The organism is Sporosarcina quadrami (assembly GCF_014836615.1).
Lineage (GTDB): Bacteria > Bacillota > Bacilli > Bacillales_A > Planococcaceae > Sporosarcina > Sporosarcina quadrami.
The window spans coordinates 1-42,828 of record NZ_JACSQN010000019.1 but is presented as its reverse complement, the minus strand read 5'-3'; the positions used below and the strand labels follow the sequence as shown (position 1 = coordinate 42,828).

The window sequence follows — 42,828 nt, the reverse complement described above, 5'->3', positions numbered from 1 at the left end:
GCTACTGGACCGCAAGGACCTCAAGGTTTACCAGGTGCTGATGGCGCTACTGGTGCTCAAGGACCTCAAGGATTACCAGGTGCTGATGGCGCTACTGGTGCTCAAGGACCACAAGGTTTACCAGGTGCTGACGGCGCTACTGGACCACAAGGACCTCAAGGAATCCCTGGATCTAGCGCAGTGATACCATTCGCATCAGGTGCATCGGTCGTAACATTAAACACGCTTGCTTTAGGATTAGTTGGTACCCCGGCGTTACTCGGATTTGGTAATTCCATTCCAGGTGTAAGTATTGTCGGTGGATCATTTACACTACCTGTTTTGAGCAACTTTAGCTTTACTGCTCCACGGTCTGGTGTTCTTTCAAATATTTCTGCAGGCTTCACTAGCAACATTGGTTTAAATTTGCCAGGGTCAACATTAACAGTTCGGGCAGAAATTTATCGAGCAACCGGTACAAGTAATATATTCAATTCGACTGGAGTTGGTGTTAACTTAGCTTTTGATAACACAATTTCAATTGGAGAAACTAGAGTAGGTACCGCTAGCGGTTTTACAGTTCCAGTAAATGCTGGAGACCGTTTACTAATGGTCTTTACTGCAAGTGCAGCCGGGGTTGATTTAGTAAATACTTTAACAGGTTCCGCAACAGCAGGTTTAACGATAAATTAATAAAACCTATCGACCTCAATTATCATCAAAGCTCATAAAATCAAGACTACTCCTAGTCTGACTTTATGAGCTTTACCTTTTCGATGATTAAGCAGAATCCGATTAAATCATCTTCCATTTTCTTTTATTTAGACAATTAATAACCACAAATACAACCCAATGAGTGTAATGAAAAGTGTAGGAATTGTTAGAATGATTCCGACCTTAAAATACGTCCCCCAGCTAATCTTAACGCCTTTTTGTGACAACACATGCAACCATAACAATGTTGCCAATGACCCAATAGGCGTAATTTTAGGTCCTAAATCCGACCCGATAACATTCGCATAGATAAGTGCTTCGCGTATGGTGCCGGTTGTACTCGTCTCAGCTATTGCCAATGCATCTATCATGACAGTCGGCATATTATTCATGATGGACGATAAAAATGCCGCGATGAATCCCATAGAAATAGTGGCTACAAAAAGGCCTTGATCGGCAGCAAGTTGAATTACATCCGCTAGGACACTAGTCAGTCCAGCGTTTTTCAGACCGTATACAACAACATACATACCGATAGAAAAGAAGACAATTGCCCACGGAGCTCCTTTTAATACTTGCACTGTCGGAACGGCTGGACTTCTGTTCGCCATTACTAAAAAGAATATAGCTACAATGCCAGCTATGAATGATACCGGAATGCCAGTGAATTCACTCGAGAAATAGCCAATTAGAAGAACACTTAATACGCCCCAAGACAGTCGAAACATTTTATGATCTTTAATCGCTTCTTTCGGCTGTTTTAAATTTGAGACTTCATAATTCCCAGGAATATCCTTACGGAAAAATAAATACAAAACAAGAATACTTGCCGCTAATGAAAATAGATTCGGGACAATCATTCGTGATGCATATTCCACAAATCCAATACCGAAAAAGTCTGCAGAAACAATATTGACCAGATTACTTACGACGAGTGGCAATGAAGTCGTATCTGCTATAAATCCACTAGCAATGATAAAGGGAAATATCATTTTATCGCTAAATTTCAAGTTCCTAACCATCGCCAGTACTATCGGTGTCAAAATTAATGCTGCTCCATCGTTTGCAAATAATGCTGCTACTATTGCGCCCAAAATACTTACATATACAAACATCCGTAAGCCATTCCCTTTAGCAAAACGAGCCATATGTAAGGCAGACCATTCAAAGAATCCTATTTCATCCAAAATCAATGAAATAATAATAATTGCAATAAAAGCAAGTGTCGCATTCCAGACAATTCCAGTTACATCAACGACATCCGTAAAATCAACTACCCCAAATAACAAAGCAACAACCGCTCCAATACATGCCGACCATCCAATCGACAAGTTTTTCGGTTGCCAAATAACAAAAATAAGTGTAACAATAAAAATAATTGATGCCATAATAACTGGATACAAAACTTTTTTCCTCCCTAACTTTACTCACATAAAATACGTAGTCCTTGTGATTCCAATTCAACGATGGACTTATCCTGTAGCGGCAAATGCGCAAGTACACTTTGAATTAGCGGATAATCCTCATGCTTTTTATTAATTGAATAAAAAATCCACTGACCTTTTCGCTCTTCGTTAACTAACTCAATATCACGAAGCTTCCGTAAGTGTTGACTAATTGCTGGTTGACTCATCTTAAAAATCTCCACAAATTCACACACACAACAATCATGCGTTTGAAGCAACTTCATCATCGTCAATCTCGTTTTGTCCCCGAGAAGTTTAAGTAGCTGCGATGCCCGTTGTAGTTCAATATATTCTTTTGAGCTCACCTTTCCCATCTCCTTTTCACTCTCATCATATAAGCATATGATTATATACGCAAGATGTTTATTGCAAATCAAAAAAACTCCCTTGGAAAGCAGGAAGTTTTTCGGTAATTACATTATAAATGAAGCAATAAAAATAATAACAATTGCTATCGGCGCGATAAAGCGCACAATAAATTTCCATGATCTATTTAATAAAGGATGCATCCGCAATTCATCATCCGTCTCCGCAGTAGTTAAGACATATCCGGCGAATATAGAAATAAGTAATGCGCCAATAGGCAATCCAATCCGGCTAGTCAGCATATCCGCAAAGTCAAAAATCGTTCCACCACCGGGCATTTTAACATCTGCTAACAGACCAAATGACAAGGCACTTGGTATACCAACGATAAAGATAAGTATGCCAAACATCCATGCAGCACGTTTTCTGCGTTCATACTTATTGCGGATCCCCGTTGAAACAACAATCTCTAACATCGAAATTGAAGACGTCAATGTCGCAAACAATAATAGTATAAAAAACACAATAATAAAAAGCGCACCGAACGGGATTTCATTGAAAATTGCAGGCAACACAACAAAAATAAGTCCTGGCCCTTCAGCAGGCGACTGTCCTAAAGCAAAAACTGCCGGAAAAATAACGATTCCTGCTAATAATGATATGACGATATTGAGAATAGATACATTAAAAGCCGATTGACCTAGCCTTTCTTCCTTCTGCAAGTAAGAAGCGTACGTCATCATTGCGGTCACGCCGACACTTAGCGAGAAGAATGCTTGGCCAAGTGCCATCAGGAGCGTCTTACCAGTCAAATAAGACCAGTCAGGAACAAATAAAAATCGGATTCCTTCCATAGCCCCATCCAACGTCAACGACCGAATAGCAAGCAGGATGAAAAACACGAACAATAGTGGCATCATCACTCGACTTGCACGTTCAATCCCACCTCTTATGCCACTTTGTACAATCCAAATCGTCAACACCATGAAAACCGCCTGTCCGATGAGCACTTCTAACGGGTTGGCAATAATTGAATTAAACAGTTCACTATGATCAGTAATATCCAACTTAAAAAATATTGCCCTAACTAAGTAAGAAAGTATCCAACCACCTACAACGCTGTAGAAGGACAATAGGATGAAGGAAGACCCTAACCCCATCCAACCCATCCAATGCCACTTACGCCCCGGTGCAAGCTTTTTAAGAGAGGTAACAGCATCACTCTTTCCTCTCCTGCCAATCACGAATTCTGCAAGTAAAATTGGCAAGCCGATTATTAATGTGCAAATAATAAATAATAAAACGAAGACACTTCCACCATTCGTACCGGCCATATATGGAAACTTCCAAATTGCCCCAAGTCCAATTGCACTCCCTGCAGCCGCCAAAACAAATCCGATTTTAGACGTCCATTGCTCACGCTGTTTCATCCAATCACCCACTTCGTTCCCAGTGAAACCACTGAATTTTGTATTAGTATACCGTAAAATGTATAGAACCTTAATTTTTTTATTATTCCGTAAAATGATCTTTTTCCGTTTCATCCATAGAATCAAGGGAATCATACTTATAAAGGATAGGAGGTGAGCTTATGGAACTGCTCAAAGTGAATGGACGTTATGATGGCAAACGGATCGCGACTGGCATTCTTTTACCGATTATAGGCGGATCGATTACAGGTTGGATTGCCAACCGGAATTCGCAGGAAAAATATAAGAAATTGAAGAAGCCCTCATTTTCTCCTCCACCCGCAGCATTCCCGATAGCTTGGACAACGTTATACGGAATGATGGGCTTGGCAAAATATCGAGTAGAGAAGAAAAAAGAATTTGGATTGCGTGAACCGACTAACATTCCTTCTTATGAGATACAACTTGGTTTAAACTACTTATGGTCTTTCCTATTTTTCAGATGGGGATTGCGTGGGACTGCATTAATGGAGATGACGGTTCTTCTTGGAACAATTGCATTAACAACATATGAATTTTACGCAGTCGATAAAACCGCTGGGACTCTCATGATCCCATATATCGGATGGGTCGCATTTGCACTAACGTTAAATTATGCTACTTGGAAGTTGAATAAATGAGTGAAACGAGTAAGAAATCCCTTGCCATAAGTCGCAAGGGATTTTTGTGATTACAATTAATTAAATTTAATATCCTGAGGTTCTTGTCCTTTTTTGTTCATGAGGCGCATTGATTCAGGAGTCACTTTAAGGATTACAAGGTTCGGATCTTCAGGGCCAGAAAACCATGGCTTCATGTGTTCATTCCACACTTTCTCTTTCAAGCTTTCGTCATCTGTCACTTTAACGGTACCCATTATTTCAAGATAGGCATCGTCATACCCTTCTCCATCATAGCCAATTAGAATATGAGTGTTTGGATTTCCTTCCAACTCTTCGACCTTATCAGTTTGTTTTGATGTCGCTGTGTAAAGAGTGAAATCTTCATTGAAAAACGTCATGTAGCGGCTGAAGGGTTTATTATCCTGAACAGTAGCCATTGTTCCGACTAGACTTTCATCTAGAATTTTTCGTGCTGTATCTTTTGCGTTCAATTTTACCACTCCTTATTTAAAGTCTCTTATAACTCTTCCTATAATCACGTAAAGCTAAACATTTATTTACTTGCTTAGTCCTGTTTTCAACACAGGAAGTTTTTCTCATTGATATTTCAATGTAGTAAGCGTATTATATAAACATAAGCTGCATTGTTCGTATCCACATAAGTTTTAACCTTTAAGCTGTAAAAGGGAGTTTTATATAAAAACAGGAATGGCATGCCCGGTTCACTTAGTCAATCGGGACAAACAGGAATGTTTTTGCGAACACCCACTTTGAGGAGTGGTGGTTTAAAACTTTCATGATTCACGATACGGCAAACGCGGCTTACATAAAGCTGTTCATATCAAGCTTTATAAGCAGGCACCACCTTAATCGGGTGGTGTTTTTTTGTTTTCTCTGCAAATTTCCCGGACTGAAGTATAATAGGAATATATACAAAGTTGGAGGAGGTACGACATGACAAATCATGTAAGATGGACACTAAACCGTTTTCATTCACACATTAATGAAGAAAGCGACTTGCTCCCGTTTGCTGAACAGACAATCAAATCAATTCATCAATTTCAACAGTCCCACGCTTCATATTCAAGAACACCATTAGAAGCATTACCACATCTAGCAAATCATTTAGGAATTTCTGAGCTATATGTAAAGGACGAATCATACAGGTTCGGACTCAATGCATTTAAAGTGATGGGTGGAATTTATGCAATAGGCAATTATATAGCGAATCATCTAAGCAAAGATCTATCTTCACTCTCATTTGATGAATTACAATCAGTCACTATTCGTGAGCAATTGGGTGAGCTAACATTCATCTCTGCTACTGATGGCAATCATGGACGAGGCGTCGCTTGGACAGCAAGGGAATTAGGACACCGTTCAATTATCTATTTACCAAAAGGAGCCACACAGCAGAGACTTGAAGCTATTCAAAACGAAGGTGCAGAAGCTTACATAACAGAAATGAACTATGATGATACAGTGCGAGAATGTGCTCGACTTGCGGAAGAAAACGGTTGGATTCTCGTGCAAGATACCGGGTGGGAGGGTTATGAAGAAATTCCACTTTGGATTATGCAAGGCTATGCAACCATTGCTTATGAAATCGCTTTAGAACAGTTACAAGCGCCGACTCATTTAATACTTCAAGCAGGCGTGGGATCTTTTGCAGCTTCCATAGCTGCAACTTTCTTGACAATGTATCCTGACAACCCGCCAAAAATAATACTTGTAGAACCGGCCGCTGCAGACTGCTATTTCCGCTCACTCACGACACATGATGGCCATATTGAACATGTAACTGGTGATCTTGCAACAATCATGGCAGGATTATCTTGCGGAGAACCGAATACCCATGCGTATAAGATCTTAAAAAAAGCCGTCAGTGCGTCATTCTCATGTGCTGATTCATTGGCAGCACTCGGTATGCGCGTACTTGGAAATCCTCTCGGTGACGACAAGCGTGTCATTTCAGGTGAATCTGGAGCTATTCCGATGGGTTTACTCTATTATTTACGGACAACTGAAGAAGGCAAAGATATTTGCGAAGCGTTATCTATAACTAACGACGCCCGTATTTTATTCATTAGCACGGAAGGTAATACAGACGCCACGCATTATTTGGACGTCGTATGGAAAGGCTATTACTCCAATTTACCGAGTTATTCACAAATCATAAAGTAAGCTTTTGTATAGTTTTGTTAACGTTATGAAAAAGGATGGAGTACATGATTAAAAGACTTGTCGTAACAGGTTACAAAGCACATGAATTAGGGATCTTCAATGATAAGCATGAAGGCATAAATATTATAAAGAAAGCTTTGGAAAGTCGATTGACACCCCTCCTTGAAACTGGTCTCGAGTGGCTTATCATTAGCGGTCAGCCTGGTGTTGAGACATGGGCTGCCGAAACCGCAATTGATTTGCAAGATGACTTTCCTGAATTACAGATCGCCGTCATTACGCCTTTTGAAGAACAAGACAAAAACTGGAACGAAGCAAAGAAACAAGCTTATGAATTCATTTTAGCGCATGCGGATTACTCGGTCAGCCTGACGAAGCGCCCTTATGAAGCACCGTGGCAGTTCATTGAGAAGGATAAATTTCTATTGCGTAATTCTGACGGGATATTAATTGTCTATGATGAAGAGAATGATGGTTCACCGAAATTCATTAAAAAGATGGCAGTGAGCTATGCTGAAAAAAGTGCATATGAAGTATTATCGATTTCCGCTGACGACCTACAATTAATCGCTGAAGACTTGCAGCGTAAAGATTGGGATTAAGAGAAAAACAGCTATTCACGAGACTTCTCATGAATAGCTGTTTTCTATTTACTTTTGATGCTTTTCCAGGAATTCCAACATCATTTCATACACTTTTATTTCATTTTCCTTTTTCGAGAAGCCATGTCCTTCATCATCCAATACGAGGTACTCCACATCGCGTCCCTTTTCTTGCAACTTGGCTACGATCTGATCCGACTCCTCTTTTACAACTCGTGGATCCTTTGCTCCCTGGATGACGAGCATCGGTTTTGTCATCCCATCCAAATACGTGACCGGAGAATCATTGACGAATCGCTCTTTATCACGTTCAGGATCACCGAGCCATCTTTCCATAATGGGCTTCCAATGTGGAGGTACGGAATTGACGAAAGTGAACATGTCAGATGGACCGAAGATGTCTACGACCGCCTTGAATTGCTCAGCATGCCTTCCATGAAGCAACAATGCCATGTAACCTCCGTAACTACCGCCAACTAAGAACAGACGGTCACTGTCCGTAATACCGTTTTTAACGAGCCAGTCGATTCCAGCAAGGCAATCCAGACGGGGACCCTCTCCCCAATTCTGTTCAACAAGTTTCGTGAACTCTGAACCATAACCTGTACTTCCTCTGAAGTTTGGAGCAAAAATCGTATAACCCCGATTCAAGAAGCATTGGAACATCGAACGGAACATTTTTCTTTCAGCTGATTGCGGACCACCGTGCGGCCAGAAAATCGTAAAACCGTTATCATTTTCAGATTGCGGCTTAAATAGCAATGCTTCAATATCCATATCATCAAAAGATGTATAAGATACGACTTCTGGTTCGACCATTTCATCCTTGCTAACACCAAGCACACGGTTTTCCGTGAGTCTTCTCCATTCTTTACCATCTTTAGACGAATAGATATTTTGCGGATCGGTCGCACTTCTCCCTAAAATATACACATTTCCAGCTTTCGTATAATGAATTTGATCAAGAACATCGACTGGTAAATTACAGTTTTCTAATTCCCCATTTTCTATCGTATACCGGTAAAGTTTATCTGTCACACCGTTTATCGTTAAGATATACAAGTCATTGTTCTCTTTATTCCATTTAATTGTCTGGATGCTTTCGCCCTTAATTTCCAATACTTTCGAAAAGGTATTGGATGATACATTAAATTTAGCCAGATACGCATTGTCACTTTCATAATCTGTCACAAAATAGATTGTGTCATTGTCCGTGAAAACTGGATCATAAGCTACATGGACTTTCTCGTGATCAGGTGTCAAATACGACGTCTCCTCACCTGTTTTAACGAAACTGACCGTGTACGTATTTGCAAAAGAGCGAGAATAGACAAATGAGTTCTCGTTCTCGGACACCGCTGAAAGCTGGGTTGGAGAAATCTCACCAATGTTGATGAGCGTATCTACACCGCTTTCCAGATTACGCATATGCGTGTTCAAGAACGAAGGATTGTCTTGGGAGGTCATATAATACAAGCGTTTGCCATCTTCGCTCAAATGGCTGAAATAATATTTTTCTTCAGCGCGTCCTGTTATTAACGGTTGCGGAAGCCCTCCCTCAAAAGGAAGTGCATAGATTTGATAGTTCTCATCACCATCTTTATCGAAACCTGCAAGAACCATGTTATTTTCTGGTGCAAATTTAATGAAATTGCAGGATTCATCACGATGCGCGAACATGTATGGAGATGTACTAGGCAAATCCATTGCCCATAAATTCATCTTACCGTTCAGATTCGTATTAAAGACAAGTTTCGATTCATCACTGTTTATCGCAAAGTTTGTGATGGCATATGTTCTGAAGAACTGTTCAACTGTCGGTTTTGCAAAAATCACCACTCAAATTCCTCCCTAAAGAAAATCTTATTTAGGGACTAGTATATCATTGTTAGGATTACTAATCTATTTTCTTCGAATAATTAGAATCGAAAACAGAAAGTGTTTTTGCTGTATGCTATTCAGATTTTTTAGCTTTATCTTTCAGTTTACTTAAATAGGTTGTCGTAAGTTGAAAGCTGTTATCAATTTTATCGGCAATGAAATGTGTTCGTTCAAAAATGACAGACCTCAAAAAATTCAATTGAAGGGCGAATTTCTCTAGCATGCCTTCTTGTTGCTCCAACTTTTCAGCAATATTGCTTTGCACTTTAGTCTGTTCGTTAAGTGTTTCAGAGAAAAGATGTTGTTGTTCGATTTGACTATTCATTTTTGAAAGCAATAAAGCTTGGTCTCCGTCGATTTTCTCCAATCTCTCGGAGAATTCGTTATTTACTAGAGTTAGTGTTTCAATTTTAGCTACAAATTCTTCATTCAAACGTCTTTTTTCATCCAAATCGGCTTGCAACCCTTCATTTAATCGATTTAACCTATTGATAGATTCCGTTACATTCAACTCGAACTGATTATGTTGCATTTGATTATCGATTATAGAGTCGAGTTGTAGTCCGGTCGCACTCCACCGATCTGCTTGTATTCTAGTTTGCTTACGTAACTGCTTTTGCAATTCGTCGTGCTTCTCGTTTACTAGATCGAATGCTATCCGCTGTTCTTCAACTAGCTGAGTGAATGTATCAGTTCGGAAGACATCTTGATTACTACCTTGCATACTATTTTCTTCATTATATAAATCCGCATGGACTCTTTTATTGATAAATAACCCCATTTTCTAGCCTCCTGTCCTCCGTTTTTAGTAGCATATGTATTTTAAACCAATCCGGTCCTGAAACTTCCCCTTGAAAAATTCACAGTGAAAAAACCGTCCCTCGATAGGAACGGTTTTGTAAATTTAATTATTTTTCAAAAACGTGATGCAACACTTTTCTTCCTTCTACTTTTGTTAAGTTCTTGTAAATACAGTTATTTGGCTTGTTTCGAAGTGACTTTGCAAATGAATTCGCTAGCTCCGCTTCACCAACGACATATACTTCTTTCCATTGTAACTCTTTCCTCATCTTTTCAACGATCGTACCCATTTCTTTGTAAAAACGGTCCAGGTTTTCTTTTAAGCGTAAATCTAATTCATCTGAATTGTTCCCGCCCGCTCCCCGTTGGAGAGATGATGTGACGCCTTTTTTCTCACTCCATACTTCCAGTCCTGAGTCGAACTCATAGGATTTCTCTCCATTAATAAAACCCATAGCAGTGTCTATAATTCGAACTTCCCCAAAGCTTGGTAATACAATTCCTGCTTCGGGATATGCTTTTAACATATATTCCATTTCCTCCACGATAGGATGGTCTTCCCAATGGAAGCTGGTCTTAACTTGTACTTGAACGTAATGGACTGACCATAATTCAGGATTTTCCGCAGCAAAAATTACGACCCCTTTGTTTAAGTCATTTTGATTATCTTCAATTTCTTTCATTACTTTGTCTTTCAATTTTTTGTACGCCTTAATTTCTTTTTCATCTTGAGACGCATCCAAATACTCGGTAATACGCTTTAATCCATTTTTCAAATGAATTCTCCACGCACCATTCTGTTGCTCCGGATCTGCAGGATTGGTGTTCAAATAGACACTCAACACACAACGTGAATTACACTTGAATCCCTTAAGGTCTTTCAACTCTTCACTAAGTGACATGTATCCCGAACCTCCTTAAAAGTATGCTCTTTTGTAGCATACCCTGACGATGCCATTCTAAAACGATGAAAGTGGCTAAGCAAATAAGCATAAAACGCTAATTAGGAACCATATTAATTGAGATGATGATTGGAGAGGAGCATGTTAAACATGGGAAGAGACGAGCACAAAAAAGGTAGTAATAATGCCGCTTCATTACCACAAACGCCTAAAAACCAGAAAATTAAGCCAAAGGATATGCAAGCAGAAATTGCAGAAGAGTTTGCGGAACTACGTAGAAACAAGAAGAAAAAGGATTTTAGATGGCCATAAAAAATTCCCCGCATGCGCGGGGAATTTTCGTTCCACTAAATTACCAATTAAAAGGAACTTAAGTCCATTCCATTAGATTCTATCACTAACGCTTTCATTCCTTTATCAGTTGTCGTTTCGTGTCCTTCTCCCTGCCCCCACACAACTATATTTCCTGCAACAACTTTCACTTTATCTTCTCCGGTTCTGACGTAGCCCTCGCCTTCAAGGATGATTAGCATTTGAGGTACAGTCGTTTCATGATAGCCAACCTTTCCTCCTTCTTCCAAGTGCATAACTCCTACATGCGATTTTTCATCTGTCATCATAATCTTCTTCATAATGAATTCAGATCCATACTGAGTTATACTCTTCCCTACTAGTTCATTTAAGTTTGTTATCTTCAATTTGAGTCCTCCTCATGCTTCCAGTCATTCTTTTACTACTTTTTTAATACATCACTTGGCTGACTACCTTGTTTCGTGTTATAAATCGACCATGCAATCATTGTTACTAAGATTAAGCACGCAATCTTTGACTTATTTGCTTTTTTCAAGAGAATTACCATCCTAATAGAATTCAATTTGCTTCAAATCAATTAATTTACATGCTTTTCTCCCATGTTATGAATATACCCACTAATGATGGGACGAGTTCCGACTAGTTTTCTTAGTTCGCTAATATACCCCATGTGTATTCCCCTATTTTATTGGATTCAATTCGATCCTAGAGCGTTTCATCCAATTTCTTAATCTTTGAGCGTGACATTAAATATACATTACCCAAAACGTCGATTTTGTCTCCCTTTACACGGACAGCGCAATCCTTATTCGACACATAAATATCGATTTCTTCCGATAAGGGAGACAATTCATCTTGAACGAGCGCAAAGTTATTTTCAAGATCAAAATGAGACAGAACGGAAAAATCGTCAAGGCCGATACCTTCGTAAACAGATTTATTATCAACGTCATATCCAAAGTTTTTCGAACACAACCATTTAGAGGACATGTTGATTGCACCGGCGCTCGCTCCCATTACAACAGCGCTACTTTTTTTAATCAGATCCGACAATTCATATTCCTTCAAAAAAGCATTTTGTTCAACAGTATATCCACCTAACAAGAATATGACTGAAGCATTTTTAATTAACGATTGTGCATCTTCTTTCTGTACGCGGTAGTTAATTAACTGATATTCATCGAACTTAATGTCAGCCTGGTCAAGCCAAGAGCGTTCAGTAGTACCATCAAGTTCATACAAAGATGGATTTGAACTAATCATAACAAGCGATTTTCTAACAGCTATATCCCCCTTTAGAATCCTGACAAGATTCTTCGGAAAAAAATCGCTAAACCAACCTAAGTAATAGTGAGTACTCATCAAATAACCTCTAATGGCTTTCTTACGTCAATCAATTTAAACCTTTCACAGACGAGTAATAAATCCTTCGTAAACGATAAATTCGCTTTTTTTAAAGCCTGTTTAAAATAGCGAACATGAATTTCTTTCCATTCTTCATAAGAGCCTTCGCCTTCCGCTAAGGCAAATTCCTCTTTAACTTCATTCATTGGTACGAGTGAAACGTCAATTGTTTTTATGATTGCGACTGGTTCTTCTTTGCTGTTTAGGATAATACTATACTCCTCAGTTGTCGGTAGTGGTTCATTTTCCAATTCATAAAGTATAAGTGCTGAACATGTCGCCGTCTTTTTTCGTTCAATGACTAACTGTGCAAGCTTGTCCGGTGTATCACCGAACATCCAAGCACTTAAGGATGCAGGATGTTCTCTGTCACCCCAGTAACTTTCCCAATAGGCCTTTGCTGCTTCATTCATCATCGTGCTACCTCACTTTCCACAAACTATTTTACATGTTTAATAGGAGCTCCAAAATCGCTCCGACGAAAATCACTGTTCAATGTTTTATCATTTTCCGTAAATCTTCTATGTATCCCGCAAGATCCACCTTTTAATGTGTTCGACGTGGTGAAATGAGCTGTACATAAGTTTTGCTTTGTGCCGGTTTAATAACGATCGGCTTCATCGTTCCGTTAAACTGTATTTCAATATTCTCTTCTTTAATTCCTTTCAGTGCCTCTATTAAATACTTGCCATCAAGCGTAATATCAAATGAGTCCAGACCATCGACTTTCATAACCTCTTGACGCTCTTCAATCATACCCATCTCTGTAGAGCTTGAAGAAATCGTAATAGATGTTCTGTCACCAAGCCTCAAGAGCACATTATTATGCTTTAATTCCCTCGAGAAAACACAGGCTCGATCCACACCTGCTAGTAAAGCTTTGCGATTTAAGGTTAGGGAGGAAATAAATTCAGTCGGAATTAATCCTTGTGTATTTGGATAGTTGCCTTCGATTAACACTGAAATAAGTTTTGTATTCCCGATTTCCATTACTAGTAAATTGCTTTCATGGAGAACTGTGATACTTGTCGAGTCAGAATCTTTCACCTGTAAAATCTCAAGCATACTGGCAGCAGGTACAACAAATGCCTCAATCAGTTCTGATGAAATCTGCACCTCACAACGTGACATTCGATTCGAATCGGTCGCAATACAAATAAACTTTCCCTTTTCAAACTCCATCCTCAAACCTGTTAATACAGGTTTAGTATCATTTTTCGAAACAGCAAATATCGTTTGATTGATTGCTTCTTTTAACGTTCCGAGTGTTAATTCAACAGGTTTCTGTGAATGTACATCTGGTAACTTTGGGTATTCATCAGCGTTAAATCCTGGTATCTTCGTTACGACTTCATCGGATTTAATAACTACCGATTCTTTCATGTCAGCTTGAATTTGAACTTTACCCGGTAGCTTTTTTAGTATTTCGCTAAATATTTTTGATAAGACAACAACACTCCCCTCTTCAATGACTTCAACAATTTGCTCGCCATTGATTTCAAGAGGTATTGTCTTCTCTATGAATAATTCTGAATTTCCACCGATCAATGTTAACCCATTCTTACTTGCTACGATTTTAATCCCTGAAAGAATAGGGATTACACTTCTTGAAGTGCAAACTTTATGAAGTTCGGAAATTACTGTTGATAATACCGAATTATCTACGTAAAAATTCATCATTGTGTCCCTCCTCGCTCACCATGCCGAACAATTGTACCTTGTACCATCTTGCCTTCCAGTTTTTCTTCATAATTCTATCTTTATAAAACTGCATTTGCTCTTCACTCTGCCTAAAATAAGGTGTTGGCTTCACATGGTAATTCACAACATCTTTAATACCGTGTGGTGCAGTCAAAACTACCTCTCCAAGATTATCTAATTTTACACCTAGTGCTGTCGCAGTTTCCGGAAACTTGGAGATTGCGTCAATAGATGATAGATAGGGTGAATTATTATTGACGATATGCATTCTTGCCTGATTTTTCACAGACCAAGGGAGATTAGGTTGGATATCAATTAATATATTTTCATAGTCTTTTTCTATTTCCTCACTAATAATGGTAGGATCGAAATAGATGACGTCAATATCAGGTAAGGGGGATCTTTCACTATACTCATGCAATACATCCCACACCTTAGCTCGTACAAATCCTGCACATACCCACCAGTCAGGTAAATCCAATGTCTGTGCACTTTTTAAAATACCCATCATCCACTCGTCTTCCTGAATTAGCCTACATATATCTTTTTCTTTCATGACCATGAATTAACAACCTCACTATTTTTTTAATAACAATCATAAATTCATATATGCAAAAAACGTTTCAACAACTTCATACTCAATAATTTCACAAATATGAAGGGAATATGGACAAGTTGAATCCACTTCTTTTTCAATATATGAAATCCCTTTTTGAGTCGCATCATTAATCTGTTGGATCATCAAGTCATCTAGTAAGGGTAGATTTGAATATTCATCTACACCAATCCAACCTAACTCCCAGCTATTATTATCACTTCCATACATCAAACTGAAAGCAATAACCTCTTTTCCTTTCAACACGACATAGCTATGACTTTCAAGCATTCCATCAAACGCTATTTGTCTCCATGATTCCATTGAATGATCACCGACTGGATTACTTATATGGGTTTCTGTATATGTTCTTATAAAGAGTTCCACTAAACTGTCCATCATATCGATATCTTCACTAATTTGAGCTATCGTTTTCAGCGAGGTCATAATCTCTTTTTCGTGTTTGTTCGGTCTAATATGTAGTACTTCCGTTTTCCGAATCATGTTGAATTGCTGTTCCTTAAGCACATCCTGTAACGAACTGAAACGATCATCCAGCAAAAAGAATAACGGTTTACTAAATTCCTTGCTTAGAAACTCGGCTGCAGCTTGAAGCAACTCTACATCAACACTTGCTAAATCATATACTAATCGGATATAGACACAATGAGGATGCCAACCACTTTCATGAGCCGAAGCATAGACAGGACTACTATTTACATTTAAAAATTCAAAAATCCCTTTATTACGATTTGAATTAGCGCTTGCTATGATTTCACCATGCAAATCCGTATGCTCCTCGAAAACATCTTCTATAAACAGTAGATGACTATCGCTAAAACATTCTAACTTATTCACTTTCAATCCAATACACCTTCCCATCATTGCTGCGCTTCATGAATTTATAATCAATGAAATATCGTCTGATTGTTGCAAAGTCAGGATAAACCTCTTTCAATATGCTATTTATCTCAGATTCCTGATACTCAGTACCGACTTCAAATCGCTTTATTATTTCTTGGGCAATAATGTATTTTCTTTTGTCTTTGCTTGGAAAGATATCAAGCGGGCCACCTACACCTTGCTTGAAGTAATTCTTCAATACTTTGTCTCTTTCAATTTCTGTACTTTCAAATCTAGTATTCAAATAAACCAATCCTTTTATTATAGTTATCATATATATCGGAATAATCTTCACTGCTCGGTAAGTATATCATAAGAAGTGACTAACTTTTCAAATACTATTCACTTCAATTTACTCGAAAAGAAAAACGAGACTCCGAATTGGAGCCTCACTGTTTATCCTTTCTATTACATTATGGTTAAATGGACAATATGAAACGGAATACAGTATAAATAACCATTAATAACAATACTACCAAGATCGAGACGATTAACTTACGCATCCATTTTTCGGAGCTTTCGTCATTTACAAACTGACCGCCTAAGCCCTGGACGGGAATCATTCTTGCTGCTTTTTCAGCTGGTATGATTGTTCCAAGAATACCTACAACAATAGGGACCAAACCCGTCACAAGAATAGTATTGAGATCATCAATCGGAATTTCTCCATAGAGAATCCACATTGCGCCAAACGCTAGCAGTAGCGAAAGAATCGCTGCGTAGATTCCTGTGAATAATCCTTCGGACCAAATAAGTTTTCTAACCGCGCCGTTTTTCCATCCAACCGACTTGAGTATTGCGATTTCTTCACCACGTTCCGCAACATTTTGCCAAGTAATTTCAAATGTCGTCAATACTGCGATGACAAGCGCGATGATCATTGCAATATATTGTATAGGACCGACTTCAAGTGCGACATATTGTCCTAGCCATGTCGTATACATGACCCCTTTTAGCCGGAAACCGACATATATGAATAAGGCAAGTAAACTTGTCGGCAAAGCAATCGTGATGATTGAGAGCCAATTTCGTTTCCACTTACCTAGGAAATGATTGGCTGACATTGACATTATGCCTCGAGTACGAAGCAAACGTTTCTTAGAGATCGATATCTCTCCTGTTTGCATCGCCAAATACGGGGAGATATTCCTTGCCATAAGTGCAGGAACAATCGCACCGATTATATAAATGACAAAAGCAATGATCCCGGTTGCCAAAAAGCGCCAAGGTGAAACCGCAACCCCTTCAGTCAAGTAGACAAAGCCAATAATCGTCCACGACACGAATGCTACAAATCCGCCAAGCAAGGCTGATTCCATAACAAGCAATCGGCTAATTTGGCTAGGTCGCCATCCAACCGCCGCCATAACTGCAAACTCATTACGTCTTGCAAGTAAAGAGACAAAACTTGATGCCCATACATATAAGGATGCGACGACTATTACGCTGAAAATAATCCCTGTATACCCAATCTTCGCTTCCTTGAATAGCGTAAAGGAAGAGCCTAGTTTCACCCACATTTGTTGCAACCATACTCAGGTTGGTTATTTATCGCTGGAATATTTGTTAGCGCCGGTTGCGGAGATGAACCAAGTGTAATGTCTGTATTCAACCCGGTTTTCTCTTCAATTTCACGGGCGATAAGATCTAGCATTTCTTGACTTTCTCCAGTTAATTCACTTACCCCTGCCACCTTGACTCGAATCGCGGATATCGGTTGATCACCTCGTATCATCTCTGCAGCTTCAATTGTTGTAAGCATTCCGGGCGGATTTGCAAGAAAATTATCCGGACTTACTTCCGGCTTTAATGTTTCCGGCGGATTTACAGGGTTTCGATCTCCATCAAGTACAAGTTCTGCAGATGCAGGACGATAAGTTTCCATCGGCAGCTCATTCAAAGGATCCTTGGATATATCCAAGTTGGTCGGATCGTAGAATCCAATCCAATATGGTGCTATTAATGGAGCCAAACCATCCTCGATAAAAGAGTTCATCTTTCGGAAGCCTTCGTAAGCGCCTTGCATTCCTTCATTTTCCTGAACTTCAATTTTATATGCATACGGCCATCTTTCTTTGAAAGGGCTGTCCACTTGTTTGTATTGAAACTGACTTGGATGGTTGTCTAATGTAATGTAATCAAATTTCAATCGGTTCTCATAGACTGGGTCACCTGTCACCATATCGTAACCAGACATACTGTTTCCGAGCTCTTCTAGTACTTCTTGATCGTCATAGGTATACTTTCTTATAACTGTTCCGGGTTGCTTATCCAAATAATTTCTGCCACCATTTTCTTCGGCCCGTTCAAGTGTAATTGAAGCTTCCGACTTATCAAATGGCAGATCCAATTTTTCGATTGTATAGTTCGTTTGTAAATCAGTATATGATGTATCGCTAAATATTACTGGAAATGAAAAAACATCGGACAAATCTTTCCCTGATTGATTTTCGGTTAAAGGTCTTTCTTCGACAATATCTCCCTTAGCAAAGTAACGATTATGATCATTTGCTATTATTGCTTTGTCCAAACCAATTAATTTCGCTTCTTGTTCAGGATCAATTCCAGCAAATAAAATACTTCGCACAACCACTATATTTTCGAAGATCGGACCTAAAAAATAATCTCCTTCGTTTTCTATGAACTTCTGATGGACAATGGCGTCATTCCCATATGTGAAGTAGGAGTGGGTCTCATTTCGTTTCTCAGTGATTCCGTCGTTTATGACTTCTTCTTCTATCAATCTATAAATCCCTTCGTCTTCCAACTCATAGTTGTCCAAGTACAGATTATAGGTTCCATATCCAATCATCGCTATCGGTGCCGCAACTTCTATATTATCGATAGCTTTGATCTGTTCATATTGGGCTAGGCTAATTCCCCCATCAAGTCCACTCAAGTAATTGGGATCTAGTAAATTGTCCGATTCAGTTATACTGCGTGATCCTTCAGGACGAACAACAATATGATAGGAGGCCGACCAACGTTTTTGCAGTTCGTCTACAATTGTCCCTTTGCTTGTCTCAGATAGACCTACCAAATAGGATAAGCCAGCACTTATAATCAACGCTCCAAATAGCAACAACAGAAAACGCTCTTTACGCCTCCACCAACTTTGCCAAATGAGACGAATCATACGCCAGCACCAATCTTGTCAGACACTATAAGCCCATCTTTCATGGTTATAACTCTGTCCGCTTTTGCGGCAAGTTCGGGATCATGAGTTACAATAATGAGACCACACCCTACTTCCTGCTTTAAATTCCGTAGCAATTCTAGAACTAGTTCGCCAGTTTCCGTATCGAGATTCCCTGTCGGTTCATCCGCCAATAACCAACTTGGCTTATGTACAATAGCTCGAGCTATCGCTACCCGTTGCTGCTGTCCCCCTGACAATTGCGAAGGAAGAGAATTCAACTTATCCTCCAAACCTACCTGTGCAAGCACTTCTGTTGCCCGTTTCTGTTTATTATATGGTACCTTTCTAGAAAACAGAGGAGTCATCACATTTTCTAGTGCAGTCAATGTAGGTAGGAGATGAAACTGTTGGAAAATGAAACCGATTTCATTGAAGCGAAAGTCAGCAATTTCCTTTTTCCTTTTTTTCATGATGTCATGGCTGTCATATAGAACGGTTCCTTCAGATGGCTTGTCCAATGTTCCAAGCAAGCTAAGCAATGTCGATTTCCCTGAACCAGAAGAACCTACAATGGCTGAAAATTCTTCTTTTCTAAAGATGATGTCAATATTTTTTATAGCGTTCGTTTTGACCCCATCCCCAACATAGGATTTCGTTAGGCTTGAACATGTAATTTCTGTAACCATTTAGTATAATACCCCCCTTTTATTAAAAAGAAATTGCAGTATACATAACCGAGAAGCCTGATAGAAGAATTCATCTCTCAGGCTTTTTGTAGACCATTATTGGAGTTCAGATGAATCCAATAAAATCATTTGTTTATTTTTTATCATTATTTTCATCGCTATTTTGACATGCACCTTCACAGTATACAATCCCAATATATACTGCCGTGGCTGTGTTTTTTGGATAGTCACGGATGACATACGCCAATGGAATCCGTCCTGAATATCCGTATTGATCCCGAGAGTAATTATAATAAGATGCAAATTGAGCGTCTGCATCATATTTTATGACAGAATGCGATACTTCCCGACCAACAGCTTATATTTGAAAATCCTCACCTTGTTCATAAAATATCGGGTTTTGTGATGAAGCAGAAATTGGGCTGAACGACATGGCAAATGACATCGACATTATTAATCCGAACAGAATAACAACACGACTTGCTTTCTTAAACAACTATACCGCCTCCAATTTAGTTTTTATATCTATTGATTCCTCATACGCCTATCCTCCTTTTGTTCATGCTAGCTATATAATATACTATTGTACGAATTATTTCGATTAATTAGACTAAATAAAAAATAAATAGTATAATTTTGTATTTTGAGATATAAATTATCCACACATACAAATAACTCTTATTTTTTAATTTAAAATTTTTTCATATTTTATCACCATATGTCATTTAGTTTGTCCGCATAGAAACCAATAGCACGTTTGTAAGGACCCACGTCCGGGTCATTAGACGTCTCCACAATACAAGTCAGGAGAATTTCCATCGCTCTATTTGTTTCTCCTAAATTGTAAAGTGTCATTGAATAGAATGTTTTCAGTGCATTGTTTTCAGGGAAACGGGCAATTCCTCTTTCAAATACCTGTTTTGATTTTTTATATTCTCCAAGCGTACGGTATGTACTGCCAAGGCCAATTGTAGCGCTTAATGTATCAGAATCATCCATTCCAATATGAAGTGCCTTCTCATAATAAGGTGCTGCTTCAGCTTCTTTTCCTAAGACATCGAAACTCCATGCATAGTGAAAGTTCAATTCCGCATTCTCAGGATTATCTTTTACTAGTTTTCCAAGAAGTTCGTTCGATTCATTCAACTGTCCTTCTTCTCGTAATTGAATTGCACTTGTAAGTTTGTTCAATTTAAACACACCTCGTTTTTACTATTATGCCGGCCTATTAACCTTCTATCATTGCTACATAAGGAATCTCCTTCTCATCAACAATAGCGATGACAAATCCGCTATCTGTATAGAAAATGCGCGTGCCAACAGGAAGTTTATTTGCTGTGCCATTTGTGAACCACCATGCACTACTTGCCTGCTTTGTAATCTCGGCCATTTCCTCTCCGCGTGTATAATCCGATTCAGTAACCCATTCAACATGCTCAGAGTTTGAATAGACGACGTCTTTAAATAAGAATATATCTGCATCATCAGCTGTTAAAAAATCTTTTGGTGTTGGATTGCCTTGTATTCCATTACATCCAATCAAGACAATTGACAGGAATAACAATCCGATTAACGATGGTACTTTATTCAGCATCAACAACTCCCTTAGAAAGCTCATCAAAATGCTTGTAGGTAAGTTCAAATATGCCGAATTGATTAGTACTAATCAGCGTTTTTATTTCATTAAAGTCTGACCAAGCTTGTTTGTAATCCTGAATAGAAATCAAATGATCATTTAGTGCAACTTCTAATTCCTCAATATCTTTCTCGATAATTTCACCTGATGGCAAGACAATTAAATCTAAGAATAAATCATCCATCCAGGGACCGTTCACACTACAATAGCCATTTTGTTTGCAAATATCGATATACCATTGGACGATTCGATTTTCTGCATTAAAGACAGTCGTTACAGAATAGCGCTTACCTTCAGGGAAATGTTGCAACCAACTGTATCCCATATCGGCAATACAAACAGTCCTCTCTTTGTAAATCATGTTGAGAGGTTCAATCACTTCGCACATTGTAAACAAACTAATATACCCCGTAAATTGTGGAGTGGTCCTATACGTTTCTGTATACCTTTTCTTCAAAATACGCTTCCAATCGTACCGACTTCCATATTTTCGTTTCAACAAAGAATTCACGCCTTTCTAACTCGGACGTTCACTATATGGATGTATTTGCCCAATAATCCGCTCTTCAATGGGAGCTAAAAATTGTTGAATGACGCCATTTGCTATTTCTTCATGCGTCAGCCATCTAGAGTTTCCAGCTTCCATAACGAATCCTAGAAACACTTTCTCATACTGACAATTGAGTTTAATGTGTATTTCTTCTTCATCAAAATACCTTCTGCTTCCTTTAATATGGATTAATCGGAAGGTATTTTCCTGTTCATTCAATTCACAAATCCTTTCAAGTGCTTCATAATTCGGCGTCCAGCTGATGATTAAACTGAACGGTCCCCTGGCCTTTATCGCATCTTCCACTTTAGTGAAAATTTCATCCGTATTGTAATCCGCCTGAATAGGAAAAATTGTAGTAGGTGGACAATCCTTCATCAAGCGATTAAATTTTGAAGAAGTACGGCCGACAACTGAAACGGAGTGCCCTTCAGTTGCCAAAAAACTGCTAACGCCAGCTAACATACCAGTTCCACCAATTATGAGCGCATGTTTTGGATTCAACATACTTAAACCTCCTGCTGTACATCTTTCTTCATTTCTAAATAACTCTTAGCCAGATAGTATGCGCTGACCGAAAACAGCTGTGTCATTTCTTTCTCTTGAATCATCTTTTCTACACTTTCAAAAGGATACCTTTTTACATCTATTATTTCTGTTTCATCCAATTCCTGATCACATACATGATAGGCATCTTTGATTAAAAAGGTGATCACTTTGTTAGTCTGTGTCGCAGGATTAACCATAAACTCCCCTAATAGAATAGGCTGCTCTGCTGAAATATACCCAGTCTCTTCACGCACTTCCCGTACAATTCCTTCTGCATACGTTTCCCCTTCTTCAATTTTCCCTGCAGGTATTTCCAAATAATAATCATTACCAGGATGCCGGTATTGCTCAACGAGAATGATGTCGTCATCCTTCGTTAAAACGATTGCATTCACCCAATCCGCATATTCATTTACGTAATAATCTTGAATAATGGTTCCGTCAGGCATTTGAATAGCATCTTTTCGTAAATTACCGAACGGCGATTGATAAATGTATCCCGAGTTAAGAACTTCCCATTTTCGCAACTAAATCCCTCCATATAATCATCGTGTTTCATCTTCCATAATCCATTTCTCCACAATTTCATTGAACAATCGAGGATCCGCTATAGGTAAACCGTGTCCCATGTTCGGAATGATATGCATTTCCGTTTTTTTATGACAATCGACTATCTTTTTGGCGGATTTCAGAAGCAATCCTTTCTCTTTATCTCCAACTGTCACTAAAATACGAGTTGCACTTTCCGCAAGATTATCTGGAAGTGAATAGGACATATTTTCTTTCAGTATTTCTACAAGAGTTGCTGCTTTCATTTTTAAACTGTCTTCATAATATCGTTCAAAGTATTCTCCATCCATATACAACTGCTTCGCTTGTAGTTTGGCAAAGGACTTATTTTTGATAAGTGGAAAAGTCATTTTTATTGTCGGTGCTATTAAAGCGCTAACAAACTTCATCGGAATAACTGTCGCACTGTTTACAACTGCTGTGGTGATAAGTGCCGGAGCTAGATGAATCATCTCCAGACAGATTTGTGCACCGATTGAAAAACCTACAATATGTATGTTCTTTCCAGTTCCTTTTTCTTTGATCAAGTCTATCAATTCAATCGCATTTTCCCGTATTGAAAAGGTATTTTCATCACTTCTGTCGCCATGTCCTTGGAGAGTGGGTACGATACAGTAATATTCACCAAAATAAGAGATTTGCTTATCCCACATCCAACCGCCAACACCGCCCCCGTGTATGAAAACCAGGAGCGGTGCATGCTTGTCGCCATATTCATCATAAATCATTTTTTCTTTCATTCCTTACTATTAAATTTCATGATATGAGTCGTCTCTGTATCGGAATCGTCAAATGTAAAACCTGTTGCACGATAGAAAGCATCCGATTTCGATGACTCCGTCCGTACGGTAATCTCTTTGAAGTGATTTTTTGCATGGTCAATAATCGCATTTTGAAGCAAAGTGCCAACGCCTTGACGACGCGCCTTTTCCAACACGTAGAAACGTTGGAGCCTCGCTACATTTTCATCATCCGCAAATGGAGAACGATTGATGCCTCCGATTGCAACGATATCACCAGATGGATTACTCACTGCAAACAAAGCTTCTCCGTCTTCACTGAATGTATTCGTCTTATCTTCATAATCATTCACTAATCGTGAAACAAAGCGGTACCCTTCTTCTTCGCTTTCCTTTACAAGCTTTGTTATGTCTAAAGTATTCAAATCTTGAACTCGCTGTACTTCGTAACCCATACTCTCTCCCCCTAAAAGTCATTTATATATGTAGTATTCGACATAGTCGTATGAAAAACCTGTGAATTTTAAAAAATAAACCGAATCCGTTTTTGAGGATCCGGTTTATCGTTTAAAATGAATATTGCACACTCATCGCAGCTGCTATGATAATCTGTCCTTGCTCGATTGGCGTGGAGGACATATCGGACATAGCGACAGACTTATATCGTACAGGGTTCGCAACAGCATCCAGTTCCGTCACTTTAATCGGTTGCGGTTGCATAACCAATTGGAGGGATTTTGCAATGGTTGTCGCTTTTAATTGTGCGTCCTTTAATGCGTTATCAATCGCTTGCTGTTTATAGACGGATTCGTCTTCCACACTGAATTGGATATTCGATATCTGATTCGCTCCATTTGCAACTGCTGTATCAATGACAGTCCCGACTTGCTGGATGTCTGTGAGTTTGACAGAAATTGAATTGTTCACTTCGTATCCTCTGAAGATCTGTTTGCCATCGACATAGTCGTACTGCGGGGAAACAGTATAAGATACTGTACGTATATTTTCTCTAGGTACACCCAGTTGTAGCATGGACTGGATGACTTGGTTCATAATCTGAGCGTTTTGCTCTTGTGCGACGCTTACTTGTTTATTCACTGTACTCACTTCAATCTGCACTGTTGCGACATCGGGTTCAACCGCAACTTGGCCATGACCAGTTACAGTGATTTTCCGTGAAGAACGATTATGGCGCTCCGGGATATAAGGATAATACATGTTTGCACGCTCCTAATTTTCGTTATACTCGATTCTATGCTTAATTTGCAATGGAAATTAAAAAAGAACCAGCGACTTTCATACTGGCTCCTTGGCAGGTTTATAGAATTTTACTGAAAAACGCTTTCGTCCGTTCGTTTTTTGGATTGCTGAATATTTCACTTGGGCTTCCTTCTTCAATCAATATTCCCTGGTCTAAAAACAACACTCTATCCCCCATCTCTTTCGCAAATCCCATTTCATGCGTGACGACGACCATTGTCATTCCTTCAACTGCCAATTGCTTCATGACATCCAGAACCTCTTTCACCATTTCAGGATCTAGCGCAGAAGTCGGTTCATCGAACAGCATGATTTTCGGTTTCATTGCAAGTGCTCTAGCAATGGCTACTCGTTGCATTTGCCCACCCGATAATTGTTCGGGATACGCATTTGCCTTATCGGAAAGACCAACTTTTTTAAGAAGTTGATGAGCTAGCTCCTCAGCTTCCTTTTTGTTCATTTTACGAATTTGTATGGGCGATACGGTGATGTTATCCAATACACGCATATGAGGGAACAGATTGAACTGCTGGAAGACCATTCCAACTTCACGGCGAATGTCATTAATATTCGTTTTAGGGTCGTTAATTTTCACGCCGTCAATGACCACTTCGCCTTTTGTGATATCTTCAAGCAGGTTCATACACCTCAAAAATGTACTCTTTCCGGATCCACTTGGACCAATCACGCAGATCACTTCTTTTTCTTTGATCTCATAATCAATGCCTCTTAATACGTGGAGATCACCAAATGACTTATGCAAATTCCTTACGCTGATCATCTCTTATCGCCTCCTGTTCTTGAACGTCTGTCCGAAGAAATTGACTTCCTGGAGGATGGGACATAACTATTGCTGAATCGCTTCTCAATCATATTAATAATTTTCCCGAAAATAAACGTCAGAATCAAATAAAGGATAGCGACTGTTAAATAAGGCTCCCAGAATCTAGAATAAGCACCTGCAACCACTTTTCCTGCATAGAGCAAATCGCTTGCCGCAATAACCGTTACGAGGGATGAGTCTTTCAAAAGAGCTATCAATTCATTGCCTAGTGGTGGAATCATTCTTCTGAAAGCTTGCGGAAGTATGATCAGTTTCATAGCCGTATTATGCGGCATTCCAAGAGAACGGGCTGCCTCCATCTGCCCCTTATCAATAGACTGAATCCCTGCACGGATGATTTCCGCATTATATGCAGCACTATTCAGCATCAAAGCTACAGATCCTGAAACGAAGAATCCTAGCGAATGTCCGAAAAGACTAGGTATCAACGCAGTATGGATCAATAAAATTTGCACAAGTAAAGGCGTACCCCGAAAGAAATCCACATAATACTTAGCTGGATAGTAAATCCATTTTCTTTTTGATAACTTGCCCAACCCGACAAATAAACCTAAGATGAAACCTCCTATATAGCCAACCGCGGTCAACGCTAATGTCACCCAAATACCGCGGATGAAAAGCTCCCGATAACTCCAAATGTTTTCGAACATGTCAACACGCAAACCTAAGAACTCCAGAACGCTCACCTCCCCGATGCAAATAAATGTTGCTTATAATTCAACAATCACTTCACATCAAAGCCGGTGATTTCTTTCAGTTTTCCGTTTTCCTTGATCTTCTTAATCCCTTCATTCAGCAAATCAACAATCTCCTGGTTCCCTTTCTTAACCATTAATCCGTAGTATTCTTTTTCAAAGCTATTATCTTCGACTGTCTTCAACTTTACTTTCGGATTATTCACTTTGTATTCTATGATAACTGCGTTATCTCCAACAGCCGCATCTGCATTTCCATTAATCATTTCACTGATTGCAAGCGGCATCGTTTCTGCTGCGACGATATTTTTACTCGTTTTGCCTAGCAGTTCTTTTACTGCTTTATGACCTGTTGTATTAATTTGAACGGAAACCTTTTTGTCTTTCAAATCATCAAAAGATGTTACATCCGAACTCTCTTGAATTAGAATTAATTGATTGGCTATAAAATAAGGATCAGAGAAATCGAACGATTGCTTACGTTCTTCGTCTATCGTTATAGAAGAAACAGCAAAATCAATTTCTTCGTTATCTAATGCTGGGAATAACGGCTCCCACCCATAGTTTTTATACTCAACTTCAAATCCTGCAGCTTCTGCAATGGCATTGACGATATCGATATCAATTCCGACAATATTCCCTTTCGCATCCATATACTCCATTGGCGCATATGTCGCGTCCGTTCCAACAATCAATTTCTTTTTACCATCGGTGCTTGATTTACTGGCTCCGTTAGTATCCGATTTTGTACCGCATGCCACGACTACAATTGATAGACAAAAAACTCCAGCCAGCAACAAAATGTGTTTGAATGTTCTCCCCATGAAACAATCCCCCTCAATTTGTGTTAAAAACAGATAAAGCAATACTTTACTAGATTATAGTCGAAATTCAAGTTTACTACAACTGAATATTTATAATATATAATTTTTTAAAAATATTACACTTATACTTGTGTTTGTTGACAGACATTTTTAAATATGCTAACTTAAGTCATCACTATTAATAGAATAGCTTAGGAAATAGGTGATCTGACACACATCAGATCTTAAATGGGAAGCCGGTGTATAATTCCGGCGCGGTCCCGCCACTGTGACGACTCTTGTCGAAGCCAGATACCAGCCTGTTTCAACGACGCTGCTAACCTACGGTGAATAGGGAGGTGTTAGACGATACGCACTTGAATTGTGTGCTTTTTCAGCATACATTTACCCGTGAAACGGGATACACGTACATTTCTAACATTCCTTAGAAATGTATTTTTTTATGGACAAAAATAAAAAAACTGAGGAGTCGATGAAAATGACAGCAATTAGCAGTACGATTGGGTATCCATATATTGGAGAAAATCGCGAATGGAAAAGAGCTTTGGAGGCATTTTGGGCGGGCAAAACTGAGGAAGATGAGCTGTTAAAAGTGACAAAGGAAATTCGTCTTTCTCGTATACAAAAACAAAAAGATGCAGGAATAGATTTAATTCCTGTTGGTGATTTTACGCTATATGACAGAATGCTCGATACCGCTGTAATGTTCGGCATGATTCCAAAACGATATAATTGGAACGGCGAGCATGTATCATTATCTACATATTTCTCCATGGCTCGCGGAAACAAAGAAACCGTAGCTTGTGAAATGACAAAATGGTTTGATACGAACTATCACTATATCGTTCCAGAATACGAAGGTCATAATCTGCAATTAACGGCAAATAAACCTCTACAGGACTACCGAGAAGCAAAAGAAGAACTTGACGTTAAAGGTAAACCGGTACTAATTGGTCCCTATACATTCATCAAACTATCCAAAGGATATGAGCATACCGATATCCCCGCTTTCATTCTACAATTGTTGCCGTTATATGAAAAGGTGCTCCTTGAGCTCCAAGAAGAAGGTGTTGAATGGGTTCAATTAGAAGAACCCGTTCTTTCCACTTCCATTTCAAAAGAAGAAATGAAAATAGTGGAACAGATTTACGCACAATTACGGAAAGCTGTGCCTGAGCTGAAAATATTCTTACAAACTTATTTCGATTCAGTAGATTGGTATGAAGAGACTGTCTCTTTACCAGTTGACGGAATTGGTCTGGACTTTGTTCACGGGCTCGATAAAAACGTTGAAAACTTGAAAACGCATGGCTTCCCTTCCGACAAGATTTTAGGCGCAGGTGTCATCGACGGAAGAAATATTTGGCGGTCAAATCTACAAGAAAAAGTAAATCTTCTTAACGATATTAATGGCAATCTAAAAACTGATGCAATATGGATCCAACCTTCTTGCAGTCTGCAACACGTGCCAGTAACATTGGCTTCTGAACAAAAATTGGATACAACAATCAAGGCAGCCCTTGCATTTGCAGATGAAAAACTTGTAGAAGTATCCACACTCATGAAAGCCATCAATGGTGGTGTTGAAACTATAACTGATGCTATCGAGAAAAGTGTGAGAGCGTGTGAAAATCTCGCACAATTGCCAGCAAGAAATCGTACAGATGTACTTGACGCTGTCCAATCCATTGCTAACAGCGATGCTAAGCGTACATCTGCTTTTACAGAACGTCGCCTAAAACAGGAGGAAGCATTTAATCTTCCAATCCTGCCGACAACAACAATTGGCAGCTTCCCTCAGACACCTGAAGTGAGAGCTACCCGCACAAAATGGCGCAAAAAAGAAATTACTGACAAACAATATTCAGATTTTATTCATGAGGAAATTAAACAATGGGTAGCGATTCAGGAAGAAATCGGTTTGGATGTGTTTGTACACGGGGAGTTTGAGCGGACAGATATGGTTGAATATTTCGGAGAGAAGTTGGCCGGATACGTGTTCACTGAAAAAGCGTGGGTCGTTTCGTATGGCTCACGTTGTGTGAAGCCTCCCGTCATTTATGGAGATATCGCTTTTGTAGAACCAATGACCGTTGATGAATCGGTCTATGCTCAATCTCTTACGGACAAGCCGATGAAAGGGATGCTTACTGGCCCTGTGACAATGTTGAATTGGTCATTTGTCCGTGACGATATTCCGCTCAAAGATGTCACCTACCAGATTGCACTTGCGCTCCGTAAAGAAATTGAAGCACTTGAAGCTGCAGGCATCCATATGATCCAAGTGGATGAACCGGCACTTCGTGAGGGGTTGCCTCTTAAGAAAGAAGAGTGGAATGAATACTTGGATTGGGCAGTCAATGCGTTCCGTATTTCCACAGCAACTGTCAAAGATACGACGCAAATTCATACACATATGTGTTACTGTGACTTCAATCATTTCATCGATGCGATTAGCGCGTTGGATGCAGATGTCATTTCAATTGAAACCTCTCGTAGCCATGGTGAACTTGTCCATGCGTTCAATACGTTCCATTATGACAAAGGTATCGGCTTAGGTGTCTATGATATCCATAGCCCACGTGTTCCAGAGGTAAATGAAATGGTTGAAATTATCGAAAAAGGCTTGGAAGTATTGGATGTTAAACAGTTCTGGATCAACCCTGACTGTGGTTTGAAGACAAGAAAACATGAAGAAACGATTGCAGCCCTAAAAAATATGTTTACTGCGACTAAGCAAGTACGTGAACAATTGGGTGCGCTGTCTCAAAACTAAAAAAAGTTCCGCAGCTCAGTAAGTGAGTTGCGGAACTTTTTTCATTCACCATATATCGCCAATTAAACGGAGTAGAGGTCTAAGGAGGAATAATACTAATCGAATCGGCAAAAATAAGAGTTCTGGGACGAACAGTAGTATATCCGCAAGAATATCGAGTGCAGAATAACGCTCATTGTTCTCTTTTCGTTTAGCTTTTCGTCTCAACATACATCCATCAACTCCCGTTTCATCTTAGAAGATTGGTGGTAATGTAACAGCAACCATCAACAAAAACAAAATCGCGATATAATTGACCGAGTACATGAACATGGCGTACGCCCATTTATCGTCATCTTTTGCAAAGAAGCCACGAATCGATACTGCAAGAAAACCAATATTTAAAATTGTTGCCAATACGACAAATACCATTCCAAGTGACCCTAAATAGAAAGGCAATGGCAACAGGCATGCCGTGTAAACGAACATTTGCCGTTTAGTCATTTTAAAGCCTCTAACGACAGGCAACATCGCAACATTCGCAGCCTTATATTCATTATATTTGCGCATAGCAATCGCGAATGTATGCGGCATTTGCCAAATGAACAATATGATGAACAGCATGATTGGAACCATATGATAGGATGGCGCGATCGCAGCCCAACCGATCATCGGCGTAACTGCACCTGAAACGCTTCCGATAACCGTGTTCAACGTATACTTACGCTTCGTCCACATCGTATACATAATGACGTATGTGAACCAACCGACAAATGCATAAATCGCCGCTTCCATCGTTGTAAACATGAGCATGATCATCCCTATTGCAGACAATCCAATACCGATGCTAAGTACGGTACTTAACGATATATTACCAGTTACTGTCGGGCGATTTTGCGTCCTTTTCATAACCGTATCAATATCTACATCGTACCAATTATTTAATACAAGTGCACCTGCCATTAAAATTGTACTACCGATAATCGTCAGCCAAAACAGCTTGCTGTTTGCAAGTAAGGATCCCCCAGTAAAATGAAGGGCTAGCCAGAATCCTACAAATACAGGCAACGCATTCGCTAGCAGTACAGGCGCTTTGAAAAGCGATTTCAGATCTGCAATAATTGTAGTCGTACGCTCTTTTTCAATTGTAGTTTTAGTTTCATTATAAGTAATATCCATTTCTTTCGTCATCTATATACGCTCCTTAGAAGCATTCTTAACTATTATCCTTATTATCATATCATTTCATTCCTAATTATTTAAAGGTTTATCTCTTTTTATTTGGAAATTCCCTTACTTCCCTCTTTGTTCGTCACAAATTATTCAAAATCGTCTTAGCCATCAGCCGGTTTATGATAATGTACATAAAAAAAGAGAGCTCCCGTAAGAGCTCCCAAGCTTTCATTGTGCAGCTATTCCAATGAAAAGAAAGAGAATTAGCATAAGAACATAAAACAACATGACTAACGCAAAAATCCCCCCCATAACAATTAGATACGCTTTCGCAAAATTATTACGTGGATCTTTTTTGTCTGTTGCCCAAATAATGAGCATAATGAGGCTTACGATCGGTAACGCAATAAGAATAATGGTAATAATCCAATCCTTCAATGACATCATTTGGTTCGTCTGTTCAGTTCCGTTCAATTCCAATTTGTTCACTCCTCTTCTATTCTTTACGGTCATGCCGCAAATAAGTTTCAATAATACGTAAATATGTATAGTTATTAATGCTAGCGGTCATGTTAAATACTAACAGATGGAAAGGATGATTTCACATGCGAAAATTAACTTTTATAATCTCTCTCGTTCTAATTTCGATTGTATTAACAGCGTGCAGCAATCAAAACCTCATTCCTGAAAAAGAGGCTGAAAATGTTGTCGATACATACGGGATCACTTCTTTTTCTGTCACAATTGATACGAAAGAGCAAAGCGGGGCCCTCTCTGCAAGTTTTACTGAAAAGAAAGAACGTTCTGAAGCGGAGTATTCTCATAAAAAAGATGAAGTCCATCTGCATGGAGAAAAAGCAATGTCCAAGCTGATGGATATATTGGAAAAGATGGATATTGATTCAGAGACAGAAGAAACTGAGCTCATCAAGAAAACCGCTGACGCTTTTGGGTTTAATGATTTTAAACAAATAAAAATTGAAATCACTTTCAAAGGATATGATGGTAAGGAAATAATGATGTCCAAATAAGCGGGATATCGATTGCTTTTAAGGCAATTGATATCTTTTTTCTATTACGCTTCTAACAGAACAAAAAAGGGTATGACATAGGTAATCACATGTTTATTTAACAGTTACGTCACAAGGAGGAATAGGAATGGAGTGGAAAGGCAGAAGAGGAAGTTCAAATGTTGAGGATCGAAGAGGTATGGGTGGGAAAACTCTCGTTGGTGGCGGGATTGGAAGTATAATTCTTGTAATCGTAGTGCTATTTATGGGTGGAGATCCATCCGATATATTATCAGGAGTGACATCATCCCCGACAAATACAGAATATGTGGAAACTGAACAAGATAAAGAATTAGCAGAGTTTGTGTCGGTCGTTTTGGCTGATACGGAAGATGTTTGGTCCACTATTTTTGAGCAAGAAGGAATGACGTACCGGGAACCGACACTAGTATTGTTTTCTGGCAGCGTTCAATCGGCTTGTGGAATGGCTGGTGCAGCAGTTGGACCGTTCTATTGTCCTGCTGATGAGAAATTATATATAGATTTGAGTTTTTACGATGAGCTGCAAAGTAACTTTAAAGCACCGGGCGATTTCGCAATGGCTTATGTCATCGCGCATGAAGTTGGACACCACGTTCAAAAACTTCTTGGTGTAAGTGATGAAATGGCAAAAATCCGCAACCAAGTAAGTGAAGAGGAGCACAATAAATACTCCGTGCGACTTGAATTACAAGCCGATTACCTAGCTGGAGTATGGGCACATCATGCAAAAGGAATGGGTGTCTTGGAAGAAGGCGATTATGAGGAAGCCATTACTGCAGCAAGCGCTGTAGGAGATGATACGATCCAAAAACGAGCGCGTGGATATGTCGTTCCTGAAAGCTTTACACACGGTACATCAGAGCAACGTATGCGCTGGTTTTCCAAAGGCTTCAAAGCAGGCAATTTGGATGAAGGCGATACATTTAAAGCAGCTAATCTATAAAGAACAAATCGACCGAAATCATTTTCGGTCGATTTTGATATTCAAATAATATCAGACACTTTTTTGGATTGGCTTTCAAGTTCAGATGCAGACGACGCTATTGTCTGGAAATCTTCCATTGCAACTTTAATGTGTTGCTGACAACTTTCGATATACTTTTTAGCAAGCACTGTGCCGTTAGAAATGTTCAGCACGTCTGTTGAAATTGCTTCAACGCCTTGTCGCACTTCAACAATCGACTTTTCAACATTCGCCGACAACTTTCTCACTTCCTTCGCAACAACGTCAAATCCTCTGCCATGTTCCCCGGCACGCGCTGCCTCGATGGCGGCATTAAGTGCAAGCAAATTTGTTTGTGCAGCAATTTCCCTGATTGTCTTGACGATCATCTGAATACTGTCGGTGTGAACGCGTAAATGGGATAAAATCTCCTCATTTTCATTAGACGTTTTGGCAATAGATTCAATAGTTGTAAGAAGCTCTTTACTCCTACCAATCCCTATATCTGCACGCTCAGTCAATCCCTCAGACATATTACGTAATTCCTGGACGACAGATGTGATAGCTGTTTGGCGCTTCGTAATATTTGTCGCTACTTTAGAAATGCCGATTACCTTCTTACTTCCATCCCCAAATATCGGCATATAAGTCGCTTCAAGCCAAATTGGATCTCCTTTTTTATCAATTCTTTCTACTTTGCCTTGTTGACTGACCCCTCGCAACAATTCTCGCCAGAACTTTTCATATGCTCCGCTCCTTACATACTCTGGAGGACAGAACTTCTCATGTGATACACCAATCATTTCTTTCGCGTCATATCCCATAGCAGAGGCGAAATTATCATTAACGTAAGCTACTTTATGATTCGTATCGAAACGGATAATTGCTAGATTTGCTTCAATTGCTTTTACGACATGATCATCTGTTACTACTTCTATCGCTGTATTCACATCTTCACCCCTTCAATATACCTATAATCCAAAGAAACTAACTTAAGAAAGAATACATTTAAGACTTTTATAACATGCTTTTCTTTATTAAATCATAGTACAGGAAAAATTGGAATACCTTGGATGTGAAATTCTTAAATTTTAGTCAATTCAAGAATTTATTACGACAGTTTTTTCAATAGAATGTAAGACTGATAATATGCTGAGGGCCGTTAAATAACTAGTTTTTGCATTGTCAGGTGAAGGGTTGTTTGTAATCGTCACTTCAAATTGTCCAAAACCACCTTCAGCTTCTATATGATGAATATTTTTAGTCGCAATTGGATCAGCGATAATTTTCACGTTTGTCTTCCTGGCACCAAGTCCAGCGAGCGATAAAGCAATCGCGACGTTTGCGTTTTTTGGGAATTTAGCAATTGCATCATCAGCAAATCCCTCAAAAACAATTTTTTCTTCCAGAAGCGTTTTATCAGTTAGCGCTTTTGCCGGTTTTCGTGATGTCAAAGTAACAGAATCCAACTCGCCAGCTACCTGGGCTGCTTTAATTACATCCAGTCCTCCGATGGCACCCGACGGCAAAAATACTTTCTGTCCGTTTTCTTTAGCGAACTTTTCAAGTTCATCTGCGAAATAAGTATCTGCTAAAACGCCAATACTTATTAATAGCAAGTTTGTATGCTTTACTATTCGACGAGAATACTTTCTAGCCACATCGATAGTGGCGCATTCAATTATTAAATCAAGATCCTTTTCAAGAAATGTTTTCAATGCAAATACTGCTTCACAGCGATATTGTTCAGCTAAAGCAGTTATTGTTGGACGGGAACTTTCACGCTCGTCGAAGATTGCTGTGATTCTATGATTTGGAAGAAGTTGTTCTTCATTTATTTTTTTGAGTAAGAATGTGCCGATAGAACCTTTTCCGATTAGACCGATGTTCATTGAATTCAATCCTATCTATTTTTAATTCAGTATATATGAAAACCCCCTTCGATAGAGCCGAAGGGGGTAAAATTATCGTGCTTATTGATTATTGGACAATTGTAATTGGTGAGGAAGCTGTTACTTTGTTTCCTGCACCATCGACTACAGTATGTGTGTTCAATGGTTTTAGTGTAAGACCGTTAATAATATCTGCAGAAGAAACGTTATTCTCAAGATTGAAAGTAACTTTAGTTTGTCCAGCGCTTGCCGGGCTTGTAACTACAGATTTAGTAGCAACTGTTGAACCACCAATTAGTAGTTCAAAGTCTTGTGTGCCAGCTGTAGTTGTAACTGCTTCTGAGAAAGTAAGTTCCACTTGGTTTGTGCCTACTAACTTAGCAGCTGTAACGGTTGGAGCTACATTTTCTTTTAATGATACAGTGTTAGTTGTGTAGACGTCCATTGCTACTGTAGAGCCAGCAGCTTTAACGTTTTGAACGCTAATGTTACGAACACCTGTGAAAGTGTTTGAACCTGGTTTTAAGTTAAGTACTGCAACTTGCTTATCATTAGCAAAAGGCATCAGTGTTACAGATTCAACAATAGCTCCAGAAATTGAATAGTTAGCTACATTACTAGCAGTTGCACCATCCACTTTCTTATCGAATGTAACATTCACTTTGTTGTTATCATTAGTATCTTGAATGATTGACTCCACGCCTACTTTAGCAGTATTGGCAGGTGTACCATCAGTTCCACGAACGAATGATACTGAAGCTTTAGGAGCAGCTACTCCGAATTCGCTAGCAACATTTGCAAATGTTAAGTCAAGTGTATATGCTGCACCTTCTACATCAAATGTTGTTCCAAGGAATGTATCCAATTCTACGCGGACGACTTTTTTATTCCCGGCATTTTTATAAGTTACAGGCGCTGCTGACAAAGCATTATCGTTAATTGTTGTCGTTACATAGTCTTTAACGAATGAACCAGTCGCATCAACTGTAGGATTTGTTCCTAAGTCGACATTCTTATCGAATGTGATTTCCAAGTATTGCTTCATATTCGTTTCGTCAGATACAACTTTACTGGATTGAACTTTCGGTGCATTAATGTCTTGAACGAAAGTAACCACCTTCGTTGTAGAATCGCCCATTTCACCACTAAGGTCAGTAAAATTAGTAATTGTTACTGTCTTAGCGTCATCCAATACTTCAGTTGTTGTAACGTTATAGACTGTCGGATCATTTGCATCTTTAGCAACTGTAATTCCAGTCATTCCTGCAACAGTTACTGTAGGCGCTACTTGTAACTCTTCAGAGAATTTGATTGCAAATGATTTCGCACCCGTTTGTGTAATAGTAGAGACAGCAGGCTTCACACCATCTTTATCACCTTTTTGGAAAGTGATGTTAGTTGGATTAGGTGAAATTAAGTTATTAGCCATATCTCTTGTTCCGACAAGGCTAGCCATAACGTCCTGGTTTGCTGTAACATCAGAACCGATTGTGAATGTAACTGCTGTTGCACCGACTGTAAAGTCATTTGTAACTCCATTGCCTGTTCCACTAACAACGGTGCCATTTGCAAGTTTGTATGTTACTGTTCCAAGTTCTTTAATAGGTTCAGAGAACGTAACTTTGAACTTGCTTGCTGACAATCTATCAGTCTTCACAACTGTAGGAGCAGTCTTATCTTCAGATAAAGTTACCATACCTGTATATTTCACAATGTTTTTGCCGTTATATGATTTTACGTTGTCTACTACTACGTCATAACGCTTGGAAACTGCATTTTGAGTAGTGATTGTCAAAGTTTTACCGTCTGCTGAAAGCGTGCCAGTCAAGTTACCTGGCGCAACACCATCAAGAGAAGTCATTGTAACGACACCGGTTTTGAGAGTTCCATCTGTATTGAAAACTGTAGTTTTGTCAACAGGAAGATTGAAGTGAACTTGAACTTGAGTCGCACTCAATCCTTCGACTGATGCTACTTCCAAACTGTTAGGCTCTGCTACTTTCACAGTAACTACTACATCTTCTGCATTATTTCCAGCAGCATCAACAGCGCTATACGTTATTTTGTATGTGCCGTAAACTTTCGTGTCAACTGCAGTAAGTCTTTCACCAGCTTCGTTTGTGATGACAGAAGTGACTTCAACTTTTTCATCTACATTGTCAGTAGCTGTGACAACTGGTGCCGAGAAATTAGCACCGTATGCAACTTCAATCGTTTTTTCGCCAGTGTATACGAGTTTAGGAGCTTCTGTGTCAACTTCTTCCTTCATATCTACTAATGAAGTCTTATAAAGCAAGGATGCGAACTGCCCACGAGTTGTTGTCCCTTTAGGATTAAATTGGGGTGCAGCTGGGTTCGTAATGTCAAAGTAGTCAAGAACATCGATGTATGGACGCGCTTCAGCTTTTGCCTTCGTACGATCGGTAACATCTTTATCGAATTCCATTCCTTTTACCATTGTGACTAGGTCCGTTTTGTACACAGCATCATATGCTCTTACAAGAACAACTGCCATGTTTTCACGCGTAATCGGCTTTGCGGCTCCAAGTGAACCGTCTTCATACCCACCGAAAACTTTGTAGTCTTTTACGAGTGCTGCATATTTTAATAGTTCGTCGTTCGTTTTAGATGTGTGATCTGTAAAACGAGGATTAGTCTTGTAATCTGCTGGAACTTTATAGTCCATTGATTCAAGCCATTTGCCCAGCATTTTGACAACGTCAGAACGATTTAATGATTTGTTAGGTTTAAATGTACCATCTGGATATCCTTTAATGACACCTGCATCTACTAATGCATTAATAGCTGCTTCATGCGTATTTCCTTTAACATCAGAAAAATCTGCAGCACTTGCACTTGTTGGTGCTACTGCTGATGCGACCAATGCGGCTGATGCTGCACCGATCATGAAATTACGGTATTTTTTTTGTTGGTTGTCCATAAAAAAATTTCCTCCTCTGAGATGTAACAATTTTTTTGAAAGAATTTCATCCCATCTACTTATACCCTCCTGTTAGATTTTTAATCTTATTTCGCTAAATTCATAGGGGAAACTAAGTACAGTTTCTCGTATTTAAAATGCTTGTTGGTATGGTTGTTAAAGAAAAATAAAAAGAAAAGCCCCCTAACCGATTGCTCGATTAAGGGACTCTGCCTTTAAAACGTAGATATCATTCATTTACTAAATTAGTTGTTAGTAATTTTGATGTTACCTGTTGTAAAGATGCTATTTCCTGCAAAGTCTTTCAAGTTCATTGTGCTTAGTGGCTTAAGTTCTAAACCATTAGCAATGTCTTCAGCAGAAACAGCAGTTTCTAAATCAAAAACAACAGTTTTTGAACCTGGAGTAGCAGCTACTCGTGTTGTAACAGTATCGTTAGTAGCAACTGTTTTTCCACCAATCACCAATTCAAAGTCAATAGTTCCAGCTGCAGCAATTACAGCTTCTGAGAATGTCAAAGTTACAGAACCCGTAGTAGTTAGCACTGCGCTCTCAACTTTTGGCGCTACGTTCTCTTTAAGAGTTACTGTACCTGTGTACTTATCCATAGCAACTGATGAACCAACAGCTTTTACGTTCTGAACAGTTACATTACGTACACCTGTGAACGTATTAGAATCAGCCTTCAACGTTAACTCTACAATTTTAGGTGAACCGGCTACGATTCTTGCTGATTCAACTACTGCTCCATCAATCATGTAGTTTGCAACATTCGTACCAGTAGCTCCATCAACATTTTCAGTAAACTCAACAGTTACTTTATTGTTGATAGATGCATCTTGTGCAATTGGAGTAACTGCAATAAGTGCATTTTTGATATCGCTTGGAGCAACTCCGTCTTTACCACGTGTAAACTGAACTTTCACGCTTTCCATTGCTTTATTACCTGCAATATTCGTTACCGCGATAGAAGAAATAGTTACGTCATATGCTGCACCTTCAACTGCTAGTGCTGTAGCTGACAATGGAACATGGAGTACTCTTTTGTTAGTTCCTTTTCCATCCGCATAAACAGATGTTGGTGTTTCAGAAATTCCAGTTGTAGTTACATAGTCTTTGATTTGTTTACCAGCAACTGTAACTACTCCTGCTGTTACATCCTTATCAAATGTTAACTCAAGAACTTCAGCGTTATTCTTGTCTACAACTATCTTAGAAGCTGTTACTTTCGGTGCAATTACATCTTGACTAAATGTTACAACTTTTGATAGGTCAGCAGCATTTGTTTGACCAGCTAAGTCTACAGCTTTACCAGCTTTAACAGTCACAGTAGTTGCTCCGTCAAGATTAGTATCAACAGTTACTTTGTATTCACTAGCAGAAACTTGTTCAATTGCAGTAACAGCTGTTGCTCCAGTAACATCTACTTCTGCTCCATCAACAGTAAATCCAATATTTTCTACATCTTTATTGAATTTAATATTGAAAGTTTTTGCACCTGTTTGAGTAACTGAACTAATTGCTGGAGTAACACCATCAACTTGTTCCTTCATTACTTTAACAGTTGAAGGTTGTGGAGTAACCAGGTTACCAGCCATATCTTTCAAACCATTGAATGTTACTGTAATTTCTTTGTTTACTAGAATCGCTGCATCTTTCAAATCCACTACTAGTTCAGTTGCACCAGTAGATACTGCAGATGTCGCATTAGTTACCGTCGAACCATCAGCATATGTGTAAGTTGGAGTGAGAGATTGAACAGGCTCTGAGAATGTAATCTTTACTTTATTAGCAGAAATACGTTCTGTTCCAGTAATTGTCGGAGCAGTTGTATCTTTACCAAGGTCTAGAACCTTTTTATCGAAAACTACTATCTTCTTGCCTTCAACATCTTTAACTCCGTCGATTTTAACATCATAACGGCCTTCAAATACTTTACCCGCAGTTGCTGTGATAGTAAGTGTCTTACCATCTTTAGATAGTACACCAGTAGATGTGTTACCAACTACATCATTTGTGGATCCTGTATTAGGGTCTAAATGAGTAAATGTGAAAACACCTGATTTAAGAGTACCGCTTGTACCTGCAGCAAATACTGTTGAAGCGTCTACTTCTTTATTGAATTTAACTTCTACTTGAGTAGCATTAATAGCATTAACTGAAACAACTTCAGAAGTTGACGGCTCAGCGACAACAACTGTAAGAACTAACTCTTCAGCTTTGTTTCCAGCTGCGTCAACTGCGCTATATGTAATCGTGTAAGCGCCAGGAACTTGTGTATCGATTTCAGCTAGTTTTTCGCCAGCTGCGTTAGTGATTGCAGAAGTAACTACTACTTCTTCATCTTTGTTGTCAGTTCCTGTTACGACTGGAGCTGTGAATGCAGCCTTATATTCAACGTTTAGTGTTGTTGCGCCTGTGTATACTAACTTAGGTGCTTCAGTATCTACTTTTTCAGCTACTTCTACTTTTGTAGTTTTGTAGAGGAATGATGCAAACTGTCCACGAGTTGTTGTATTTTTAGGATTGAATTGAGGCGCAACTGGGTTTGTAATGTCGAAATAGTCAAGAACGTCGATATACTCACGCGCTTCAGCTTTTGCTTTTGAAAGGTCCGTAACATCTTTATCAAATTCTTGTTCTTTTACTAAAGAAACTAAATCTGTTTTATGGATAGCGTCATAAGCACGTACGAGCACAATCGCCATGTTTTCACGAGTGATTGCTTTTCCCGCTCCTAGTGAACCATCTTCATACCCGCCAAATACTTTGTTATCTTTTACTAATGCCGCATATTTTAATAGTTCATCGTTTGTTTTAGATGTATGGTCAGTAAAACGTGGATTTGTCTTGTAATCTGTCGGGATTTCATAGTCCATAGATACAAGCCATTTACCCATCATTTTGACAACATCAGAACGAGTCAAAGATTTGTTAGGTTTAAATGTACCGTCTTCATATCCTTTAATGACTCCTGCTTCAACCAATGCGTTGATAGCTGCTTCATGCGTATTGCCTGTCACATCAGAGAAGTCTGCTGCATTAGCACTGATTGGAGCTACTGCGGATGCTACTAGTGCTGCTGATGCTGCACCAAGTACGAAATTGCGGTATTTTTTTGGTTGGTTACCCATAATTTAATTTCCTCCTATAAGTAGAACTAATAATTTGAGAGTAAATATGTATCCCATGTACATGAACCCTCGTATTACATTATTAATCTTATTATGATAAATTCATAGGGGTAATTAATGGATATATAACCAGTCTACTAAACTTTACTTTAATTTTTATATTGCAATTTACTAGTTTCCGCACATATTTGTAATTCATTAAGGTTTTTATTATTCTTTCCCTTTAAGTTCTTTTGACGTTTTCTTTAAAAACATTTTGTAAATCGGTTTTAATGATTTTGGTGTTAGTTCAATATTGTTTTCATGCGCGTATTTCACGGCATGTCCAAGTGCAATGGTCATTCCACCAGCCACGCTTGCCCCAACAACCATTCCCGCTCCCGGTACAACTTTTACAACTTGTCTGAAAACAGTTTTGCCGATATTGCCGACGATTGTTGCGATAATAAGTTCTTTAGCATTATCTTTTGAAATCGGTTTTCCATAAAGTGTAGATAGTTTTAACATTAGACTGACTTGCAAGGCTGTAAGCGGGACAAAATCAGAACCAGGAATAGGCACAGCACCAATTGCCGCAGCAGACGCGCCAGCTCCTAAAATCCATCGTTTTGCGATTGCTGACTTATCCGCCATATTACTTGCCATCAGAATATCCTTTTTTTTTGACTCCAATATAGTTAAAACTTCTTTTTGGAGCATATTGATATTTTGCCCTGTTCGGGATGAAATTGGTGTAACGGGGTACGCATAACCGGTATGATCCTGTATATATTTCACAAGACTAGGTATATCATCAGCGGCATCAATTTTATTTAACACGATAATCAAATCTGTATTGACACTTGCTATTTTCTTCAATGAAATCAATTCTGCTTCAGATAAGACAGTTCCTGCTGCATTCAAGAAGAAAAGAATGACGTCGGCATGCTTGTAGAATTTCATCGTTTCCGCAGAATGTTCGCTATAAATATCATCAAGACCTGGCGTGTCTACGAAAACAATATTTTCTTTAAAAACAAATCGGTTAATGTTTTGTGTTTCTCCAGGTTTCGCCCCGACTTGAGCGACGTCTGTCCCCATTAGACGATTGATCGTTGAAGATTTCCCTGCATTGACGTCGCCAATCATCGCGATGAGGATTTCGCTTTCCAGTTGCTCGTTTATCTCTGTCGACTTTTCATCAAATATGCGGTCAAACTCTTCGTCTGACATCCAGTTATTCTTCATATATAACACCTCTTATTGGTTGTCGTATTTTTGTTTTGTCTTATATACGTTCTATTTACTAAATAAGATTCAATTAGTAAATTACTACCCTAATTAGGTGAAAGTTAAAAGTTATATTTGTTGAAGAACCTGTGAGCATATAAAGAGTAGTATTAGATGAGGTTGAGCGGATTTCGACTTACATAGAGAGGTTCATGCACCTATACGAGCGCGGAGACGAGGTTTACGGGCGCGATGACGGAGTTTACGAGCGCGACTTGACGGTTTACGAGCGCAGCGACGGAGTTTACGGGCGCAGCTTGACGGTTTACGAGCGCGGCGACGGAGTTTACAGGCGCAGCTTGACGGTTTACGAGCGCAGCGACGGAGTTTACGAGCGCGACTTGGTGGTTTACGG

46 protein-coding genes, 1 pseudogene and 1 riboswitch are annotated in these 42,828 nt (G+C 39.1%); of the genes and pseudogenes, 9 read left to right on the top strand and 38 right to left on the bottom strand.

Annotation, left to right across the window (positions count from 1 at the left end; genetic code table 11):
• Window positions 1–672 (top strand): exosporium glycoprotein BclB-related protein (locus H9649_RS15740; protein ID WP_191695849.1); only part of this gene is annotated, 672 nt, incomplete at its 5' end.
• 128 nt (window positions 673–800) lie between these two features.
• Here H9649_RS15740 and H9649_RS15735 read toward each other — a convergent pair.
• From H9649_RS15735 to H9649_RS15725, 3 genes are all read right to left on the bottom strand, one after another.
• The gene (locus tag H9649_RS15735; protein ID WP_191695853.1) at window positions 801–2,081 is read right to left on the bottom strand and encodes an arsenic transporter; all 1,281 of its coding nucleotides are present in this window, start codon (window positions 2,079–2,081) and stop codon (window positions 801–803) included.
• Window positions 2,082–2,116: 35 nt separating this feature from the next.
• The gene (locus H9649_RS15730; protein WP_191695848.1) at window positions 2,117–2,473 is read right to left on the bottom strand and encodes an ArsR/SmtB family transcription factor; all 357 of its coding nucleotides are present in this window, start codon (window positions 2,471–2,473) and stop codon (window positions 2,117–2,119) included.
• 99 nt (window positions 2,474–2,572) lie between these two features.
• On the bottom strand, window positions 2,573–3,895 hold the full coding sequence (locus H9649_RS15725) for a sodium-dependent transporter (protein ID WP_191695847.1): 1,323 nt from the start codon (window positions 3,893–3,895) through the stop codon (window positions 2,573–2,575).
• A 161-nt stretch (window positions 3,896–4,056) separates the two neighbouring features.
• Here H9649_RS15725 and H9649_RS15720 point away from each other — a divergent pair, with 161 nt between their 5' ends.
• Window positions 4,057–4,554 carry a TspO/MBR family protein gene (locus H9649_RS15720; protein ID WP_191695846.1) on the top strand — a complete coding sequence of 166 codons (498 nt, stop codon included), beginning with the start codon at window positions 4,057–4,059 and terminating at the stop codon, window positions 4,552–4,554.
• 56 nt (window positions 4,555–4,610) lie between these two features.
• On the opposite strand, the gene H9649_RS15715 is transcribed toward H9649_RS15720, so the two are convergent.
• On the bottom strand, window positions 4,611–5,027 hold the full coding sequence (locus H9649_RS15715) for a pyridoxamine 5'-phosphate oxidase family protein (protein ID WP_191695845.1): 417 nt from the start codon (window positions 5,025–5,027) through the stop codon (window positions 4,611–4,613).
• A 463-nt stretch (window positions 5,028–5,490) separates the two neighbouring features.
• On the opposite strand from H9649_RS15715, the gene dpaL reads away from it, so the two are divergent.
• Together dpaL and H9649_RS15700 are read left to right on the top strand one after the other, a co-directional pair.
• Complete coding sequence (dpaL, locus tag H9649_RS15705; RefSeq protein ID WP_191695844.1) at window positions 5,491–6,720, top strand: diaminopropionate ammonia-lyase; 1,230 nt, start codon at window positions 5,491–5,493, stop codon at window positions 6,718–6,720.
• 44 nt (window positions 6,721–6,764) lie between these two features.
• Entirely contained in the window at window positions 6,765–7,322 is a 558-nt protein-coding gene (locus tag H9649_RS15700; protein ID WP_191695843.1) for an SLOG family protein, read from the top strand.
• 48 nt (window positions 7,323–7,370) lie between these two features.
• Here the strand turns inward: H9649_RS15700 and H9649_RS15695 are convergent, their stop codons facing one another.
• From H9649_RS15695 to H9649_RS15685, 3 genes are all read right to left on the bottom strand, one after another.
• The gene (locus tag H9649_RS15695) at window positions 7,371–9,161 is read right to left on the bottom strand and encodes a S9 family peptidase (protein ID WP_191695842.1); all 1,791 of its coding nucleotides are present in this window, start codon (window positions 9,159–9,161) and stop codon (window positions 7,371–7,373) included.
• A gap of 115 nt (window positions 9,162–9,276) precedes the next feature.
• A complete protein-coding gene (locus tag H9649_RS15690; RefSeq protein ID WP_191695841.1) occupies window positions 9,277–9,984 on the bottom strand; it encodes a hypothetical protein in 708 nt (235 codons plus the stop codon).
• Between the two features lie 127 nt (window positions 9,985–10,111).
• Window positions 10,112–10,906 (bottom strand): VLRF1 family aeRF1-type release factor, encoded by a 795-nt coding sequence (locus tag H9649_RS15685; RefSeq protein ID WP_191695840.1) that lies wholly within the window; start codon window positions 10,904–10,906, stop codon window positions 10,112–10,114.
• A gap of 150 nt (window positions 10,907–11,056) precedes the next feature.
• Between H9649_RS15685 and H9649_RS15680 the strand changes: the two genes are divergently transcribed.
• Window positions 11,057–11,218, top strand: a complete 162-nt coding sequence (locus H9649_RS15680; protein WP_191695839.1) for a hypothetical protein — start codon at window positions 11,057–11,059, stop codon at window positions 11,216–11,218.
• A 47-nt stretch (window positions 11,219–11,265) separates the two neighbouring features.
• On the opposite strand, the gene H9649_RS15675 is transcribed toward H9649_RS15680, so the two are convergent.
• The 22 genes from H9649_RS15675 to H9649_RS15570 form a co-directional block, all read right to left on the bottom strand.
• Window positions 11,266–11,604 carry a cupin domain-containing protein gene (locus tag H9649_RS15675; RefSeq protein WP_191695838.1) on the bottom strand — a complete coding sequence of 113 codons (339 nt, stop codon included), beginning with the start codon at window positions 11,602–11,604 and terminating at the stop codon, window positions 11,266–11,268.
• A 319-nt stretch (window positions 11,605–11,923) separates the two neighbouring features.
• Entirely contained in the window at window positions 11,924–12,580 is a 657-nt protein-coding gene (locus H9649_RS15670; protein WP_191695837.1) for a Type 1 glutamine amidotransferase-like domain-containing protein, read from the bottom strand.
• Entirely contained in the window at window positions 12,580–13,035 is a 456-nt protein-coding gene (locus H9649_RS15665; RefSeq protein ID WP_191695852.1) for an ASCH domain-containing protein, read from the bottom strand. Before H9649_RS15665 ends, H9649_RS15670 begins: the two co-directional genes overlap by 1 nt.
• A gap of 133 nt (window positions 13,036–13,168) precedes the next feature.
• A complete protein-coding gene (gene dnaN, locus H9649_RS15660; protein WP_191695836.1) occupies window positions 13,169–14,302 on the bottom strand; it encodes a DNA polymerase III subunit beta in 1,134 nt (377 codons plus the stop codon).
• Window positions 14,280–14,885, bottom strand: a complete 606-nt coding sequence (locus tag H9649_RS15655) for a nucleotidyltransferase family protein (protein WP_191695835.1) — start codon at window positions 14,883–14,885, stop codon at window positions 14,280–14,282. The genes dnaN and H9649_RS15655 overlap by 23 nt, the downstream gene beginning before the upstream one ends.
• A gap of 33 nt (window positions 14,886–14,918) precedes the next feature.
• Window positions 14,919–15,782 (bottom strand): hypothetical protein, encoded by an 864-nt coding sequence (locus H9649_RS15650; protein WP_191695834.1) that lies wholly within the window; start codon window positions 15,780–15,782, stop codon window positions 14,919–14,921.
• Window positions 15,769–16,065 (bottom strand): DUF2087 domain-containing protein, encoded by a 297-nt coding sequence (locus H9649_RS15645; protein ID WP_225229943.1) that lies wholly within the window; start codon window positions 16,063–16,065, stop codon window positions 15,769–15,771. The genes H9649_RS15650 and H9649_RS15645 overlap by 14 nt, the downstream gene beginning before the upstream one ends.
• 175 nt (window positions 16,066–16,240) lie before the next feature.
• The gene (locus H9649_RS15640) at window positions 16,241–17,341 is read right to left on the bottom strand and encodes an ABC transporter permease (protein ID WP_191695832.1); all 1,101 of its coding nucleotides are present in this window, start codon (window positions 17,339–17,341) and stop codon (window positions 16,241–16,243) included.
• Window positions 17,332–18,957, bottom strand: a complete 1,626-nt coding sequence (locus tag H9649_RS15635; protein ID WP_191695831.1) for a hypothetical protein — start codon at window positions 18,955–18,957, stop codon at window positions 17,332–17,334. Before H9649_RS15635 ends, H9649_RS15640 begins: the two co-directional genes overlap by 10 nt.
• Window positions 18,954–19,646 (bottom strand): ABC transporter ATP-binding protein, encoded by a 693-nt coding sequence (locus tag H9649_RS15630; protein ID WP_191695830.1) that lies wholly within the window; start codon window positions 19,644–19,646, stop codon window positions 18,954–18,956. Before H9649_RS15630 ends, H9649_RS15635 begins: the two co-directional genes overlap by 4 nt.
• Before the next feature lie 358 nt (window positions 19,647–20,004).
• A complete protein-coding gene (locus H9649_RS15625; RefSeq protein WP_191695829.1) occupies window positions 20,005–20,142 on the bottom strand; it encodes a hypothetical protein in 138 nt (45 codons plus the stop codon).
• A 215-nt stretch (window positions 20,143–20,357) separates the two neighbouring features.
• The gene (locus H9649_RS15620) at window positions 20,358–20,846 is read right to left on the bottom strand and encodes a tetratricopeptide repeat protein (RefSeq protein ID WP_318241709.1); all 489 of its coding nucleotides are present in this window, start codon (window positions 20,844–20,846) and stop codon (window positions 20,358–20,360) included.
• A 28-nt stretch (window positions 20,847–20,874) separates the two neighbouring features.
• Window positions 20,875–21,240, bottom strand: coding sequence for a hypothetical protein (locus H9649_RS15615; RefSeq protein ID WP_191695827.1), 366 nt, complete (start codon window positions 21,238–21,240; stop codon window positions 20,875–20,877).
• The gene (locus tag H9649_RS15610; RefSeq protein WP_404828781.1) at window positions 21,230–21,793 is read right to left on the bottom strand and encodes a DUF402 domain-containing protein; all 564 of its coding nucleotides are present in this window, start codon (window positions 21,791–21,793) and stop codon (window positions 21,230–21,232) included. The genes H9649_RS15615 and H9649_RS15610 overlap by 11 nt, the downstream gene beginning before the upstream one ends.
• Before the next feature lie 6 nt (window positions 21,794–21,799).
• Window positions 21,800–22,339 (bottom strand): Rossmann-fold NAD(P)-binding domain-containing protein, encoded by a 540-nt coding sequence (locus H9649_RS15605; protein WP_191695825.1) that lies wholly within the window; start codon window positions 22,337–22,339, stop codon window positions 21,800–21,802.
• 2 nt (window positions 22,340–22,341) lie between these two features.
• A complete protein-coding gene (locus H9649_RS15600) occupies window positions 22,342–22,908 on the bottom strand; it encodes an NUDIX hydrolase (protein ID WP_225229942.1) in 567 nt (188 codons plus the stop codon).
• Window positions 22,909–22,926: 18 nt separating this feature from the next.
• Window positions 22,927–23,679, bottom strand: a complete 753-nt coding sequence (locus H9649_RS15595; RefSeq protein ID WP_191695824.1) for an alpha/beta fold hydrolase — start codon at window positions 23,677–23,679, stop codon at window positions 22,927–22,929.
• Between the two features lie 8 nt (window positions 23,680–23,687).
• A complete protein-coding gene (locus H9649_RS15590) occupies window positions 23,688–24,146 on the bottom strand; it encodes a GNAT family N-acetyltransferase (protein WP_191695823.1) in 459 nt (152 codons plus the stop codon).
• A 112-nt stretch (window positions 24,147–24,258) separates the two neighbouring features.
• On the bottom strand, window positions 24,259–24,909 hold the full coding sequence (locus H9649_RS15585) for an SIMPL domain-containing protein (RefSeq protein ID WP_191695822.1): 651 nt from the start codon (window positions 24,907–24,909) through the stop codon (window positions 24,259–24,261).
• A gap of 100 nt (window positions 24,910–25,009) precedes the next feature.
• Window positions 25,010–25,732: an amino acid ABC transporter ATP-binding protein gene (locus H9649_RS15580; protein WP_191695821.1), complete on the bottom strand. Its 723-nt coding sequence runs from the start codon at window positions 25,730–25,732 to the stop codon at window positions 25,010–25,012.
• Complete coding sequence (locus H9649_RS15575) at window positions 25,729–26,445, bottom strand: amino acid ABC transporter permease (RefSeq protein ID WP_191695850.1); 717 nt, start codon at window positions 26,443–26,445, stop codon at window positions 25,729–25,731. The genes H9649_RS15580 and H9649_RS15575 overlap by 4 nt, the downstream gene beginning before the upstream one ends.
• 74 nt (window positions 26,446–26,519) lie before the next feature.
• Window positions 26,520–27,314 (bottom strand): basic amino acid ABC transporter substrate-binding protein, encoded by a 795-nt coding sequence (locus tag H9649_RS15570; RefSeq protein WP_191695820.1) that lies wholly within the window; start codon window positions 27,312–27,314, stop codon window positions 26,520–26,522.
• Window positions 27,315–27,497: 183 nt separating this feature from the next.
• A riboswitch (cobalamin riboswitch) is annotated at window positions 27,498–27,631 on the top strand.
• A gap of 161 nt (window positions 27,632–27,792) precedes the next feature.
• On the opposite strand from H9649_RS15570, the gene metE reads away from it, so the two are divergent.
• Entirely contained in the window at window positions 27,793–30,090 is a 2,298-nt protein-coding gene (gene metE, locus H9649_RS15565) for a 5-methyltetrahydropteroyltriglutamate--homocysteine S-methyltransferase (RefSeq protein WP_191695819.1), read from the top strand.
• Between the two features lie 45 nt (window positions 30,091–30,135).
• Here the strand turns inward: metE and H9649_RS15560 are convergent, their stop codons facing one another.
• From H9649_RS15560 to H9649_RS15550, 3 genes are all read right to left on the bottom strand, one after another.
• Entirely contained in the window at window positions 30,136–30,300 is a 165-nt protein-coding gene (locus H9649_RS15560) for a hypothetical protein (protein ID WP_191695818.1), read from the bottom strand.
• A gap of 24 nt (window positions 30,301–30,324) precedes the next feature.
• The gene (gene cyoE, locus H9649_RS15555; protein WP_191695817.1) at window positions 30,325–31,260 is read right to left on the bottom strand and encodes a heme o synthase; all 936 of its coding nucleotides are present in this window, start codon (window positions 31,258–31,260) and stop codon (window positions 30,325–30,327) included.
• A gap of 210 nt (window positions 31,261–31,470) precedes the next feature.
• On the bottom strand, window positions 31,471–31,722 hold the full coding sequence (locus H9649_RS15550; RefSeq protein ID WP_191695816.1) for a hypothetical protein: 252 nt from the start codon (window positions 31,720–31,722) through the stop codon (window positions 31,471–31,473).
• Between the two features lie 125 nt (window positions 31,723–31,847).
• On the opposite strand from H9649_RS15550, the gene H9649_RS15545 reads away from it, so the two are divergent.
• Entirely contained in the window at window positions 31,848–32,273 is a 426-nt protein-coding gene (locus H9649_RS15545) for a YusW family protein (protein ID WP_191695815.1), read from the top strand.
• Between the two features lie 127 nt (window positions 32,274–32,400).
• On the top strand, window positions 32,401–33,237 hold the full coding sequence (gene ypfJ, locus H9649_RS15540; RefSeq protein WP_191695814.1) for a KPN_02809 family neutral zinc metallopeptidase: 837 nt from the start codon (window positions 32,401–32,403) through the stop codon (window positions 33,235–33,237).
• 41 nt (window positions 33,238–33,278) lie between these two features.
• Here the strand turns inward: ypfJ and H9649_RS18095 are convergent, their stop codons facing one another.
• From H9649_RS18095 to H9649_RS15515, 6 genes and pseudogenes are all read right to left on the bottom strand, one after another.
• On the bottom strand, window positions 33,279–33,770 hold the full coding sequence (locus H9649_RS18095) for a methyl-accepting chemotaxis protein (RefSeq protein WP_225229944.1): 492 nt from the start codon (window positions 33,768–33,770) through the stop codon (window positions 33,279–33,281).
• A 42-nt stretch (window positions 33,771–33,812) separates the two neighbouring features.
• Window positions 33,813–34,187, bottom strand: a pseudogene (locus H9649_RS18090) (PAS domain-containing protein); the annotation flags it as partial.
• 150 nt (window positions 34,188–34,337) lie between these two features.
• Window positions 34,338–35,129: an aspartate dehydrogenase gene (nadX, locus tag H9649_RS15530; protein WP_191695812.1), complete on the bottom strand. Its 792-nt coding sequence runs from the start codon at window positions 35,127–35,129 to the stop codon at window positions 34,338–34,340.
• Between the two features lie 88 nt (window positions 35,130–35,217).
• Window positions 35,218–38,070: an S-layer homology domain-containing protein gene (locus H9649_RS15525; RefSeq protein ID WP_191695811.1), complete on the bottom strand. Its 2,853-nt coding sequence runs from the start codon at window positions 38,068–38,070 to the stop codon at window positions 35,218–35,220.
• Between the two features lie 245 nt (window positions 38,071–38,315).
• Window positions 38,316–41,204, bottom strand: coding sequence for an S-layer homology domain-containing protein (locus tag H9649_RS15520; protein WP_191695810.1), 2,889 nt, complete (start codon window positions 41,202–41,204; stop codon window positions 38,316–38,318).
• 210 nt (window positions 41,205–41,414) lie between these two features.
• On the bottom strand, window positions 41,415–42,431 hold the full coding sequence (locus H9649_RS15515) for a GTPase (RefSeq protein ID WP_191695809.1): 1,017 nt from the start codon (window positions 42,429–42,431) through the stop codon (window positions 41,415–41,417).
• Window positions 42,432–42,625: 194 nt separating this feature from the next.
• Here H9649_RS15515 and H9649_RS17900 point away from each other — a divergent pair.
• Window positions 42,626–42,828 (top strand): hypothetical protein (locus tag H9649_RS17900; protein ID WP_225229941.1); only part of this gene is annotated, 203 nt, incomplete at its 3' end.

Bases quoted from the DNA above. Each gene is read 5' to 3' on its own strand.
- H9649_RS15680 (WP_191695839.1), top strand. From the start codon at position 11,057: ATGGGAAGAGACGAGCACAAAAAAGGTAGTAATAATGCCGCTTCATTA.
- cyoE (WP_191695817.1), bottom strand. From the start codon at position 31,260: ATGACGAAAGAAATGGATATTACTTATAATGAAACTAAAACTACAATT.
- H9649_RS15595 (WP_191695824.1), bottom strand. From the start codon at position 23,679: ATGATTTATGATGAATATGGCGACAAGCATGCACCGCTCCTGGTTTTC.
- H9649_RS15685 (WP_191695840.1), bottom strand. From the start codon at position 10,906: ATGTCACTTAGTGAAGAGTTGAAAGACCTTAAGGGATTCAAGTGTAAT.
- H9649_RS15730 (WP_191695848.1), bottom strand. From the start codon at position 2,473: ATGGGAAAGGTGAGCTCAAAAGAATATATTGAACTACAACGGGCATCG.
- H9649_RS15545 (WP_191695815.1), top strand. From the start codon at position 31,848: ATGCGAAAATTAACTTTTATAATCTCTCTCGTTCTAATTTCGATTGTA.
- H9649_RS15655 (WP_191695835.1), bottom strand. From the start codon at position 14,885: ATGGTCATGAAAGAAAAAGATATATGTAGGCTAATTCAGGAAGACGAG.
- H9649_RS15575 (WP_191695850.1), bottom strand. From the start codon at position 26,445: ATGTTCGAAAACATTTGGAGTTATCGGGAGCTTTTCATCCGCGGTATT.
- metE (WP_191695819.1), top strand. From the start codon at position 27,793: ATGACAGCAATTAGCAGTACGATTGGGTATCCATATATTGGAGAAAAT.
- H9649_RS15525 (WP_191695811.1), bottom strand. From the start codon at position 38,070: ATGGACAACCAACAAAAAAAATACCGTAATTTCATGATCGGTGCAGCA.
- H9649_RS15640 (WP_191695832.1), bottom strand. From the start codon at position 17,341: ATGTGGGTGAAACTAGGCTCTTCCTTTACGCTATTCAAGGAAGCGAAG.
- H9649_RS15515 (WP_191695809.1), bottom strand. From the start codon at position 42,431: ATGAAGAATAACTGGATGTCAGACGAAGAGTTTGACCGCATATTTGAT.
- nadX (WP_191695812.1), bottom strand. From the start codon at position 35,129: ATGAACATCGGTCTAATCGGAAAAGGTTCTATCGGCACATTCTTACTC.
- H9649_RS15665 (WP_191695852.1), bottom strand. From the start codon at position 13,035: ATGAATGAAGCAGCAAAGGCCTATTGGGAAAGTTACTGGGGTGACAGA.
- H9649_RS15585 (WP_191695822.1), bottom strand. From the start codon at position 24,909: ATGTATTATCCTTATATCCCGGAGCGCCATAATCGTTCTTCACGGAAA.
- H9649_RS15725 (WP_191695847.1), bottom strand. From the start codon at position 3,895: ATGAAACAGCGTGAGCAATGGACGTCTAAAATCGGATTTGTTTTGGCG.
- H9649_RS15605 (WP_191695825.1), bottom strand. From the start codon at position 22,339: ATGTTGAATCCAAAACATGCGCTCATAATTGGTGGAACTGGTATGTTA.
- H9649_RS15700 (WP_191695843.1), top strand. From the start codon at position 6,765: ATGATTAAAAGACTTGTCGTAACAGGTTACAAAGCACATGAATTAGGG.
- dnaN (WP_191695836.1), bottom strand. From the start codon at position 14,302: ATGATGAATTTTTACGTAGATAATTCGGTATTATCAACAGTAATTTCC.
- H9649_RS18095 (WP_225229944.1), bottom strand. From the start codon at position 33,770: ATGTCTGAGGGATTGACTGAGCGTGCAGATATAGGGATTGGTAGGAGT.
- H9649_RS15630 (WP_191695830.1), bottom strand. From the start codon at position 19,646: ATGGTTACAGAAATTACATGTTCAAGCCTAACGAAATCCTATGTTGGG.
- H9649_RS15615 (WP_191695827.1), bottom strand. From the start codon at position 21,240: ATGCTGAATAAAGTACCATCGTTAATCGGATTGTTATTCCTGTCAATT.
- H9649_RS15560 (WP_191695818.1), bottom strand. From the start codon at position 30,300: ATGTTGAGACGAAAAGCTAAACGAAAAGAGAACAATGAGCGTTATTCT.
- dpaL (WP_191695844.1), top strand. From the start codon at position 5,491: ATGACAAATCATGTAAGATGGACACTAAACCGTTTTCATTCACACATT.
- H9649_RS15690 (WP_191695841.1), bottom strand. From the start codon at position 9,984: ATGGGGTTATTTATCAATAAAAGAGTCCATGCGGATTTATATAATGAA.
- H9649_RS15590 (WP_191695823.1), bottom strand. From the start codon at position 24,146: ATGGGTTACGAAGTACAGCGAGTTCAAGATTTGAATACTTTAGACATA.
- H9649_RS15670 (WP_191695837.1), bottom strand. From the start codon at position 12,580: ATGAGTACTCACTATTACTTAGGTTGGTTTAGCGATTTTTTTCCGAAG.
- H9649_RS15735 (WP_191695853.1), bottom strand. From the start codon at position 2,081: ATGGCATCAATTATTTTTATTGTTACACTTATTTTTGTTATTTGGCAA.
- H9649_RS15580 (WP_191695821.1), bottom strand. From the start codon at position 25,732: ATGATCAGCGTAAGGAATTTGCATAAGTCATTTGGTGATCTCCACGTA.
- H9649_RS15720 (WP_191695846.1), top strand. From the start codon at position 4,057: ATGGAACTGCTCAAAGTGAATGGACGTTATGATGGCAAACGGATCGCG.
- ypfJ (WP_191695814.1), top strand. From the start codon at position 32,401: ATGGAGTGGAAAGGCAGAAGAGGAAGTTCAAATGTTGAGGATCGAAGA.
- H9649_RS15570 (WP_191695820.1), bottom strand. From the start codon at position 27,314: ATGGGGAGAACATTCAAACACATTTTGTTGCTGGCTGGAGTTTTTTGT.
- H9649_RS15520 (WP_191695810.1), bottom strand. From the start codon at position 41,204: ATGGGTAACCAACCAAAAAAATACCGCAATTTCGTACTTGGTGCAGCA.
- H9649_RS15635 (WP_191695831.1), bottom strand. From the start codon at position 18,957: ATGATTCGTCTCATTTGGCAAAGTTGGTGGAGGCGTAAAGAGCGTTTT.